Here is a 45,525-nt window from a genome sequence, read left to right as displayed (position 1 = left end):
CGATCCGGCCGGCTGTCACCGGCGCCGGTGTTCATCGTCGTCGGCGTGGTCCTCGGGCAGCTGTTCTTCATCTGGACGAAGCGCCGGAAGGCGGCGGGCAAGGTGCCTCTCGTCGACATCAGCGTGCTGCGGCGCGAGTGAGCGCGCGGCGGTCTATGCGATGTTCGTCATCGTCGCCATGGAGGCGGCGGTGAACTTCACCGTGCCCACCTACATCCAGGTCGTGCAGGGACGGACGCCTTTCGACACCTCGTTGGCGATGCTGCCGTTCAACCTCACGGTCTTCGTCACTGCGACCCTCATCGTCCGCTTCTACAAACGCTATTCCCCGAGGACGATCGCGCTGTTCTCCTTCGGGCTGACAACGGCGGCGCTCGTCTGGCTGGCGTTCGTCGTGACGAACAACTGGGAGACTCTGCCGACGATCCTCGGCCTCATCGTCTTCGGCATCGGGCAGGGTGCGCTGGTGACGCTGGTGTTCAATGTCCTGGTCACGGCAGCGCCGAAGCACCTGGCCGGTGACGTCGGGTCGATCCGCGGCACCGCGCAGAACCTCGCCTCGGCCGTCGGCACCGCGGTGATGGGGGCGCTGCTGGTCACGGTGCTTTCGGCCGGTCTGGCCTCTGCTGCCGACGATCATCCCGAACTGCCGCCGGAACTCGTCGAACAGGTCGACCTCGACAACGCGAACTTCGTGAGCAATGACGAACTGCGCGACGTCCTCGCAGGCACGACGGCGACGCCGGAGCAGGTCGAGCATGCCGTCGAACTGAATTCTCAGCAGCGGCTGCGCACGCTCAAGCTCGGCTTCCTCATCCTCGCCGGCATCAGTCTGATCGCGGCGGTGCCGGCTTCCCGGCTGCCGAACTACCGACCCGATGAGATCCCGGACCCCGCCGAGGCGGCTGCGCCTGGAAAGACCGATCTGGCTCAGTGAGATGGTCCGGTCAGAGTGGGCCAGATCTTTCAGGCGTACCGTGCCTTTCTGCTCACTTCACCCAGGGCTCTTCGCCGGTTTCGGAGACGATCGGCTTGCCGTTGTCGAGGTTCCACGACCCCATGCCGCCGTCGACATTGAAGGCATCGAAGCCATTCTGGTTGAGCCAGGCGACCGCGCGGTTCGAGCGTCCGCCGGTGCGGCAGACGACGTACATGTCGTCGTCGAGAGGAAGGTCGTCGAGGCGGCCCGGCAGTTCACCCAGCGGCACGTGAATCGCACCTTCGATGTGCCCGGCCTCCCACTCGTCGTCCTCGCGGACGTCGATGATGGCGGCCCCTTCGGGGATGTCGTTGACGGTGACGGTCGTTTCTTCATCCATGACTTCAGTGTAGGCACGCAGACCCAGTGCTCGCACCTGCCCGAGGGGTCCGCAACCGCACGCGGCGCCGCACCTGCCCGAGGCTTCCGAAGCCGCGCCGCCTCGCGACCACGCTCGCGCCCGTGCCCGACCCCATGCGCACTGGCCGAAAGGCTCCGGACGTCGGGCGTCTCGGGTTCAATTCCAAGGGGGCTGTTGCCGATCGGAGAGCCGTGTGAGAATGATCGTCCAGTCGCTGATGCGCCCGTCGACAACGGCCCGCAGTACGGGCCACGGCCCGAGGAACGGGCCAGCGCCCGCGTCAACGACTGGAGCGCCAGGAACCGTCTGCGAAAGGAAACGGTCATGAACAACAGAGACACGAGTGACGAGTCACCGGCCGAGGAGAAGGCGCGCGACGTCGCAGCGAAACTGGACGAGGCGGCCGAGCCGCTGGCCGGGACCTCGGACATGAAACCGCAGGCTGAAGTCGGATACACCGAGCGCAACGTCGAGGCCCGTGCCCAGAACGCTGCCGACGCGGAAGGGGTGACGCTGCATCGGAACCCCGACGGCTCACACACAGCGGTGGACGAATCGAAAATCGCCGAGGCGGGCCCGGACTCGGAATCGCCCGTATCCGGGACCTCCGCCCCCTCCTCGGCCGGGCCAGCGGCCGCCGCCACCGACGACACTGAAGCCGGCGGCACCCGTGGCGACAGGCAGAAGCCTGCGGGAGAAGCGGCGACAGACGAGCTCAACCAGGCCGATGTCGTGAAGATCCTGCGCGGCGCCGACTCCGTCATGCTCGCGACCGCGCTTGCCGACGGCAAGATCCTCGCTCACCCGATGGCACCCCAGCAGGTCACCGAGGAGGCCGACGTCTGGTTCTTCCTCGCCCTCGACGGCGACCAGGCGAAGGCGCTGCAGACGAACCCCGAAGTCAATATCAGCCTCGCTGAGGCAGGCAACTGGCTGTCGGTCGCCGGACGCGTCGAGTTCGTCGACGACGAGGCCAAGGTCGATGAGCTGTGGTCGGATTCCGCCAAGGCTTGGTTCGATGACCGTCGGGATCCGAACCTCGGGCTCATCAAGGTCGTCACACACTCCGCCCAGCACTGGGGGCTGCCTGGCGGCAAAGCATCGGGCCTGTTCCGCATGGTCAAGTCCAAGATCACCGGAGACCGCCCGGCAGGCGGCACTCAGACCACCGAACTCTGAGCCGTGAGAGGCCAGGGTGCTCGGCACGACTGCTCTGCTGCCCGTGCCGGGCGCCCCACCTCACCGCGAGCCGCCTCGGCGAGGCATAGCATGGAGACATGAGCAAGCGGATCGTCATCATCGGTGCGGGACTGGCCGGCACGACTACGGCGCGGGAGCTGAACGCGCGCGGTCAGGCCGTCACAGTCATCGACCCCCAGGCCGGCGAAACGTGTGAGCGGCCGCCGCTGTCGAAGCATCTTTTCGACGGATCCCGCCATCACCTGCCCTACCACCTCGAATCGACCGAGCACATCACCTTCGTTCGTGACCGGGCAGAAGAGATCACCCTCGCCGAGGCGGCCGCGGAGTCCCGCTACACCGCCGAGACCCAGCGGCACCCCCATCCGCTGGAGAACCGTCACGCCACCGCGGGCGCCATCCAGCTGGCGTCGGGGGAGTCCCTCGACTTCACCCACTGCATCCTCGCCACCGGGATGGAAGCCATCCGCCCGGACGTGCCTGCCTACCCGGACGCACTGCCGGTCTATGACCTCGCCGACGCGGAATGGATCCTCGAACGCGTGAACAATGCGAACCGACCCCTCAACGTCGGGGTGCTGGGCTCGGGTTACCTCGGAATGGAGGTGGCTTCCTCGGCGGTGGCGGCCGGACACCAAGCCACGGTCTACCTGCGCGGGGACGAACCTCTGCGCAAGCAGCTCTCCGCGCCCGTGCGGCAGGCCCTGTTCGACAAACACAAGGCCGCCGGAGTCGAATTCGTCACCCACACCTCGAGCCCGGACGACATCCCGGCCGATGTTCACGATCTATTCATCACCAGCGTCGGCGCTCGCCCCAGGCTGATCCCGATCGACGGCCACCGCCCCGCTCATGCATGGGAGGTGGATGAGAGTTTGGCAACATCCCATTCGGGTGTCTTCGCCGCCGGCGACTGTGCCATCGTCACAGCCGGACCCTATGCGCTCGACCATCCATGGGCCTGTGAACCGGTGGCTGAAAGTCACGGAAAGTTCCTCGCCGAGCTCCTCGGCGAGGGGGCGGGAGAGCCGTCGAACAAAGGCGAGAACGACTCCGAATCCGCTTCAGGCAGGGGGCCGGAAGGGGGTCCGAAAGTCTGGTCGGACGTCCCCTGGCACTGGAGCTTCCAAGGCCCGGAGAAGGTGTTCACGGCGGGTCTGACGAGCCCTGACGCTGACGACACGCTCATCCGACACGACCCCAGTGGGTCGAAGTTCCAGGTCTTCCACTTCGATGGGCCTGACCTGGAGTCGAGGCTCGTCGGTGTCGAGACGTTCAACTGGCCGCCGATGCAGGCGGCAGCTCGACGGGTACTCGGCGGTAGCAATGTTCCGACGCGGGCCCAAATCGCCGACCCAGACTTCGACTTCAAGGCTCACAGCCGACTGTGAGTCTGCGCTAGTCTCATCCCGTAGACTCTTTCTGTTCTATCCCCAGTCGCCGACGAGAGAATTTTCTGTTCATGGATATGGCCAGGCTTGCTGCCGAGCACGGACTCGAGAGAGTGGGTGGACGGCCGTCTCTGCCCCAGTACGTCAAACAGCTTCTCAACCGAAGCGACTTCACGTACACGCTTGCGAAGTACCGGATGCAGTCCGAGAACGAGCGCAACCGCCTCGGCATGGCCTGGGTGTTGCTGCGTCCGTCGTTCTCGGCACTGATCTACGGCACGGTCTTCGGCTTCATCATGCAGGGCGCGACTGCTCGCCCGCCGGACTTCGCTCCATTCGTCGTCATCGGAGTCTTCATCCTCGAGTTCTTCAACAGCTCGATGAATGGCGGTGCGAAGTCGATCATCTCGAACGCGTCGCTCGTGCAATCTCTGCCGTTCCCGCGCATAGTTCTGCCGATTGCCAAGGTGTTCCAGAACCTGCTCGACTTCATTCCCACGCTCATCTTCATGGCGCTCATCGTCATCATCTTCGGTGCCAGGCCTGATTGGGACTGGTTCCTCTTCATCCCGCTGGTGTTCCTGTTCTGGGTCTTCAACCAGGGTGTGGCGTTCATCTTCGCCCGCGCAACGGTCCACTTCCGGGACCTGTCGCAGGTCACCCCGTTCATCTCCCGCATGATCTTCTACACCTCGGGTGTCTTCTTCGACCTCAAGGTCATGGTCGAAAAGATCAATCCCGCTCTCCAGCCCTTCGCCGATTGGCAGCCCATCAACAACGTGCTGTCCATCGCCCGCGGCATCCTCATGAAGGACGGGGTCGTTCCCTACGACTACTTCTGGCACCTGGCCATCTGGGCATTCGGCATCTTCATCATCGGCTTCGTGTTCTTCTGGCAGGCCGAGGAAAGGTTTGGTCGTGATGAGTGACGATAATTCGTTCGACACCGGCAGCCTCCCCGAGGTGACCAAGAACAATCCACCCGTCGTCGTCTGCGACAACGTCCACGTCCGCTACAAAACACTGGCCACGGGCAAGAAGCTCAAGATGGGCAGCAAAGACGTGATGACGAGAAAGCGGGAGCTGAGGGAAGTCCACGCCCTCAAAGGCATCAGCTTCGTCGCACACAAGAACGAATCCATCGGCATCATCGGCAGCAACGGCTCCGGCAAGTCGACGCTCATGCGGTCGATCACCGGACTGACCCCGACCTCCGAGGGCGCGATCTATGCGACGTCACGGCCGAACCTCCTCGGTGTCGGTGCCGCACTGATCCCGGATCTCTCGGGTGCGCGCAACATCGTTCTCGGTTCTCTGGCCCTGGGGCTCACCCGCGACGAGATCGACAAGAAGTTCGATGACATCGTCGAGTTCACCGGGCTCGAGGACTTCATCGATCTGCCGATGCGCACGTACTCCTCGGGTATGTCCCAGCGTCTGAAGTTCGCGATCGCGACCTCGGTGCAGCATGAGATCCTCATCGTCGATGAGCGCTCAACGTCGGTGACAAGAAGTTCCGTGACCGTTCCGAGGGCCGTATCCGCGCAATCCGTGAGAACGCCGGTACCGTCTTCCTCGTCTCGCACTCGATGCGCACGATCAAGGACACGTGCAACCGTGCGCTGTGGATCGAGAAGGGCGAGCTGCTTGCCGACGGTCCGACGCTCGAGGTCATCCGCAAATACCAGGCCTTCACCAAGGCCGAGAAGGCGAAAGAAACCGAGGAAGAGCCGGGCTGAGCCCTGGTCTGCCTTGCCTTCGCCCCCTTGCGAATTCGGCCCCGTCCTCAGCAGAGGACGGGGCCGTTTCCACTACCGCATTTCTTTCATCCCACTTCGGTCAGCGCACCTCGTCGAGGTGCCCCTTGAGGTACTCGCCGGTCACGCTGCCTGAGGCATTCGCGACTTGCTGCGGAGTTCCCGTCGCCACGATCTGACCGCCGTCCTGGCCTCCGCCGGGGCCGAGGTCGATGATCCAGTCCGCGTTCGCGATCATGTCGAGGTCATGCTCGATGACGAGCACCGTCCCACCTTGGTCGAGCAGCTGCTGGAAGACGCGCACGAGCACACGCACATCCTCGGGGTGCAGGCCCACCGTCGGTTCGTCGAAGACGAAGAGGGTGTGCTGCTGCGACTTCCCGAGTTCGGTGGCGAGCTTGAGCCGCTGCGCCTCACCACCGGACAGTGCCGGGGTCGCCTCGTGGAGGGTGAGGTATCCGAGCCCGACATCCTGCAGCGCCCGCAGCCGGGCGTGGACCTTACGCATCTCGGCGAGGTGGGGGAGCGCCTCGGCGACGGTCATCGCCAGCAGATCCGGCAACGACAGCGGCTGACCATCGGCATCCGAGCCACGGCGATACTCATCTGCGTCGGGACTGTACCGACGGCCTTCGCAGTCCGGGCAGGGGATGTCGACGTCGGGGAGGAACTGCACGTCGAGGGTGATCTCGCCGGTGCCTTCGCATTTCGGGCAGCGCAGCGAACCCGTGTTGTACGAGAAATCCCCGGCCTTGAGCCCGGCGTCCTTCGCCGATTCGAGTCGGGCATACGCACGGCGGAGGTCGTCGAGGACCCCGGAATAGGTGGCGACGGTCGAGCGGACGTTGATGCCGATCGGGGTGGCATCGACGACGTTGACCCGATCGATCCCGTCGGCGTCGATCTCACGCACATGCCCGGGCCGCGAACGCTCGTCGGCGGCCTTGAGCGCGGGGACAAGGCTGTCGAGGACTAGGGTGGTCTTGCCCGATCCGGACACTCCCGTAACGACGGTCAGCCGCTGCCGCGGGATCTCCGCGTCGAGAGCGTGGACCGTGTGGATCGGAGCGGTGCGCAGCCGGACCCGACCGTGATCGAGGGTCGCCGAGGCGGCCGCGGGCTCGCGCACAAGTGTTTCGGCCCGGCCGGTGAGGTAGGAGCCGATGCGGGACTCGGGATGACTGTCGAGGTCGGCGACGGTGCCGGTGGCCACGACCGTTCCGCCATCACGACCGGACCCGGGGCCGATCTCGATGAGGTGGTCGGCTTCGCGGAGGACGAGCGGATCGTGGTCGACCATGACGACGGAGTTGCCCTCGTCGAGAAGGTCGGTGATGACGCCTTGCAGGCCCGCGATGTTGGAGGGGTGGAGGCCGATCGAGGGTTCGTCGAGGACATAGAGGACTCCGGTGGTCTCGTTGCGCACGGCGCGGGCGAGTTGCACGCGTTGGCGTTCACCGGTCGACAGGGACGAACCGGCCCGGTCGAGGGCGAGGTAACCGAGTCCGAGGTCGAGCAGCCGGCGAGCCATGCCGAGCAGAGTGTCCACCAACGATCTGGCCATGGACTGCATCGAGGTGGGGAGCGCGCCAGGAACGTCTTCGGCCCAATCGACGAGTTCGTCGAGGGTCATGGCGGTCGCCTCGGCGAGGTCGAGTTCGCCGAGGTGCGGTGCTCGAGCAGCGGGGGAGAGGCGGGTGCCTTCGCAGTCGGGGCAGACCTGTTCGGAGAGGAACCGGCTGACCCGGGCGAAGCGCTTCTCGTTGTCCGCGCGTTTGAGTTCCTCGGTCACGGTCAGGCGAGCGTTGCGGAAGGTGAAGTCGAGGTCGTGCAGCCCCTTCTTCGAGGTGACCGTAATGTGCTTCTTCTCTTCGGGACCGGTGAAGACGATGTCGCGTTCCCAGTCCTCGAGGTCGCGCCAGGGCACGTCGGTGCGGACGCCGAACTCGCGGGCGATCTGCGGTTGGACGTTGAAGCCGAACATCTGCCAGGGAATGACGGTGCCGTCGTCGATCGATATGTCCGGGTCGCGGATGAGCGAGGCGTCGTCGACTTCTCTGATCGTGCCGATGCCCTCGCAGCGGGGACAGGCTCCACCGGAATTGAAGGCGAGCTCCTCGGCGCCGGGGGCCTGGACCGTCTCACCGCATTCGGGGCAGTCGAACGGCTCCTCGGCAGCGACGTTGAGCGTCGGCTCCTGCCGGTGTCCGTTCGGGCAGAGGTGGGACGCCAAGCGGGAGAACATCAGGCGGACGACGTTGAGCAGCTCGGTCGACGTGCCGAAGGTCGAGCGCACGCCGGGGACTCCGGGGCGTTGCCGCAGAGCGAGAGCGGCGGGGATATGGCGGACGGTGTCGACATCGGCGCGGGCGGCTTGAGCCATGCGGCGACGAGTGTAGGTCGACAGCGCTTCGATATAGCGCCGAGAGCCTTCGGCGTAGAGGACGCCCATGGCCAGGGAGGACTTGCCCGACCCGGAGACGCCGGCGATGGCGACGAGGGTATTCAGCGGTACGTCGACGTCGATACCCTGCAGGTTGTGCACGCGTGCACCGCGGACCTCGACCGCTGTGGCAGGGGCAGCATTTCGGGCTTCGGTCGACATACCGCGATCGTAACAACCGGCACGGACATGCCCGACGCCTGTTGAGACTGTCTGTGCGACCGGATATGACGGGACTACAATCGTCACGCTGACGACCATAGGGGCACACTCGTCAGATCGGATTCGCCGAACAGAACGACAACCAGCAACACCAGCCCCGGATGATGAGCAACGGTGCCTGCATCCCGTAAGCCCACGATCCACCACCGGCTCCGCCACCCAGGGCGCCCGGGCACCTACAAGAAAAGGCACACGATGACTGAGACACCCGTCGAGACCCGCGAAGAGAAGTCGCGGGCCCGCAAGGCCGTATTCGCGGCTGGACTGGGCAATGCCCTCGAGTGGTACGACATCATCCTCTTCGGATTCATGGCCACCTCGATCACGGCGGTCTTCTATCCGGGTGAGGGCCTGTCCGCGCAGCTGATGACCTGGGCGACCTTCGCCATCACCTTCGTCGTGCGACCGTTGGGCGCCATCCTCATCGGCCGGTACTCCGACAAGCACGGGCGCAAGGCGGCCCTGTCGCTGACCATCGGACTGATGACCCTCGGTGTGTTCATCATCGTCGTCCTGCCCGGCGAGGCGACGATCGGCATCTGGGCCTCGATCGGCCTCATCATCGCCCGCATCATCCAAGGCATCTCCGCCGGCGGCGAATTCGGATCCGCCACCGCCTTCCTCACCGAGAACGCCAAGCGCGGCAAGGCCTACTACGCCTCCTTCCAGACCGCGACCCAGGGCATCTCGATGTTCCTCGCCGCCGGAATCTCCTGGCTCCTCAGCTCGACCCTGAGCGAAGACGCCTTGCACTCCTGGGGCTGGCGAGTGGCCTTCGCGCTCGGCCTGCTCATCGGTCCCGTCGGCTGGTACATCCGCTCGAAGATGGACGATACGCCCGAGTTCGAGGCCGCCGAGAAAACCGACAGCCCACTCCGTGTCCTCCTCGGTGAGCACTTCGGTCGCCTCTTCTCCGCGTTCCTCATCATCGCAATGGCCACGATCTCGGTCTACCTCATCACGTACCTGCCTCAGTTCGCCGTGACCAACCTCGGCCTCGACGCTTGGGCAGCATTCCCAGGTGCCGTCGTCGCCGGTGTCATCACCGTCATCGGTGCTCCGTTCGCCGGCCGCCTGGCTGATCGCGTGGGTCCGACGACCGTGATGGTCCCGACAGCGATCGTGGGTATCATCGCCGGCTGGCCGATGTTCATCCTTCTGGAAGCTAACCCGACGATTCCTGTCCTCACCCTGTGCGAGGCGGTCGTCGGCCTGTTCATGGTCTTCTACTTCGGCCCGATGCCGGCGCTGCTGTCCGAACTGTTCCCCGTCAAGGTGCGCAGCTCCGGCATGACCATCGCCTACAGCTTCGGTGTCGCGATCTTCGGCGGCTTCGCCCCGCTCATCCTCACCGCCCTGCTGGGCGCAACGGGACTTCTGACCGTGCCCGGCTTCTACTACGCCGGCCTGTCGCTGCTGTCTCTCATCGGCGTGATCATGGCTCGGAAGCTCTACAGCCAGCGCTGACTTTCGCCATCACCTCACGCGGATCAACGCGAAACTCGAAAAGCACGTCACTAGCGACGTGCTTTTCGAGTTTCGCGTTGATTGAGAAGGGTAGGCGGCGGTGATCAGCTGCCGATGGTCGCTTCGGCCTCAGCTTCCGCGGCTTCCTCGGCCTTCCGGGCCTTCGTGGCCGCCCGCTCGACGCGGACGACGTGGGCGATGAGGGCAAACCAGACGAGAGCCAAGCCGGCGAGCGTCAGCCACACCGTCGACGCGTCGAGTCCGAAGGTGAGCAGGATGGTACGGATGTTTGTGAGGATGATGATTCCGCCCGCGGCGACCGCAAGCACCTTCGCCGGCAGCAGCTTCACCAGCCACGCGGCGAACGGTGCGGCGATGACGCCGCCGATGAGCAGCGCCGCCACGATCTGCCATTCGATGCCCTGCGATCCGAGTGCGATGAGGAACCCGAGCGAACCGCCGACGGCGACGACGAACTCACTCGTATCGATCGAACCGATGACCTTCCGGGGCTCCAAACGTCCTGATGAGAGCAGCGTCGTCGTCCCGACCGGACCCCAGCCGCCACCGCCGATGGCATCGAGCGCTCCACCGACGAACCCGACCGGCACGAGCATCCCCGCGCTCGGCCGCGACTTGAACTCCGGACGCTTCCCGCCCAATGCGAGGAACCGCCAGATCACGTAGACCCCGAGCGCGAGCAGGATTCCCGAGATCCACGGGGTCGCGGCCTCCCCATCGAGGCTGGCGAGGAACGTCGACCCGAGGACCGCGCCGATGAATCCGGGACCGGCGAGGATGCCGACCGTCCGCCAGTCGACATTGCCGAACCGGTGATGGGAGATCCCTGACACCAGGCTTGTGCCCAGTTCAGAGAAGTGCACCGCCGCCGAGGCGGCCGCCGGTGCCGTACCCGCCGCGAGCAGCAGAGTGGTTGAGGTGACCCCATAGGCCATCCCCAATGATCCGTCGATGAGCTGAGCGATGAGGCCGACGATCCCGAGGACGATGAGCTGACGCATGTGCTTGCCTTTCGTGGATGACGCGAAGGTGGTGATGACGCAGAAGACGTCGAAGATGCGGGCGGTGTCAGGAACGCAAAGACGCTTTGACTAGACACACTAGCGAAACTGTTGAGCAGAATGGCGAATCATCCGCAATCCTACGAACTCGGTCGCTGTATGTCGAAAGATGACGCCACATGGCGGTATTTCCCTGATGACGAGCCTGTATGCGGCGTTGACACTGATCGGTTACGCTGTGCGAATGCAATCAAGAGTGACGAGAGCTGCTCACCCGGGCCGTGTAGTCGTTGAGCAATTGCTTCGCGCGATGACCGTGACACCCCCGGTTCCTGCGCGGGGTCGGGCGCCGCAGCCAGTGAGATTCCGGGCGCAGAGGCCTGCCCCGGAGTGGGCGCTGTGACGGGGCTGCCGTCGGTGGGGCTGATCTCCCACGGGACCTCATCGCCGACCGGCCAAGTCCTCATCGAGGTGCTCGCCGCAGAGATCGCCACAGACCTGCGCATTCGCGGGATTGCCGACGAGGTCATGCTCGGCCATGTGGACGTCCAGCAACCCGACGTCGACGAGGTGATCAACCGCCTGCCCGCCGACCGTCCGGTGATCCTCGTGCCGCTTCTGCTCTCGCCGGGGTATCACGTCCATGTCGACCTCGCCGAGGCGGTCAACCGAGCCATCGAGTCCGGCCGTGACGTTCGGCGGGCGCCGACGCTTGGGCCGGATGCGAGGCTTGCGGAGATCCTTGCCGATCGCCTTCCGGCTTTGAGCGACAACGACGAGGTCATCCTCGCTGCTGCCGGATCGAGCGACGAGCGGGCGAACGAGTCATGTCGTGAGATGGGAAGGCTGTTGGCCGCAGAGCTCGAGCGTCCAGTCGAGGTCGGCTTCCTCGCCGGTGGGGGAGTGCCGTTGAAGGAGCTCGTCGAAAAGAGCCGTAGCCGCGGAACCCGCCCCGTGCTTGCGAACTATCTGCTGGCGCCGGGCTTCTTCGATGACCTCGCGCGCAAACTCGTCGACGGCGGCAGTGACTCGTCCGGTGTCCTTTCTCCGCCGCTGCTCACCAACGGAAACAGCGGCGCCGCGGTGCCGCCCCGGCTCGTCGATATCGTCCGTGACCGAGTCCGCGCATGCACCCAGCCCCGCGGTCATGCCGGCACCCAACCCCACGCCTCTGCCCCGGACATGCTCAATGCCTGACCGCACCCACAGCAGACCGACAGACCGTGACGCCATATGTCACTCCATGACACAATCACCTCCGGTGAGTTGTTGAGCAATTCGGCATTCATGTAGCGTGACTCATCACTGGTTCCCCTCAGCGTTTGGAGACAGCAATGTCCACTCAGGTGGAAGAGAACAAGGAAACAGCAGGTAAACGAGCCGCAAAGCGGCCTGCCCGCCCGAAGAAGTCCAATGGGCAGTGGAAGATCGACGGCCATGAACCGTTGAACAAAAACGAGATCGACAAGGCCGAAGACAACGGCCTCAACGTTCGCGCCCGGATCGAAACCATCTATGCCAAGCAGGGATTCTCTTCGATCGCCTCCGACGACCTGCACGGCCGCTTCCGCTGGTGGGGCCTGTACACCCAGCGCAAACCCGGAATCGACGGCGGCCGCACAGCGAAACTCGAACCGCACGAGCTCGAAGACGAATACTTCATGCTCCGCATCCGCATCGACGGCGGCAAGCTCACCACCGAGCAGCTGCGGGTCATCGCGGACATCTCCAACGAATTCGCCCGCGGCACCGCGGACCTCACCGACCGCCAGAACATCCAACTCCACTGGGTCGAGATCGAGTCCATGCCCGAGATCTGGCGCCGCCTCGAAGCCGTCGGACTCCAGACCACCGAAGCCTGCGGCGACGTCCCCCGCGTCATCCTCGGCTCACCCGTGGCCGGCATCGCCGCCGACGAACTCATCGACCCGACCCCGGCGATCGAAGAGATCTCCCGCCGCTACATCGGCGACCAGTCACTGTCGAACCTGCCGCGCAAATACAAGACCGCGATCACCGGCCACCCCAGCCAGGACGTCGTCCACGAGATCAACGACTGCTCCTTCGTCGCCGTCGAACACCCCGAACACGGCGTCGGCTACGACCTGTGGGTCGGCGGCGCCCTGTCCGTCGTCCCCCGCTTCGCCGAACGCCTCGGCACCTGGGTCGCCCCCGACCAGGTCGTCGAGACGTGGCTCGGCGTCACCCAGATCTTCCGCGACTACGGCTACCGCCGCCTGCGCAACAAGGCCCGCATGAAGTTCCTGCTCGCCGACTGGGGCCCGGAGAAGTTCCGCGAGGTCCTCGAAACCGAATACCTCGGCTACAAGCTCGCCGACGGCCCGGCACCGGCCAAACCGATCACCGCAGGCGACCACGTCGGCGTGCACAAACAGGCCGACGGCCGCTACTACATCGGCGTCACCCTCATCGCCGGCCGCGCCTCGGGCACCCTGCTCGGCCAGCTCGTCGACCTCGCCGAGAAGTACGGATCCACCCGCCTGCGCACCACCCCGCACCAGAAGGTCCTGCTGCTCGACATCGACGAAGCCGATGTCGATGACGTCGTCGCCGGCCTCGATGCCCTCGGCCTGTCCAGCCGCAAGGACCTCTTCCGCCGCTCGACCATCGCCTGCACCGGCATCGAATTCTGCAAACTCGCCATCGTCGAGACCAAGCAGACCGCCGCCGACGCCGTCGAGAAACTGGAAGCACGGCTGGCCGACATCGAGGAGCTGCCGCACCCGATCAGCTTCCACCTCAACGGCTGCCCGAACTCCTGCGCCCGCATTCAGACAGCCGACATCGGACTCAAAGGCCAGATCGTCACCACCGACGAAGGCGAACAGGTCCCCGGATTCCAGGTCCACGTCGGCGGAGGCCTGGCCTCGAAAGACCGCGACGAAGCCGGCCTCGGCCGTACCGTCCGCGGACTCAAGGTCACCGCCGAGAACCTCACCGAATACGTCGAAACCCTCGTCCGCCGCTTCCTCGCCGGACGCGGGGAGACCGAAACATTCTCCGAATGGGCCAACCGCGTCGACGAAGAGGAGCTGAAATGAGCACCACGAACCCGACCCCGACCGCATCCCCCAACCCGGCAGCAACAACTCAGACACCGACACGGCCCCGCCCCGAACCGCGTCCCGTCGAAGAGCTCAAAGCCCTCGCCGAGGCGGGTGCCCGTGAACTCGCCGGTGACCCGGACAACGGCGTTCCCGAGGCCAACCCCGCCGACGTCATCCGCTGGGTCTCCCGGAACTTCGACACCGCGGCCTGCGCCGTGGCCTGCTCGATGGCCGACGCCGCCCTGCCGCACTACGTCGCCCAGTACCAGCCCGGCGTCGACGTCCTCTTCCTCGACACCGGCTACCACTTCCGCGAGACCTACGACACCCGCAACGAGGTGGCCCGCCGTGTCGACGTCCACATCGTCGACGTCCTCCCGGAGCAGACCGTGGGGGAGCAGGACGCCGAATTCGGCAAGGACCTCTTCGCCCGCGACCCTGGCCTGTGCTGCGCCCGCCGTAAGGTCGCCCCGCTGAAGAAATCGCTGAACGGCTACGAACTCTGGTTCACCGGAGTCCGCCGCGACGAGGCCCCGACCCGGACGAACACGCCGCTGATCACCTTCGATGAGAAGAACGGACTCGTCAAGGTCAACCCCCTGGCCGCATGGTCCTTCGATGATCTCCTCGACTACTCGCGCGCCTTCGACGTCCCGGTCAACCCGCTGCTGTCGCAGGGGTACCCGTCGATCGGCTGCCAGCCCTGCACTCGCCCCGTCGCCGAAGGGGAAGACCCCCGCGCCGGCCGTTGGGCCGGATCGACCAAAACAGAATGCGGACTCCACACATGAGCATCGACACCCAGTACAACCACGACACCCACACCACCACCGAGGCGGCACCCACCCACAACCCGGGCGCGAGCCTGTCCACCCTCGACGTCCTCGAATCCGAAGCGATCCACATCATCCGTGAGGTCGCCGCCGAGTTCGAACGCCCCGTGCTGCTCTTCTCCGGAGGCAAGGACTCCGTGACGGTCCTCCACCTCGCGGCGAAGGCGTTCTGGCCGGCGAAGATTCCGTTCGGACTCCTCCACGTCGACACCGGACACAACTTCGACGAGATCATCCGCTTCCGAGACGAGACCGCAGAGAAGTACGGCCTCGACCTCACGGTGGCGAAGGTCCAGGACTACATCGACGACGGTCGTCTGCGCGAACGCCCCGACGGGACCCGCAACACCCTGCAGACCCAGCCGCTGCTCGATGCCATCACCGGCGGGAAGTTCGACGCCGTCTTCGGCGGCGCCCGCCGCGACGAGGACAAGGCCCGCGCGAAGGAGCGGATTCTGTCCCTGCGCGACGAATTCGGCGGTTGGAACCCCAGCAGCCAGCGCCCCGAACTGTGGAACCTCTTCAATGGCCGCCACCTGCCCGGCGAACACGTCCGTGTGTTCCCGATCTCGAACTTCACCGAACTCGACGTGTGGAGCTACATCGCCCGCGAGGGCATCGAACTGCCCGAGCTCTACTTCGCCCACGATCGCGAAGTCTTCCAACGCGACGGCATGTGGTGGGCCACCGGCGAATTCTCCACCCCGCGCGACGGCGAGATCGTTACAACCGAGAAGGTCCGCTACCGCACCGTCGGCGACATGAGCTGCACCGGTGCCGTCGAATCGAGCGCCGATGACCTCGAGTCGATCCTCGCCGAGGTGGCCGCCACCACTGTGACCGAGCGCGGTGCCACTCGCGCCGACGACCGGATCTCGGCCGCGGCGATGGAAGACCGCAAGAAGGACGGGTACTTCTGATGACGACGACAACCACCACCGAGACAACCACCACCGAGGCGACGCCGACGTTGGACACGACGACGAAGACTCTGTTGCGCTTCGCCACTGCCGGATCCGTCGACGACGGCAAATCGACACTCGTCGGCCGACTCCTCCACGATGCGAAGGCGATCCTCGCCGACCAGCTCGCCGCCGTGACCGCGACGAGTCGGGAACGCGGATTCCTCGGCGGAGAGTTCGACTTCGCTCTGCTCACCGACGGTCTGCGGGCCGAACGCGAACAGGGCATCACCATCGACGTCGCCTACCGGTACTTCGCCACCGACCGTCGCTCGTTCATCCTCGCCGACTGCCCCGGACACGTGCAGTACACCCGCAACATGGTCACGGGAGCCTCGACCGCCGATGCCGTCGTCGTCCTCATCGACGCCCGCACCGGCGCGACCGAGCAGACCCGCCGCCACCTCACCGTCGTCTCCCGACTGGGCATCCGCCACGTCATCATCGCCGTCAACAAGATCGACCTCGTCGACTACGACCAGGCAGCGATCGAGACGGTGGAGAACGACATCAAGTCACTCGCCGACGAGATCGGCCTCGAGACCCCGCACCTCATTCCGATCTCCGCGCTGGCCGGGGACAATGTCGCCACGACCTCGGACAACACTCCCTGGTACGCCGGGCCGGCGCTGCTCGAACTCCTTGAGACCCTGCCGAGTGCGGACGAGGACACCGCCGACCTCGAGGCCTTCCGCCTCGACGTGCAGACCGTGCTCCGTCCGCAAGGGGGACTGGCACCGGGACTCGACCCCGAGGAATTCCGGGACTACCGGGCCGTGGCCGGACAGATCACGGCCGGGCGGGTCAGCGTCGGCGATGAAATCGAGATCCACCCCGCCGGGCTCCGCACGACCGTGACGGGCATCGATACCGCCAGTGGTCCCCTTGAGACCGCGAGAGCGCCGCTGTCGGTGGCGCTGCGGTTGGCCGATGACGTCGATACCGCTCGTGGCAGCGTCATCGCCGCGGCCGGCACCCTGCCCACTCCGCGCCGGGAACTGCGCGCCGAGGTGTTCCCGTTCACGGCCGAGGGCCTGCGCACGGGGGATCGGGTGCTCATCAAGACGGGGACGACGACCGTGAAAGGGATCGTCACCATCGAGGCCAAACGCAACCTCGAGACCTCCGGGCTGGAGGCCGCCGAGGTGCTCGCCGGCAACGACATCGGCCTGGCCCGGGTGAAGCTGTCCGCCGAGCTGCCGGTCCCGGACTTCCGCGACCACGGCACGGCCGGAGCCTTCGTCGTCATCGACCCGCAGACAGGCAACACCCTCGCTGCCGGAATCCACACCCCCGAGGCGGCCCCCAGCCCCGAATCCACCGAGGACCAGCCATGACACTCTTCCTCCCACAGCAGCCGGGCACCGTGCTGCTGGTCGGCGCCGGACCGGGCGATCTCGGACTGCTCACCGTCACCGGTCTGCGCGCATTGGAACGCGCCGACGTCATCGTGGCCGACCGCCTCGGTGCCAGATCGGTCATCGATCAGCTCGAAACCGAACGCGGCGCACCCCTGGATGCCCGGATCATCGACGTCGGCAAGCAGCCGGGGCACCATCCGGTGCCGCAGAGCGGGATCAACGACATCCTCATCACACAGGCGAAGCTGGGCCACCGGGTCGTCCGTCTCAAAGGCGGGGACCCGTTCGTCCTCGGACGTGGGGGAGAGGAAGTCATCGCCTGCCGGGCCGCCGGAGTCGATGTCCGCGTCGTTCCCGGGGTGACCAGCGCGAACTCCGTTCCCGCAGTCGCCGGAATCCCGCTCACCCACCGAGGCGTCGCCACTTCGTACACGGTCGTGACCGGTCAGACCAGCTGTCCGAGATCGGCGGGGGACGCGATCACACCGTCGTCGTGCTCATGGGAGTGGGCACGCTCATCAACTCGGCGATGGTGCTCGCCCGCTCCGGGCGCGGTGACGACTGCCCGGTCGCGATCGTCGAAGACGGGTTCGGTGAGAACCAGCGGGTGACCATCGGAACCCTGGGCGACATCGCCTTCCGCGCGGCTCGCCGAGGCGTCCGGTCACCGGCCGTGATCGTCGCCGGTGATGTCGTGACCCTGAGCCCCTACGCCGATGGTGCGTTCATCCAGGCGACCGAGCCTGCCGCAGCGCACGCATCCGACCTCGTGAGGAACCCATGACCTACATCATCGCCCAACCGTGCGTGGACCTGAAGGACCGAGCCTGCATCGAGGAATGTCCGGTCGACTGCATCTACGAAGGCACCCGCTCCCTTTACATCCACCCCGACGAATGCGTCGACTGCGGGGCGTGCGAACCCGTGTGCCCCGTCGAGGCGATCTTCTACGAAGACGATGTGCCCGATGAGTGGGAGGCCTACTACGCGGCGAACGTCGAATTCTTCGACGACATCGGATCCCCTGGCGGAGCAGCCGCCCACGGGGTCGTCAATAAGGACCATCCCTTCATCGCCGCTCTGCCGCCTCAGAACGCCGACGACTGAACTTCAGCGACTCCACGCTCCCTTCTGACGAGCAACTCCTCGCTTCACCACGACGACTGATTAAGGAAACCCATGCCGACTATCCCATTCAGAGTGGCCATCATCGGTGCCGGTCCCGCCGGCATCTATGCCGCCGACCTGCTGACCAAGGCCGAACACGACCTGGAACTGAGCATCGACCTGTTCGAACGCCTGCCCTCACCCTTCGGGCTCGTCCGCTACGGGGTCGCCCCCGATCATCCGCGGATCAAGGGCATCATCAATGCCCTCATCAAGGTGCTCGACCGCGGTGACATCCGCCTGTTCGGCAACGTCGAATACGGCGCCGACATCAACCTCGGCGAGCTCACCGACCGCTACGATGCGGTGATCTTCTCCACCGGCTGCTTCGTCGACGCACCGCTGTCGCTGCCCGGGATCGACCTGCCTGGTTCTTACGGTGCCGCCGACTTCGTCAACTGGTACGACGCGCATCCCGATGTCGCCCAGACCTGGCCGCTGGATGCGGAGAAGGTCGCGGTGCTCGGCAACGGCAATGTCGCCCTTGACGTGGCCCGGGTGCTCGCGAAGCAGGCCGATGACCTGCACACCACGGAGATCCCCGATCACGTCTATGAGGGTCTGAAGTCCTCGAAGGTCACGGATGTCCATGTGTTCGGACGGCGTGGACCCGCGCAGGCGAAGTTCACTCCTCTGGAGCTGCGTGAGCTCGGGCAGGTCGAAGACGTCGACATCATCGTCTACCCCGAGGACTACGAATTCGACCAGGGTTCGCTCGAGGCCATCGAGTCGAGCAACCAGGTCAAGCAGGTGACGAAGACGCTCACGGACTTTGCGATGCGGGAGGAGACCGGGGCGAAGCGGCGACTGCACCTGCACTTCCTCCACGCGCCGGTGGCCATCCTCGGCGAGGATCGGGTGACCGGTCTGCGCACGGAACGTCAGGAGCTCGACGGGACCGGTGGCGTCAACGGCACCGGGGACTTCCACGACTGGGACATCGATGCCGTGTACCGGGCCGTCGGCTATGCGGGAACGCAGCTGCCGCAGCTGCCCTTCGACGAGTCCAAGAAGGTCATCACGAATCACGAAGGTCGCGTCGTCGACGCCGAAGATCAGGGTCAGGCCGCCGAGGCGGACGTCATCCCCGGCGTGTACACGACCGGGTGGATCAAGCGCGGACCCGTCGGGCTCATCGGTCATACGAAGGGCGATGCACTGGAGACGATCGGGCACATCCTCGACGATCAGGCCGCCGGGGCGCTCACCGAACCCCTGTACCCGGAGGAGTCCTCGATCGTCGAGCTGCTCGAATCGAAGGGCGTCGACTTCACCGATTGGGAGGGCTATCACCGGCTCGAGGCCGCGGAGAAGGCCCTCGGTGAGGCCGAGGGACGTGAGCGCGTGAAGATCGCGACCCGTGAAGCCATGCTCGCCGAGGCGCGCGCCCACCTGACCGCCGAGGCGAACGCAGGGAGCTGAGACCCGCGCCCACCTTAAGGCGCAGACCTCATCGTGTTCCGGGCCGGGTGGGAAAGCTGTTCCTGGCGATGGTGTTCGGCTCCGTGGCTCTTGGCCTGCACCCTCTTCACCGCCATCGTCGTCTACGTCGGCATCAAGACCCGGCTCAAGTCGGACGAAGTCGTCACCAACGTCGAGAACACCAGGGAGACCGCAGCCGAACACATCGACGGGGAATGATCCCCTGACACGACATCGAATCCTTCGATGTCAAAAAGTGACACCTCGCCGAGGCGGCCCGACCCCCGTGCATCCACGAACAGTGGAGTACGGGGTCGGGTTCTCTGGGAGCAGTGGGTGCTCGAGCACTGGTTGCGCGCGCCTCTCAAGCCTCATACTCAATACGGAGGACGATGAAGGGGACAACAACGTGAACTGGTATTGCCTACACTGATCAAAAGAAAAACCCCGGCTGCGTGCCGACTCAGGTTCGACAGAGGCTTATGCCGGGGACTTCCCCTCCAGGATAGGTTAAACGAGATGGAGAATCCAGTGGAGTTGTCTCCCCAGCAGATTGCAGCTCTCGACCGATCGATCACCCCGCCTCGTATGAGCACCTATGGGTCCGCTGCGGCTGGAGATACTCGGCTCGCTCGTGAACTGTATCTGTGGGATCGTGCAGTGTCCGTAGGGTTCCTCGCGGATCTGGCTATCTTGGAGGTGGCGCTGCGAAATTCCATGAGTACTCAACTCGAGCGCAAATGGGGAGCTGAATGGTATGCAAATACAGATATTCCTCTCGACACCGGTCGTCGTCTGCATTGAATACTGCCTGGCGCCGCGTCAGCGGCCCTAAGACACCCGGAAAGCTTGTCGCCCAATGTACGTTCGGGTTCTGGCGTGGATTGCTCGACAAAGGGGATCATGCAGGAAGGGAGCCTCGACGCGTCCGATGCGATTACGAAGTCCTCTGGAGAGGTGTCCTCGATAAATCGTTTCCGGGCGGTCGCGAACAAGCACGCATCGATGGGAAGCGTTGGAACCGTGAATACGCCTTGAACGTTGTTTCGCGAATCAACGACTTACGCAACAGAGTCGCTCACCACGAACCGTTGGTGAACGGGTTTCCGCTGTCGGGACAACGGACGCGAGTGAGCGCGCAGGCTGTATTCGATGACTTCCTGCGATTGGCAGCGATGCTGGATCGCGATCTACATTCACTCATTGAGGCCACATCGCAAGTGCCACGACTGCTCGCAGCTCGCCCTGGCTCGTAATCCTGCGGCTCGCTTAGTCGTTTGCCCCATCCGCAAACCGAGCAAAGTACTCCAGCGCCTCGAACGAATCTACAGCATCCGGATTCGCGACCTTGGTCAGATCGTGCCCCTGGATGAGCCGCTTCACCGGGACCTCGAGCTTCTTACCGGTCTTGGTGTGCGGAATGGCCGGGACCGCGATGATGTCGTCGGGCACATGCCGCGGCGACGCCTTGGACCGCAGCTCCCCGGCAATCCGTGACCGCAACTCGGAATCCAACGAAACCCCCGACGCCAGAACGACGAACAGCGGCATCCAGTACCCGCCGTCGGGCTGCTCGGCTCCGATGACCAGGGATTCGGCCACCTCGGGGATGCCGTCGACGACGTCGTAGATGTCGGCGCTGCCCAGGCGCACGCCCTGCCGATTGAGGGTGGCGTCCGAGCGGCCGGAGATGATAACGCTGCCGTGGTCGGTGATGGTGATCCAGTCGCCGTGGCGCCAGACTCCGGGGAACATCGAGAAGTACGTGTCGCGGTAGCGCTCACTGTCGGGATCGTTCCAGAACTTCACCGGCATCGACGGCATCGGGGCGGTGATGACCATCTCCCCGACCTCGCCAACCAAAGGCTGGCCGGAGTCGTCCCAGGACTCCAACGCCACACCGAGCACCGGCCGTGAGAGTTCCCCGGCCCAGATCGGCACGTTCGGCGCGGACCCGGCGAAACCGCTGACGACGTCCGTGCCGCCGCTCGTCGAGGCCAGCTGCACGCGCTCGCCGACGAAATCGCGCACCCACGGGAAGCAGTGGGCGGGCACCGGGGCACCGGTGGCGCCGATCGTCCGCAGTGCGGAGAGGTCGAACTCCTTGCCAGGTTCGATCCCGGCCTTCATCCCGGCCAGGAAGATCCCGGGACTGACCCCGAGCACATTGGCCTTCGTGTCCGCGGCGATCTCCCATAGCCGGCCCGGCCCCGGGTAGAGGGGACTGCCGTCGAAGCACACCGTGGTCGCACCGCCCACCAGAGCGGAGGCGACGAGGTTCCACATCATCCAGTTCGTATTCGTGTACCAGAAAAACCGGTCACCGGGGCGAATGTCGAGGTGGAGACCCAGCAGACGCAGATGATCGATGACGACCCCGCCGTGGCTGTGCACGATCCCCTTGGGAATCCCCGTCGTACCCGAGGAGTACAGCACCCACAGCGGAGTATCGAAATCGACGCGCGCGAACTCGGGCTCGGCATCTCCGGATGCGATATCGTCCCAGGTGGTGAGGTTCGTGATCTGACCGTGTTCATCGATGAATTCCTCGCCGAGGTTGCCCACCCCGACTACGGCCTGCAGGCTCGGCATCCGGTTGGCCAGGCTAGCGACCTGGTCGCGGCGGTCGAAGGAATTGCCGTTCCACAGGTAGCCGTCGGCGGCGAAGAGGACTTTCGGCTCGAGTTGGCCGAGTTTCGTCGCGGCACCTTCGGCGGCGTAGTCCTGGGCACAGGCGGACCAGATTGCGCCCACCGAGGCGGAGGCGAGGAAGGCGATGAGAGTGTGGTGGGTGTTCGGCAGGTAGCCGACGACGCGGTCCCCTTCGCCGACTCCTTGGTCGCGCAGCCAGGCGGCGACGGATCCGACCTGGCGACGCAGCTCGCGCCAAGTGGTTTCGGTGTGTTCGCCGGATTCTTTGATGGTGATGACGGCCGGTTCGTCGGCGAGTTTATCGTCGAGGCCGGCGCGCAGGGCATGCTCGGCATAGTTGAGGCGGGTGCCGGGGAACCAGGTGGCACCTGGCATGGACCGGTCGGCGAGCACCTCGGTGTAGGGGTCATCGGCGATGACGTCGAAGAAGTCCCAGACCGCACCCCAGAATCCGTCGAGGTCGCTCACGGACCAGTTCCACAGATCGTCATAGTTGGCCATTGTTTGGTCGGTGCGTTTGTTGGCGAAGTCGATGAAGTCGGAGATCTGCGGTCGCGGGGTCTGGTCAGGGTCGGGAAGCCAGATCGGTTCAGCGGTCAATTCTTTTCCTCAGCACAGCGGTGGGCAATCGTCAGACTCTTCCACTCTATCCGGGGTCCTACGGTCCTACTCCACGTGGATCGAGTATGCACAGAGTGGTGATTTCAACTGGCCGCCGGCAGCGCGGTGATCAGCCCTGGCAGCCGAAGTCATCCAATGAATGCTTGAAGCGTCTGGTCCAGAAGATCGAAAAATACGCATAATGCTTGTCAATCACTAGTGAATCATCTAACGTCTCTTCATAGACATAGGAGGTCTTTGGAATTCGATGAGGAGTTGCCGTACATGCCTGTAGTGTCCGAATCTGCCGCCGTCAGAAGTGAAGCGGTGCCGTTGCTAGATATCCGCGGAGCGAGCAAATGGTTTCCGGGAGTGAAGGCACTTTCTGGAGTGGACCTCGACCTGTACCCCGGCGAGGTGCTGGGGCTCGTTGGTGAGAACGGTGCTGGGAAGTCCACTCTGATGAAGCTCCTCGCCGGCGTCTATACGGCTGATGCCGGAGATTTTCTGATCGATGGCGAACGCGTGGAGATCTCTTCGACCTTGGACGCTGAGACCCATGGAATCGCCATTATCCACCAGGAGTTCAACCTCGTGGATGACCTCACAGTCGCGCAGAACATCTACCTCGGGCGCGAGCCGCGGTTCGGGATCTTCATCAATGATGGTGAGCTCAACAGACGGGCCCGAGAACTCTTCGCTCGACTGGGTCTCAGCCTCGACCCGAAGGAGCTGGTGGGGAATCTGACGGTTGCCGCTCAGCAGATGGTCGAGATCGCCAAGGCGATGAGCCATGACGCACGCATCATCATCATGGACGAACCGACTGCCGCGCTCAACGATGAAGAAGTCGAACTCCTTCATCGTCTGATTCGCCAATTCATCACTCCACAGACCGGAGTCATCTACATCTCGCATCGTATGCCCGAGCTCAAGGCCATCACCGAACGGATCACCGTCATCCGTGATGGGGAGAAGATCGGGACGGTTGAGACAGCCACCACCGAAATGCCGGAGGTCATTCGGATGATGGTCGGCCGCGAACTTGCCGCAGTCGATGAGGTGCCGGCCTATCGTGGGACCGACGAGATCGTTCTCGAAGTCAGCGGCTTGGAGACCCGGGCGAAGCTGAGAGATGTCAGCTTCAACCTCCGTCGAGGAGAAATCCTCGGTTTGGCCGGGCTGATGGGCGCTGGGCGAACCGAAACCGCACGAGCTATCGTCGGCGCTGATCCGGTGTCCGCAGGCACATTGAAAGTCCGCGGGCGTGAAGTGCGCATCACCGATCCGGCCGCAGCGGCACGATTGGGAATCTGCTATCTGTCCGAAGATCGCAAGCAACTCGGAGTCCTCGTCGGACAGAGTGTGCGGGACAACATCTCATTGCCGAGTTTGAGATCGTTCAGCCGGTTCGGGCTCATAGACGAAGCCGCAATCAACGCATCTGCACAGAAGCACTCCTCGGCTCTCACCATCAAAACCCCGTCGATCCACCAGGAGCTGGACAAACTCTCCGGCGGGAATCAACAGAAAGTTGCAATCGCCAAATGGTTGGTCAAGGACTGTGACATCTTCATCTTCGACGAACCGACACGAGGCATTGATGTCGGTGCCAAGGCGGAGATCTACCAATTGCTGCGTGAACTGAGCGAGCAGGGGAAATCGATCATCGTCATCTCGTCCGAGCTGCCCGAAGTCCTGCTTCTCTCACACAGAATCGGGGTGCTCAGCGAAGGTCGACTCACCGGAATCCTTGATGCGGCTGCCGCTACCCAGGACTCAATCATGGAACTTGCCACCCAGCATGTCGAAACAGAAGGAATTGTGGCCTGAATGTCTACCGATCTCGCTCCCCGTCTCACCTCGGATTATTCGCCCGCGAGTGACACCAAACGTAGCTTCTGGAGAAATTCGCTGCAACAGCTGCTCGCAATTGCAAGTCTTGTGGTCATCGTCATCGTCTTCGCCTTAATCAATCCGGATTCGTTTCTGACCTTGACGAACATCTCGACGATCCTCACTACTGTCACTACGGTCGGACTTCTCGCTCTCGGAGTCACCTTCATCATCATCACCGGCGGAATCGACCTTTCCGTGGGCACCGGCATGATCCTCTGCGGAGTGATGGCCGGAGTCTTCATCACCAACATGGGTCTGCCTCTGTGGTTAGGCATCGTCCTGACGATCGGCTTCGGCGGGTTGATCGGCTTGATCAACGGCGTCAACGTCGCCGTCCTGGGGCTGCCGTCATTCATCGCGACTCTGGGCATGATGATGGTCACCCAAGGTCTGTCGCTCGTCATCAGCGGCACCAAACCGATCTACTTCTCGGAGTCACCGGATTTCGGAGCGATTATGAACGTCTCGCTCATTCCGGGCATGCGGCTGCCGCTCGGCGCCGTGATATTCATCGTTCTCATCGTCGTCTCTGTGGTCATCCTCCAGCGCACGTTGATCGGTCGCACGGCCTTCGCCATCGGTTCTAATGAGAAGGCGACTCGCCTCTCCGGAGTCAACGTCAGAACTTGGCTCATCACCGTCTACGTACTCTGTGGACTCTTCGTCGGCCTGGCCGGAGTGCTGTCCGCATCACGACTGTCTTCGGCTCAGCCGACCGGTGGCGCCGGCATCGAACTGCAGGCAATCGCTGCGGTGATCATCGGCGGAACTTCCCTGGCAGGCGGCCGCGGTTCAATGGTCGGCACGGTGATCGGAGCGTTCATCATGGCGGTGCTCGACAACGGTCTTCGAATGGCTGGTGTTGCTCAGGAATGGCAGCAGGTTGCCATCGGCGTGGTCGTATTGCTGGCGGTCTACCTCGACATCGTGCGGAAGAAGAATGCCTCCGCTCGTGGATCATTATCGACTCCGCGGAAACCTGTGGCGAACTCAAAGACCGCCATCACTCAGCCCTAGACCAAGACGTAGACCTCTCAGAAGAATCAAAGGAGACAAATATGAGAACGAGCAAGCTGCTGACATCCATGGCGGCACTGTCGACCATTGCCCTACTCGCCACAGGCTGCGGATCCGGATCGGCCGGAAACGAGGGAGGAGATGGTGATAAGACGATCGCCATCGTATCGAAGGGTTACCAGCACCAGTTCTGGCAGACCGTGAAGAAGGGTGCAGAAGCAAAAGCGAAGGAACTGGGAGTCAAGGTCACGTATGTCGGACCTGACACTGAAACGGATGTCGAGCAACAGGTCACCCAGGTGCAGACAGCATTGGACAAACAGCCTGACGCGTTGGCATTGGCCGCCTTGGACAGCAAGGCAATGACTCCGCTTCTGCAACAGGCACAATCTAGTGACATTCCCGTCATCGCATTTGACTCCGGTGTCGACGGGGACATTCCAATGACGACAGTGGCCACTGACAACAAGGCGGCAGCGGCGGAGGCGGCCAAACATGTTGCCGAGGCAATCGATCACAAAGGTGAAGTCGGAATCGTAACTCACTCGGAGACTGCCGCGACAGGCGTCGACCGTCGTGACGGCTTCATCGACTATATGAAGAAGAACGAACCTGATATCAAGATCGTCGCCCAGCAGAACGCCGACGGGGATCAAGCGAAGTCCGCGGATGCGACCAAGGCGATCCTGCAGTCGAATAAGGATCTCGATGCGATCTATGGAACGAATGAAGGTGCGGCGATCGGCGTCGTCCAGGGTGTGAAAGAACTCGGGAACAAGGACGTCGCAGTCGTCGGCTTCGATTCCGGCAAGGCCCAGCTCGATGCGATCAGAAGCGAGGCCATGCTGGGCGCCGTTACCCAGAGCCCCCTCGACATAGGCGCGAAGACAGTACAAGCGGCAGTGGACGCAATTGATGGCAAGGAGCTCGAGGAGGAGATCCCGACCGATTACTACTGGTACGACAAGGACAACATCGATGACAAGAAGATCGCTGACCTGGTCTACGAGTGATCGATCCGGTTAAATTGATCCACAGCTGATAATGCCCGGCACCCACACAGAAGTCTGTGTGGGTGCCGGGCTTCTGACGAACGCGGTGCCTTTGTACCAGAGGACTGCGCGTAGAAAGGTGTACTAGGTTGAGGTCATGGCACTGACGGATGACGCACTCAAGAAGATCAAGGACCTCATCGTCAGCGGTGAGCTCAAACCAGGGGATCGGCTGCCCCCTGAAGCCGAGCTCTCGGAGCGGCTGGGACTCTCCCGCAATTCGCTGCGGGAAGCTGTCAAGGCACTCGACTTCATCAACGTGGTCGACGTCAGGCGCGGATCAGGAACGTACGTTACCTCGCTTGCTGCTGAAGACATGGTCGAAGCAGTGTCATTCCTCGTCGATGTGCACGCTTCGGGATCATTGCGAGAGATCCTGGAGGTCAGGAGGATCTTCGAAGCTGAAACTGCCTACCGTGCGGCAGGACTCATCGATGAATCCGGACTGGAGCAACTTCGAGCCACGATCACAGATACGGATCCGACATCGGTCGAGTCCTTGGTGGCCCACGATTTTGAGTTCCATTCCACAATTGCCCGCTATGCCGGAAATGACTATCTTGCGGCGATGCTTGAGGCTGTGTCGGTCAAAACGACCAGGGCTCGGACTTGGCGAGGGATGAGTGAAGAGGGTGCTGTGGAGAAGACGTTGAGCGAACACCGTGCCATCATCGACGCCTTGGAGGCCGGAGACGCTCGACTGGCGCAGTCAATCATGATTCTGCATGTCACCGGTGTGCAGCGCTGGGTCGATCATGTAGACGTCGATGACGAAGCTATTGGGGCTGACGCCAATGGCACACACCCGCCGGAGGCGTATGCCGATTGATTGTTGGGTTCACTATTCAGCGATGTAACAGACAGCGAAATGACGAGGCACCTGCAGGCTGAAGAGCTCTCAAGCCAGCAGGTGCCTCTGGAACAGCGTCGACCTATTCTGCTCGGAGCCGGAGCCCTTGCATTCCACCGTCGACGGCGAGGGTGGTGCCAGTTGTCGATCCTTGCCGCGGGCTCGCAAGGAACACGATGGAGCGGGCCACTTCCTCCGGTTCGACGAGTCGACCGTGCGGCTGCCGTGCATTGAGCTGGCGCAGCTCCTCTTCAGGGTTTTCAGCTTTCGACATCAGGCCGCCCATCACCCACGGAGTGTTTGCTGTACCGGGGCATACTGCGTTGACGCGGATGCCCTCACGTACATGATCGGCAGCCATGGCCAAAGTCATCGAATAGATGGCTCCCTTGGTTGCTGAGTAGAGCACGCGTTCGGGCAGGCCTGCAGTTGCGGCAATCGACGAAGTGTTGACGACAGCGGCATGGTCCGACTTGCGCAGGTGCGGCAGAGCAGCAGCGGTGACGCGGGCGACTGAGACCACGTTGACATTCAGAACTTTGTTCCATTCGGCATCATCGTTTGCATCGACTTGGCCCTGGGCGCCGATGCCCGCGTTGTTGATGGCGATATCGATTCCGCGAATTCGGCAACGGTGGCCTCGACCGCGGCCTCGACCGAGCCACGGTCGGCAACATCGCACCGCAGCGCGAGAGCTCCGGCCGGTGCGCCTTCGGGATTGAGGTCTAGAACGGCGACATTCGCTCCGGACTCCTGCAGAAGCTCAGTGACAGAACGGCCGATTCCCGACGCCCCTCCTGTAACGATCGCGGTCAGTCCGGCGAATTCCTTTGATGTGCTCATTTCATTTCGGCTTTCTTATTGTTGTGTTCCGTGTGCTTCGATGACTTTCGGCTGATCCATCCGGGTCTGCTTGCTCAGCTGAGAAGTAGATCGGCCCCGACCCCCGCAGGAACCTCGACTTCGAAGAACTCCTGGCGCTGCCGGCCCAGTCCTTCGATCTCGACCTCGGACACATCGCCGGGAACCAGATAAGGGAACTTGCCCGACAGTGCTACCCCCTTTGGAGTCCCGGTCGAGATGATGTCGCCTGGCTCCAGCTGCATGTACTGGGACAGGCGAAAGACAATGTCCTCGACGGGGAAGATCATGTCTGAGGTCGATGACCCCTGGCGCGGTTCGCCGTTGACCCAGCTGGAGAGTGAGAGATTGTGGGCATCGATGGAATCCGCTGTCACGAGGACCGGGCCCAGTGGCATGGAATCCTTTACGCACTTGCCCTTCGACCACTGTCCGCCGGAATGGACCGACTGATAGTCGCGCTCGGACAGGTCGTTCGCGGCAAGGTATCCGCCAATCACGTCCAGGGCTTCCTCCCGACTTTCGAGATATGCAGCCTGCTTGCCGATGACGATTCCCAGCTCGACCTCCCAGTCGAACTTCTCTGCCCGCGGAGGGATGCCGATAGCGTCGTACGGGCCGGTGATCGTATTCGGCGTCTTGAAGAAGATGATGGGCTGTTCAGGTGCAGGGTCACCGGACTCGGCCGCATGCTCGACATAGTTCTGTCCGATGCAGATCACCGCGGATGGGCGGGTGATCGGGGCTCCGATCCGCTGACCCTCGATTTCGATTGTCGGGAGGCTTCCCTCTGCCAGAGCCCGTTCCACTCGTGCCGGGCCGTCTGCCCAGAACGACGGGTCGATATCACTCACAACGCTGCTGATATCGAAGTGCTCGTCTCCGACTCGGACTACTGGGGTTTCCTGATCGCGTGCGCCGATTCTCATGAACTCCATGGGGTATCTCCTTCTGCTGGTGAAATTGACGGGACCGAAACGTCGGTCACTTGCTGTGGGTGAGAGTGGGAACAAGCGCACCCCGTCCAGGACGCGCCTGCGGACCAATCAGCCGAATGACTTCGGATCGGCGGCGATCAGCCCGGTGTCGACGGCCTCCGCCCAGAACGCGTCGGGGACAGGCTGTCGGAACAGGTCAGCGTTACGACGCACCTGATCGGCGGTGCGCATTCCAACCGTCACGTTTGTGATAGCCGGGTCCCTGAAACTGAATGCCAGGGCAGCGGACGGAAGAGTCGTGCCGTGAGCCGCGGCCAGAACTGCGAGCTTCTGTGCTTTTTCTACGACGTGGCGCGGCGCCTCCTCATAGTTGTACTTCGCCTGTGCAAGTGGATTTTCGTTGGCAAGGATTCCAGAGTTGAAGATCCCGACGTTGACGATTCCTACGCCACGACGCTCGCACTCAGGGATGAGCTCTTCGCGCCCGCCTTGTTCGAGCAGGGTATAGCGACCGGCCTGCATGACGAGATCGATATCCGTTTCGCGGACGAACCGAGTGAGCATGTCAGCTTGGTTCATCCCTGCACCCCAGGCTCCGATGATGCCCTCGTCGCGAAGCTGATTGAGCATAGGCACCGCGCCGTTGAACGCCTCGGTCCAAAAGTCGTCGGGGTCATGGATGTAGACGATGTCGATTTTGTCCAGGCCCAGCCGCTCAAGGGATTCCTCGATAGAGCGTCGAACGCCGTCACCGGAGTAGTCGCGTACACGTGCCAGGTCACCCGGCACCGCAAAGCCCTCGTCATCGAGCTCGCGCGGGTGGTCAGCCGGACGGATCAGGCGACCCACCTTCGTCGAAAGCAGGAAATCTTCTCGCGGCTTATCGGACAGCGCTTCTCCGAGGCGGCGCTCGCTCAACCCGAGACCGTAGTGGGGAGCGGTGTCGAAGTACCGCATTCCCTGGTTCCAGGCTTCCCTGACAGCACCGATGGCAGTCTGGTCGTCAATGCGCCGGTAAAGATTACCGATCGGTGCTCCGCCGAAGCCGAGGCTGCGTTGGTCATGCAGTCGACGGACGACAGGATTCTTGATGGTCATGAGCGACTCCTCAATCCGTAGAAATCAATGGCGGTTCCACCGGTGACCGCGGCTGTCTCAGTGGCGGTCAACCGTTTGCGGAACTCAGAGTTGGCCGCGCCCATCCAGTCGGAGGCCGTGAGATCGTGGGCGAGGGTGGAGACCGGATGATCTGTCCCGAGCATCGTCCGCTCTGCGCCGAACACGTCGATCATCTCCAGAGCGTCGCGCACGAGGTCACGTGCACGGTCGACTCCGACGGTGCCGACGATCTGACCTGGCAATCCGGAGAACTTCACGTGCAGACCGGGCAGATCGGCAAGCTTCATCATCGACCTTGCCCAGTCTTCGTGATCTTCGATGGGGCCGTCGGGCAAGGGTTTGCCGAGGTGATCGATGACGATTCCGGCGGCCGAGCCGCGGGCTTCCGCAATCGAGCTCAGGAAACCGGAGAGTTCCGGAAGCTGAGCACACCGGACGCAGATGTCGAATGTCAGCCCGGCGTCGAGGACGGTGATGATCCCTTCTTTCAGCACGGCTGCCGCTTTCGACGTACGAATGTCGAGATCGCCGAGAGGCCGGCCCTCGAAGTTGTCTCGCACCCCCACCACGAGTGGATTCTCAATCAGTTTCACAATCACATCGCCGAGGTGGGGGTCCGTGAGGTCGACAGCTGCCACGAGTCCCCAGATAGTGGAGTATCGCTCGGACAGTTGGATGAGCCAATCCACTTCGGCCATGGTCTGGTCGTGTCGTGCACCGGCTTCTACGACAACAGCTCCGCCAGTCGACGGCGGAATGTCTGCGGGCAGACTGGAATGCGGCAGTTGTGGAATTTCGGTCATCCATGGGTAGTCGAACCTGCTCCTGTCCCACAGGTGCAGATGGGCATCGACGACGGGAGACGGAGTCTTAATCATTCGCTGATGACCCCGACCGTGACGAGAAGGTTCGCATATTGGCGATCATCACCGGTGGCAATGACGACGGCGACGTCAGATTCGCGTGCGGCATCGTAGAAAGCGAAACGCTCGTGACCGGTGAACTCGACTTTGGGAAGGATCTCTTGGTAGCCGAGGACTGCCGGTGCTTTCGTCGATTCCGCCGTGAGCATGAACTCGCAGGCTTCTATTGTCAGTGTCCGGGTCAGAGGGGCGAGGATCTGGTCGACGGTGAGCAGACCTCGCGCGACGTTCAACCCGATGCGCTCGGCGCTGGCAGGCGCTCCAGTGACGTGCGGATAGTTGCCGTCCGCGAGCAGGATCTTCGATCCATGCCCGCACCTCGCTAGAGCAGCCAGCAGTTCCGGATGGGTGATCGGTGTGGTGAGCATAGATCCTCCGCTCAGTTCTGGACCGAGGATTGGGAGTGCTTGGCGGCGCGTTCGATCCGCCAATAGGCCTCGATCTCCTCAAGAGACTTGTTCGACGTTTCGGGCACCCGCGCGAGGACAAACCACAGTGCGGCCGCAGACAGCAGAGCGAAGATGAAGAACACAATTGATCCCATGGCGTCGAGGGCGACAGGGAAGGCCCAGGAGAAGACCGCATTGAACAGGTACTGGGCGAAAGTGATGATTCCCGTACCGATGGCACGGATCGACAGGGGAAGGACCTCGGGAACGAGCAGCCAGAAGACCGGCCCCATGCCGATGCCGAATGCGAAGGTGTAGATGAAGACCGCGAAGATGCTGATCCAGCCTGCGTCGGGCAGCAACCAGAGCGCGATCATGGCGATGGTCTGACCGATCATCGAGATCGCGAGCAGTTTGACTCGCCCGAGCTTGTCGATGATGGGCAAGGCGATCGCGGTGGAAGCGACGAGGGCGATACCTACGCCGTAGTTCGCATAGGCTCCTGCGTTGGCACCCATGCCGGATTCCGCGAAGATGATCGGTGCGTAGTAGACGACGGCGTTGATACCGGTGAAGACCTGGAAGAAGGTGAGGATGAGGAGGACGATCATCGGTCGGCGAGCCGAGTGCAGGACCATGCCGATGCCGCCTTCCTGCTGGGCGAGGCTGGCCTTGATGTCGTTGAATTCCAAACGGGCGATCTCTTCGGTGCCGCGCAGAGAGCCCAGCACCTTTCGTGCGTCGTCGTCACGGCCGCGGGTGATCAGCCAGCGGGGACTGGCAGGGGCGAGGACCATGCCGATGAGGAAGATAACGGCGGGGAGGGCCCCGATGCCGAGGATCCATTCCCACTTACCCGAGGTCTGGAATGCGTCGCCGACGATATATGCGGCAAGAATTCCGAAGTTCACGGCCAGTTGGTAGAGGCCGGTGAGGAGACCGCGGATACGGGTGGGGGAAAGTTCCGACAGATAGATCAGTCCGAACATGTTCGCGATCCCGACGCCCAGGCCGAGGAAGAACCGAGCAGCACCGAGCACTACTGGGTTGGGCGCGATGGCACAGGCGAGCGAGCCGACAAGGAAGATGACGGCGGCAACGATGAGGAGATGTCGACGATCGAAGCGCTTCGCCGCGATCGTGGCGCCGATGATCGATGGGAGAGCGCCCCACAGCAGCAACGAGGTGATGAGCCCTTGCTCTCCGACGTTGAGTCCCATCTGATCGATGAGGAGGGGGAGCGCTCCGGAGATTGCGCCCGAGTCGTAACCGTAGAGCAGCCCCGAGAATCCTGCGAGAACTGCAATGAGGATGACCTTGCCGGGAATCGGTTCTCTCGAATGGTCGCGGGCAATGTCAACAGCGGTATCAGATGATTCAGTCACGTCGTCGTTCCTGTTATGCGGTGGGGGTGGAATGTAGTGGGGGATCGGTGAGATGAGCGTTTGCTCAGACGGCGGTCCGGCCGGTGCGTTTGAGGCTACGGTAGCGGTCAGCTCCGTCCATTTCGGTCCTTCGGGGAAGGCAAAGTCCTGGAGCGTTTCGGGTTTGATCTCTGCTCCGGTGCCGGGCGCCGAAGGTGCCCAGTAGCGTCCGGATCGGACGTCGACGGGTGTGACGAAGTGTTCGTGCAGATGGTCGACGAACTCGATGCATCGATCTTCCATCGAACCCGAGACTGCGACGAAGTCGAACATCGACATGTGCTGGACAAGTTCACACAGGCCGACCCCGCCCGCATGTGGGCAGACCGGAACCCCGGCGTGGGCGGCGAGCAGAAGGTTGGCGATATTCTCGTTGACCCCGGCAACACGGGTCGCATCGATCTGCATCACGCGCAGAGCGTCTGCTTGCAGGAACTGCTTGAACAGAATGCGGTTCTGGCAGTGCTCACCGGTGGCGACTGGGGTCGGAGAAATGTGCTTCTGGATGTATGCGTGAGCGAGGACGTCATCGGGCGAGGTCGGTTCTTCGACCCAGCGCAGGTCGAACTGGGCGAGATCATGGAGCCAGTCGACAGCTTCGTTCGCATCCCAGTGCTGGTTCGCGTCGATTGCGATAGGGAAGCCTTCGCCGCAGATTTCACGAGCGATGCGCAGGCGTCGGATGTCGTCGTCGCGATTGCCGCCGACCTTGAGCTTGATCTGTTCGAAGCCTTCGTCGAGGGCCTCACGGCAGAGTCGGGCGAGTTTCTCGTCGGAGTAGCCGAGCCAGCCCGGAGATGTCGTGTAGGCCATGTAGCCGCGATCGCGCAGCTGCTGCATGCGTGCAGTCTTACCGGGCTCTGCCTTCTGCAGTATCGACAGGGCATCGGCAGCGCTCATGAAGTCGCTGAGGTAGCGCAAGTCAACCAGGTCGAGGATCTCCTGTGGGCTCATCGAGCCGAGCAGCTCCCACAGCGGCATTCCGGCACGTTTGGCTTTGAGGTCCCACATGGCGTTGACGACGGCGCCGATTGCCATGTGGCTGACGCCCTTCTCCGGGCCGAGCCAACGCATCTGCGAGTCATGGACGAGTTCCCTCCAAAAGCCGCCCATGTCATCGAGAATCGCTTCAACGTTACGTCCGATGATGGTTTCGGCGATGACTCGAATTGCCTCGGTCTGAATATCGTTTCCGCGGCCGATGGTGAAGACGAATCCGTGACCTGACTCAGCTGCCGGCGAGTCTGTGGAAACGATGAGGTACGCCGCTGAATAGTCGGGATCGGGATTCATCGCATCAGAGCCATCGAGGGCCAGTGACGTGGGGAAGCGCAGGTCGATGACTTGGACCTCGGTGATCTGAGACATGGATCCCTTTCTCGGACAAGATGGAGACTTATTGATTGGATGTGTTGGCGCAGAATCTGGCAAATACTAGTTAAACGCCAGTGTCTGTCTATATTTGAAGTCTAGACATCCTATGTTTGACCCGTCAAGGGTAAGTCTCGCACCCTGGCGAGAGCAGCTGTTCAAGGCTCTGGCCTTCCGCGAGCCGTGTGGAGCAGCTGTGGGCGAACGATTTCGGCCCGGCTCGGAGATATCTCCGAGCCGGGCCGAAAAGCTTCGATGTCAGCAGGTTGGTCTCAGCCCCACACCCCGCGCGTATCGTGGACGATCTTCTGTGTGAGGAGGGTCCGGTCGATGCGGGTGAACTCGTTGTGGTCAACGAGCAGCAGCACGATATCGGCAGCGCGAATGGCTTCGTTCACCTCAGTGAGCGTGACGTTCTCGCGCTCTTCGAGTTCCGAAGGCAGGTTGTCGATGTTCGGCTCGACCGCCATGATGTTCGCGTTGGGGAGCGCATCGGCGAGCTGTCCGACGATCTGCCGGGCCGGGCTCTCGCGCAGGTCGTCGATGTTCGGCTTGAACGCCAGACCAAGTGCCGCGATCTGCACATCCTGGATGCGACGAGCCTGGGGAAGGAGCTTGTCGAGCACATACCCGGGCTTCGAATCGTTGACCTCACGCGCGGTGCGGATCAGTGACGACTGCTCGGGTGCAGTGGAGACGATGAACCACGGGTCAACGGCAATGCAGTGGCCGCCGACACCGGGGCCGGGCTGCAGGATGTTGACTCGAGGGTGGTGGTTCGCGAGCTTGATGAGCTCCCAGACGTTGATGTCGAGTCCGTCGGAGATCACCGACAGCTCGTTGGCGAACGCGATGTTGACGTCGCGGTAGGCGTTCTCGGTCAGCTTCGCCATCTCCGCGGTACGAGCATCGGTCATGAGGAACTCGCCCTCGCAGAACAGCTCATAGAGATCGCGGGCACGTTCGCCGGCATTGCCGTTGAGGGTGCCGACGATGCGATCGTTGGTCCGCAGCTCGATCATGATCCGGCCGGGCAGCACGCGCTCAGGGCAGTGCGCGAAGTAGACGGTCTGTGCGCTGCCGGGTTTGAGCGTGAGATCCGGGCGTTCCTTGATGATCGTCTCGGCCAGGAACTCCGTTGCTCCGGGAGGCGAGGTCGATTCGAGGATGATGAGCTCGTTGCCTTCGAGGAGAGGCGCGATCTGCTTGCCCGCGGTCTCGATGTAGGACAGATCCGGTTCGTGCCCGTCCTTGAACGGCGTCGGCACAGCGACGATGTAGTTGTCCGCGTGCGGGGTCTCGGTCGTGGCCCGGAGGTACCCCTGCGAGACGACGCCGGCCACCGTGGTTGCCATGTCGGGTTCGACGAAAGGAACTTGACCGGCGTTGATCGTGGCCACAGCATCGGCGTTGATATCGACACCCACGACCTCTGCGCCCGAGCTGGCCAGAACAGCCGCTGTCGGAAGGCCGATGTAACCGAGGCCGATGACGGCGACCGAGGGGCGTTGGGAGGTGGCAGTGGGCGTCATAGGTGCGATGCTCCAAACTCGAGATGAACGACTTCTGATGTTACCCGAGGGCTTCTCGAGGCAACCTGACCACAATGACGCATGAAAAGACCCCTGACGTGACGTCATCATCAACTTTGGGTGAACGAGTTGTGAAAGTCTGCAGATTCCGCATGTGAGAGTGGACCCGTCATGATGAGATGAACGGAGTCGGTATGTCCAAGTTCCGCAGAACTGCATACCATTACCCACATCGGCATTGATGCGAGAACCCTGCCTCGCCGAGGCGGTCCCCGTGGTTCTCTTGACCAGGAGTTCGTGCGTGACCCCCACTGTCCTCACTGTTTTCGGCACACGGCCGGAAGCAATCAAGGTGGCCCCTCTCATCCGGGCGATCGAATCGAGCGCGACCCTGCGCTCCCGCACCGTCGTCACCGCCCAGCATCGTGAGATGCTCGACCAGGTCAACGACCTGTTCGGAATCGTTCCGGACGTGGACCTCAACATCATGTCCCAAGGGCAGACCCTCAACGGCATCGCCTCCCGTGTCATCGGAGAACTTGATTCCGTGTTGGAAGATGAGGCCCCCGACGCGGTGCTCGTCCAAGGCGATACGACCACAGTCATGGGAGCCTCGATCGCCGCCTTCAACCGCGGCATCCCGGTCATCCACCTTGAAGCCGGCCTGCGCTCCGGCAATCTGCTCAGCCCCTTCCCCGAGGAAGCCAACCGGAAGCTGACCAGTCAGATCTCCGCACTCCACCTGGCCCCGACCGCAAGGTCCCGCGACAACCTGCTGGCCGAGAGCGTCAACCCGGCCGACGTCGTCGTCACGGGAAACACCGTCATCGACGCCCTCCACATCGCAGTCGACATGAACGTCGCCCCCGCTGACCCGGTCGTCGCCGACTATGTCGCCTCCGAACGCCCGAAACTTCTCGTGACGACCCACCGTCGGGAGAACCTCGGCTCGTCCATGGAGAACATCGGCGACGCGCTGGCCGAACTGGCCGATGCCCGACCCGAACTGCTCATCCTGCTGCCGGCCCACCGCAACCCGCTCGTGCGCGAGGCCGTTCTTCCCCGTGTCGAGAAATTCGACAACGTGCTCGTCACCGAGCCGCTGTCCTACGGCGAGTTCACCACCGTCATGGCCGCCTCGGACGTCGTCCTCACCGACTCCGGCGGCATCCAGGAGGAAGCCCCCAGCCTCGGCAAGCCCGTCCTCGTCATGCGTGAGAACACCGAACGCCCCGAGGCTGTCACCGCAGGCTCGGTCAAACTCGTCGGCACCGACACCACCGTGATCACCACCGAGGTCTCCCGACTTTTCGACGACGCGCTCGCCTACGAAGCCATGGCGAAGGCCGTCAACCCGTACGGTGACGGACGAGCAGCCGCCCGATCGGTCGCGGCCATCGAATCGCTGCTCGGCGTCGGCGATCGCATCGCGGAGTTCGCACCAGACGTCGCCTTCGCCGACTGACGGCGACGACCGTGGCAGTTCAAACGCGCACTGTATTGGTGACCCGCATGGGTGTGGGCATCTTCGACCCTGTCTGGTGGCGAACCCGACTCGGACTCTTCAGCAGCATCACCGCCGCCAGCGTGGCAGCGATGGGAGCACGAGACGTGGTCTGGGCCATCCTGCTCGACTCGGACCTGCCGCCGTCCATCCTCGGCGATGTCCACGACGTCATCGACGCACACGGACTCACCGACACCGTTCGCTTCCACTTCGTCCCGGACCACTCCCGCCTCGGGGACACTGTGCGCGCGGCGATCAAAGCTGAGACGCACCCGAGCCGCCCTCTCCACGCCCAGCTGCTCGATGACGATGATGCGATCTCGGCCCGATTGCACGATGCCCACCTCGAGGCCTTCGAACCGGATGTCGCCGGGGCGCAGGTAGCCACGACGGCGAAAGGCGTCGGTATTGACGCACCGCGCGGCAACCGAGGCGAACTGATCTACCCCAGCCATGTCCCGAACTCGACCTTCTTCGGTTCAGCGGCCGACGTCGGTGACCTCATGCTCTCCTCCCACCGGAAATGGCTGACCACCGCGGTTCAGCGCGGGGGACTGGCCCACCGAGTCGAGACCGACACCGATGACTGGCTCTACCTCTACCATCGGCAAGGCGACGGGGACTACGACTCGCGGATCGCCCAATTCGGCGACTCCATGCGCCCGCTCACCCAAGCGGATCTCGACCCGTTCGGCATCGACCTCGAGGCGTTCCGAGTCAGCGTCGTCGAACACGAAGCAATCCCGGAGACGATGGGTCTGACGTGGCGTCGCACCCAGCCGCAGCAGTACGCACTGCTCGATCTGAACCGGCGAACGCGCAAGATCAAGCAGAAGTGCATCCGCATCAATTCCGACATCTTCGGACGAACCGAGCCGTTCTTCTACCTGCGCTCACCCCTGCCGGGGAAGTCCCGGAAAGCAGGCGCCACCGAGTTCATCGGCGTCGGTACCCCCGGCAGCCGCATCGAACTGTGGCTGAAGGGCAAGAACGACTTCAAACACATGGGGTCTGCCGAATGCGCCGACGACGGCAGCTGGTCGATCCGGCAGAACTTCCGAGCATCGAAATGGTCGGTCGAACTGCGTCAGTTCTCCGGAGACATCGTGGCCAATACGCTGCCGTTCCGCCTCACCATCACCTGAGGGTACTCAGTTGCCGACGACGTCCTTGAGGATCTTTCCCAACAGGGCGCGCTTCGGCGGGACATGCCCTTCGCCGGCATCGACGAGGTGGGACTCCACCTGGTGACCGTCGGGCAGAGCGTCGAAGAACGGCGCATAGTGATGCTCCATATGATCGCTGTCGCCGGAGTTCTGCACATAGAGCACTGAGTTGGCCACCGGGCTGCGGTAGAGCTCGATGACATCGGTGCACACCGGAAGCTCGTCGACGGGTTGTCCGCCCCACGCATAGTTGAGGTACCGGTTGACGATGACCGGCACATAGTTGCGGATCGTCGTTTGCGGATTCACCGGAACGGCGATCGACCCGGGAAACTGCGTGGAGTAATAGAGGGACGCGAAGCCACCACCGGAAGCGCCGAAGAACACGAGACGACGATCCGGACTGTCGAAACTGGAGATGATCTCCGTCAACGTCTCCTGCAGCTTCGGCTGCCGGCTGCTGCCGGCGTACCAACCGAGTTTGATCCGGGAATCGACGTAGAGCGAAGGATCGCTGATGAAGAGTCGATTCGCCGCGACGTCCTCGGAGAACGTGGATCCGGAGAACACCGGATACCGACGCACCGCCTTCGTGATCGCCGCATGGAAGAAGACGACGGTGGTGTCGAACCCACGATCGTCGTAGCACAGATCGACGGGGACGTCATCGAGCATGATCGTGTACGTCGTCGACGCTCCCGGGCGGGGTCCGGTGAAAGCGGCCACCGAATCGAATTGGTGATGCCCCTCTTCAGGAATCGTGCGCTCGATCATCTCTTCTTCTCCTCGCGGTCGGTCTCAGCGCGGCTCTGCGCCGGTAGATCGTCATCGGTGTGGGCGTCGGTATCGTGCAGTTCCTGCACCGCCCGTAGGACATCGGACAGCGATTCCTTCTGCGCCCGTTCTAGGCCTGCGCGGTAGAGCAGAGCCAATGCCTCGATCTGCAGACCCGACGTGTCGAATGTCGACTTCTCCTGTGAAGCGATCACTTCCGCGAACCAGCGACGTACCAGTGTTCGGTTCGCCGGATCCGGTTGTGGGTCTCGTCGATGGAGCTGCGGACCGTGCTCAGCGCCGAGTCGACTTCTTCACGGACTGCCGAAATGTCCCGCTCATCCAGACGCACGGCGCAGTCGGGAAATTTGAGCAGCTCGAACAGCCCGGGCATCTTGTGTCCGTGCGTCTCCGAATACACTCCGACGCTCGGCACCGCCTGAGCCGAGGCGAGGATGACCGAATGGAAACGAGACGTGACCAGCGCGCCGAGGCGGCCGACCTCGTCGACGAACGACCGGAACCCGGCCGGATCGACGAGTTCGACCCTGTCCGGACCAGCGATCTCGGTGAGATGGTCGGCGACTGCCGTGGAGATCTCCCTGTCGGCTCGGGTCTGGACGATGACCTTCACCTTTCCTCCGTCAGCCAGATGGGCTTCGGCCACCGAAGTGAAGAGCTGGAACGCCTGAGAGCGACGGAACTGCGATTTTCGCAGTTTGTTCTGCACAAATGCCGACCGGCGTGATCCCGGTCGGATTCCCATGTCTTCGGGTCGCAGAACGATGCCGAGGACATCCTCGTCGCGTATCTCATCCTCTTGGGCCCGAAGCCCCGGAACGAAGAAGCCGGGGTCAAGAAGCACCGAGCTCCCGACCCTTTTCGCGCGACTCGAGCCTGCGGGATTCGAGGTCGCGGTAAGCCGCTGCGTCGAGGCCCTGGTGGAGGAATTCCTCGAGTGCGGTCCCGAACGCCGTGCGGAACGGGCCGACGGTTGAGGGCAGCAGAACGACAGGCTTCCTCAGCGAATGCGCGGCGAGCGCGGGCAGGATCCTCCACACGAGGTCGATGAGGTTCTCCCCGGTCGCCGACTCGAAGAGATGCTCACCGCCATTGAGCACGACGAGGTCGACGTCGGCCATGCCGACATCCTCGGCGAATCGGTGCGGATGAGCGACATAGTCGATGAGCAGTTCGACCTCGTCACGACCGCCGCGTGCGCGGCCATCGGTCGGAACGATCAGCTGCTTCATGCCCTTGAGGGTGAATCCCGACTGCCTGCGAAAATGGTCCGACGGAGCGAGGAGAACGGCCGTCGAGGCATCGATGTCGACCTCCGCCCGGCGCAACAGCTCGAGGGCACCGGCGTTGATGGCGAGGTCACCCCAGTTCGAGGCGACATGCCCGTAGAACAGCATCGTCCGTGTCATGACGTCAGCCTACCGAGGACCGATCCCATGACCGCCCCCACGGCCGACCAGCTGCGCTCCGATTCCGTCCACGCGGCCGCTGCCTCCACCCGAGTCCGTGTCGAGGTCGGATTCTCGATGACTGAACCGATCGCCTCGGCGAGGGCATCGACGTCGCCGTTGGGCACGACCAGACCGCGCTCGCCATACCCGGCGATCTCCGCAAGCGCCGGGACGTCGGAGACGATGACGGACTTCTTAGCGGCCATCGCCTCAAAGGGTTTGAGCGGGGAGACAGCACGGGTCGCCGGGGTCAACAGGCGCGGATAGGCGCAGACATCGATGACCGAATAGAGATCGGCGACCTCTTCATGCGGGACCCGCCCCGTGAAGACGATGGTCGACTCGTCGAGACCGAGGTCGGCTGCCAACGACCGGATCCGTGCCGATTCGGCTCCGTCGCCGACCAGCAGTGCGCGCGCCTGGAGGCCGCGGCTGCGGACGAGGGCGATGGCACGGACGAGGACGTCGAGGCCTTCGTAGCCGACGAAGGTGCCGATGTAACCGATGACCGGGTCCTGTGCGCTCCAGCCGAAACGGGAGAGCACCTGCAGGTTCTTCTCGGCAGACGCGAACTCAGCCGTATCGACGGCATTGGGCATGATGCCGATCGGACGCCGGGTGCTCACCCTGTCGCTGATGATCTCGCGCATCGCCTCGGTGATCGTGACGACTTCATCGCAATGCTCCAGCACGGCATTCTCCAGCGCCACGGTGCGTGCACGACGGCCTTCCATCCGGGCGGTGTTCGCGGCCTCGTACACGAGTTCCCACATGCCTGAGACCTCGTAGACGACGGGAAGACCGAAGCGCTTGGCTGCGATGAGCCCCGGGAGGGCCGAGACATAGGTCGATCGCAGATGGACGGCCGTCGGTCGCTGACGGCGGATCACCTCGGCGAAATGGTCGATGGCTTCGCGCATGTACGCGAACTCACCATCGGCGCGGGCGGCCTCGCTGCCCAGTCGCAGGTAGCGGATCCCGTCATGGACCACCTCGGTGGTCGCCCCCGGCCCCAACGAATTCGCGGCCTCGGGAAAGCCCGGACGGGTGAGAGCGATGACCTCGAAGCCGCCTGCGGCGATGGTCTTCAGGACGCTGTGCGCCCGAACCGCGTAGCCGCCGCTCTGGTCCGGCGCGCTCGCGTGGAGGATGGTGAGGATCCTGCCGGGCACGGGCTCGAACGGCACCGCGGTGTTCTCGGACACGGATTCGAGTTCACCCAGCATCGCCGAGGCGGCTGCGGACTCGCTGATGAGAGGTCGGTCCGCGGCGGATGCGGACGCGGGATCGGCAGTGTCGGCGATCTCGTCGAAACGTCCGGTTCCGAAGAGAGCGCGGATGCGTCGCGCTCGGTAGATCTTTCCGCGGTCGGACGCCGGCACGGTATCGACGAGAGCCTTGGACTCGGCATAGAAGCCGGCGGCCAGGAGGTGTCCGGTCAGAATGTCGCGGATCGGTGCGGTCTGCCGCCTCGTACCGCGGAACCGCAGCAGCCGGGCGAACGCTCTGGTCGCAGAGGACAGGGGCAGCAGTCGGGATGATTCGATCCGAAGAGAGTCGACGACCGTGCGAACGTGTTTGGCCAGCACAGGTGACTCGACGATGGTCGCCAGTCCGAGGGCGGCTCCCAGCGCTTGGATATCGACTTCCGTCGGCAGGACGAGGTCCGAGCTCGGTCCTGCGTCGAGCAGTTCGGAGCCGCGGATCGAGATGATCGTCTGCTGTCCCGAACGGTTCGGTGTGAGCAGAATGGCTCGAGCCCGATCGAGGAGGGGCCGACCCACCGAGTCAGAGGTCGACAGTGCCGCTGAGACAGACTCGGCGACGAGTATGGGTACGACGGGCAGGATCGCGAGGGTCTCCAGTACCGGTGTCAGCGCTTGGCGAGCGAGCTCAGTCGGCGCAATCCGGATGCAGACGACGTCGTGCTGGATACCGACGGGAGCGTCATCGAGGGCGCAGACAAGCTCAGTGAGCCAGTCTGCATCCGCACCGAGAGAGTGGGTGACGGCATGCAGCTCGTGCTGAGCCGCTGGCTGCACATCCGACCCTGTTGACTCGAGCGTGATCGTCCCGACAGCGGAGATGGTCAGGTCGAAGGATCGGCGGGCGCCCTCACCGAAGTCGCTGTTCGGAGCCTCCTGCATGAGGGACTCCAGCCGTCTCCTCTGCCAGGGCTTCGCCCCTGTCGCGACCGCTTGATCGGCCAGCAGACGTGCCAGCTGGGCGCGTTCGTTCGTGGCCAACAGGTCAGCGACGAACCGCGATCGCAGCGATGATCCTTCGGCCACCGCAGTGTGGAAGAGAATCCGGCAGACCGTTGCCGACGACGTCAGACCGTTGAGCACGGAGCTGATCTTCCGCGCGGCAGTCTCCAGGTCATCGGCATGCTCGCTCAGCAGACGAGCGGAAGCCGCGATGCCGTCGACAATCGGGCTCTCGACGGGAACGCGGTTGGTTTGCCTGCTCTCACTCGACGGTTCGACGGCAGGAACGGACTCCAACACAGGTTCAGGTGCTGTTTCACGGGTGTCGACCTCGATACGTTCACTCATCTGCGGCCTCGCTGACGATAGCGTTGACGGCCGCGGCGGTGGCGGCTTTGGACAGTGGATTGTGGCCGCCGCGGACGTCGGAATACAGCGATACATCAAAACAGGATCGTTCACCGGATTGAGCGGGCAGAGCGTCGACCAGTGCGGGCAGCTGTGCGAGGGCATCGTTCTCGCTGGCGGCATTGAGCAGGCAACGAGTTCGGGGGATATGCCCGAACTCTGCGAAGGCGCGAGCGGTCGATGTCCTGTCCGGGAAGTTCTCCGCAGTGTCCTCCGGAGTCGCACCCTCGTAGGACTGGCGGGTGATCGTCGTGACGTACACCGGGATGTACTTCGTCCAGTCGATCTGCGGGTTGTTCACCAAGGCACGGCTGCCTTCGTCGCGGGCGGCTGCTTGGAGGGCCTGGAAGCCTCCTGCGCTGGTCCCGAAATACAGGCGAGCGGCCGACGGCACCTCGAGACACTCCGCGACGAATCGCGCCGTCTGGGCCATTGCGGGCAGTGCAAAGCGGCCGGGAGTACCTTGCCCCCACCCGATGCTGATCTGATTGTCTGTGCGCAGCGTCGGATCGGAGATGAAGAGGACATCGGCGTCGAAGTCGTCGACCCAGGTCCGCCGTTGGAAGATCTCCTGCGGATCCTTCCCCGGTGTCCTCCGGATTGCTCCGTTGAAGGCGATGACGAGCCGACCGGTCGGCTCTTCTCTCGACCACAGCAGAGCGGGAACCGTCACCGTTCCGGCATGGAAATCGAAGCGTTGGAAGAGACCGGGGCGTCGCTCGAGGCGGTCTCCGGGCAGCAATGTGCCCAGTCGCTCGAATGGGGGCTCTTCGCTGAGTGTGGCCTCAGACATGTGTGACGGCATGGAGTTCGGCGAGCTCGGCGTCCTTCCACGACGTCTTGCCGTAGAACCGCGTGAGTCGACGGATGAGGCTCTTGCACTCATCGATGTCCTCCTCGGCGGCGAACGCGAGCTTCTGGACGAACCATCCTTTGACGAAGGGTTCGAGCCGTTTGGCGTTGTAGTCCTCGAGCAGCCCGACCTCGCGCAGCCACGCAGACCTGTCCTCTTCCAGAGGCAGGTACTTCTCGTAGAAACGCGGGCCGATGGCGTTGACCGTCGAGTTCGTCACCGCGGCGTAATAGGTGTGGATCGGTGTCGACGTCAGCCCGATCCGGCGGGCGTGGAAGAGCATCTGCTGGAAGAAGTAGGAGTCCTGTCCGACGGCGCCGATCGGCTGATAGATGCCGAGGCTCTTCAGCCACTGTGTGTCGGCCACGAGCGCCTGAATGCTCATGGGCTGGAACTTCACGCGGGAGAGCGCATTGTCTTCGAGCACACCCTCTTCGCCGACGACCGGATGCAGAATGCCCGCGTTCTTGATCATGATCCGGTTGTGCTTGAACCGCATCATATTGCCGATGGCGAAGTCGTATCCGTGCTCTTCAACCATCTCGAGCAGCAGAGCATACCCGTCGTTCGTCTGCTCATTGTCTGGATCGAGATAGGTCACGTACGGGGTGCGCGTGAGTTCGAGCCCCTTGTTGCGTGGACGTGAGGCGCTGCCGGAACCGCCGGCCGGGAACCGGTGGACTCGAACGTTGGGATAGGCACGGTCGAGTTCGTCGAGGATCGCCGGAGTTTCGATGTCCGTGGACCCGTCGTCGATGAGGAGGATCTCGCAGCGGTCGAAGATCGAGGACCGGCGCAGGGATTCGAAGCACTTGAACTTCAGATGCGGACCGTTGTTGTAGACGGGAACGATCAC

General features: G+C 63.3%; 38 protein-coding genes and 3 pseudogenes (1 of these 41 cut by a window edge). 22 read left to right on the top strand and 19 right to left on the bottom strand.

Annotated elements, in window-relative coordinates:
- Window positions 1-160 precede the first annotated feature (160 nt).
- Window positions 161-937, top strand: a complete 777-nt coding sequence (locus AC2W7L_RS01980) for an MFS transporter (RefSeq protein WP_486003034.1) — start codon at window positions 161-163, stop codon at window positions 935-937.
- Window positions 938-989: 52 nt separating this feature from the next.
- Here AC2W7L_RS01980 and AC2W7L_RS01975 read toward each other — a convergent pair whose 3' ends face one another.
- Window positions 990-1,319 carry a rhodanese-like domain-containing protein gene (locus tag AC2W7L_RS01975; protein WP_101596644.1) on the bottom strand — a complete coding sequence of 110 codons (330 nt, stop codon included), beginning with the start codon at window positions 1,317-1,319 and terminating at the stop codon, window positions 990-992.
- Window positions 1,320-1,664: 345 nt separating this feature from the next.
- Between AC2W7L_RS01975 and AC2W7L_RS01970 the strand changes: the two genes are divergently transcribed.
- The 4 genes from AC2W7L_RS01970 to AC2W7L_RS01955 all read left to right on the top strand — a co-directional run bounded on the left by AC2W7L_RS01970 (window position 1,665) and on the right by AC2W7L_RS01955 (window position 5,824).
- Window positions 1,665-2,519, top strand: coding sequence for a pyridoxamine 5'-phosphate oxidase family protein (locus AC2W7L_RS01970; RefSeq protein WP_486003033.1), 855 nt, complete (start codon window positions 1,665-1,667; stop codon window positions 2,517-2,519).
- A 98-nt stretch (window positions 2,520-2,617) separates the two neighbouring features.
- A complete protein-coding gene (locus tag AC2W7L_RS01965) occupies window positions 2,618-3,931 on the top strand; it encodes an FAD-dependent oxidoreductase (RefSeq protein WP_486003032.1) in 1,314 nt (437 codons plus the stop codon).
- 71 nt (window positions 3,932-4,002) lie between these two features.
- Window positions 4,003-4,860, top strand: a complete 858-nt coding sequence (locus tag AC2W7L_RS01960) for an ABC transporter permease (RefSeq protein ID WP_167193725.1) — start codon at window positions 4,003-4,005, stop codon at window positions 4,858-4,860.
- Complete coding sequence (locus AC2W7L_RS01955) at window positions 4,853-5,824, top strand: ABC transporter ATP-binding protein (protein WP_486003031.1); 972 nt, start codon at window positions 4,853-4,855, stop codon at window positions 5,822-5,824. Before AC2W7L_RS01960 ends, AC2W7L_RS01955 begins: the two co-directional genes overlap by 8 nt.
- On the opposite strand, the gene AC2W7L_RS01950 is transcribed toward AC2W7L_RS01955, so the two are convergent.
- The gene (locus tag AC2W7L_RS01950) at window positions 5,771-8,293 is read right to left on the bottom strand and encodes an excinuclease ABC subunit UvrA (RefSeq protein WP_486003030.1); all 2,523 of its coding nucleotides are present in this window, start codon (window positions 8,291-8,293) and stop codon (window positions 5,771-5,773) included. The genes AC2W7L_RS01955 and AC2W7L_RS01950 overlap by 54 nt on opposite strands.
- A 255-nt stretch (window positions 8,294-8,548) precedes the next feature.
- Here AC2W7L_RS01950 and AC2W7L_RS01945 point away from each other — a divergent pair, with 255 nt between their 5' ends.
- Window positions 8,549-9,820 (top strand): MFS transporter, encoded by a 1,272-nt coding sequence (locus tag AC2W7L_RS01945; protein ID WP_486003029.1) that lies wholly within the window; start codon window positions 8,549-8,551, stop codon window positions 9,818-9,820.
- A 104-nt stretch (window positions 9,821-9,924) separates the two neighbouring features.
- Here AC2W7L_RS01945 and AC2W7L_RS01940 read toward each other — a convergent pair whose 3' ends face one another.
- Window positions 9,925-10,842: a sulfite exporter TauE/SafE family protein gene (locus AC2W7L_RS01940; protein ID WP_062239367.1), complete on the bottom strand. Its 918-nt coding sequence runs from the start codon at window positions 10,840-10,842 to the stop codon at window positions 9,925-9,927.
- A 399-nt stretch (window positions 10,843-11,241) separates the two neighbouring features.
- Between AC2W7L_RS01940 and AC2W7L_RS01935 the strand changes: the two genes are divergently transcribed.
- The 10 genes from AC2W7L_RS01935 (at window position 11,242) to AC2W7L_RS01890 (ending at window position 19,874) form a co-directional block, all read left to right on the top strand.
- Window positions 11,242-12,039 carry a sirohydrochlorin chelatase gene (locus AC2W7L_RS01935; RefSeq protein WP_486003028.1) on the top strand — a complete coding sequence of 266 codons (798 nt, stop codon included), beginning with the start codon at window positions 11,242-11,244 and terminating at the stop codon, window positions 12,037-12,039.
- Window positions 12,040-12,176: 137 nt separating this feature from the next.
- Window positions 12,177-13,904 (top strand): nitrite/sulfite reductase, encoded by a 1,728-nt coding sequence (locus AC2W7L_RS01930; protein WP_486003027.1) that lies wholly within the window; start codon window positions 12,177-12,179, stop codon window positions 13,902-13,904.
- Window positions 13,901-14,701, top strand: a complete 801-nt coding sequence (locus AC2W7L_RS01925; protein WP_486003026.1) for a phosphoadenylyl-sulfate reductase — start codon at window positions 13,901-13,903, stop codon at window positions 14,699-14,701. Before AC2W7L_RS01930 ends, AC2W7L_RS01925 begins: the two co-directional genes overlap by 4 nt.
- Window positions 14,698-15,663 (top strand): sulfate adenylyltransferase subunit CysD, encoded by a 966-nt coding sequence (cysD, locus tag AC2W7L_RS01920; protein ID WP_486003025.1) that lies wholly within the window; start codon window positions 14,698-14,700, stop codon window positions 15,661-15,663. The genes AC2W7L_RS01925 and cysD overlap by 4 nt, the downstream gene beginning before the upstream one ends.
- Window positions 15,663-17,042 (top strand): sulfate adenylyltransferase subunit 1, encoded by a 1,380-nt coding sequence (locus tag AC2W7L_RS01915; protein WP_486003024.1) that lies wholly within the window; start codon window positions 15,663-15,665, stop codon window positions 17,040-17,042. The genes cysD and AC2W7L_RS01915 overlap by 1 nt, the downstream gene beginning before the upstream one ends.
- Entirely contained in the window at window positions 17,039-17,677 is a 639-nt protein-coding gene (cobA, locus tag AC2W7L_RS01910) for a uroporphyrinogen-III C-methyltransferase (protein ID WP_486003023.1), read from the top strand. The genes AC2W7L_RS01915 and cobA overlap by 4 nt, the downstream gene beginning before the upstream one ends.
- Window positions 17,674-17,850 (top strand): hypothetical protein, encoded by a 177-nt coding sequence (locus AC2W7L_RS01905; protein WP_486003022.1) that lies wholly within the window; start codon window positions 17,674-17,676, stop codon window positions 17,848-17,850. The genes cobA and AC2W7L_RS01905 overlap by 4 nt, the downstream gene beginning before the upstream one ends.
- The gene (gene fdxA, locus AC2W7L_RS01900; protein WP_212128020.1) at window positions 17,847-18,173 is read left to right on the top strand and encodes a ferredoxin; all 327 of its coding nucleotides are present in this window, start codon (window positions 17,847-17,849) and stop codon (window positions 18,171-18,173) included. Before AC2W7L_RS01905 ends, fdxA begins: the two co-directional genes overlap by 4 nt.
- A 72-nt stretch (window positions 18,174-18,245) precedes the next feature.
- Window positions 18,246-19,655, top strand: coding sequence for an FAD-dependent oxidoreductase (locus AC2W7L_RS01895; protein WP_486003021.1), 1,410 nt, complete (start codon window positions 18,246-18,248; stop codon window positions 19,653-19,655).
- 90 nt (window positions 19,656-19,745) lie between these two features.
- Window positions 19,746-19,874: a hypothetical protein gene (locus AC2W7L_RS01890; RefSeq protein WP_283091828.1), complete on the top strand. Its 129-nt coding sequence runs from the start codon at window positions 19,746-19,748 to the stop codon at window positions 19,872-19,874.
- 1,050 nt (window positions 19,875-20,924) lie between these two features.
- Here the strand turns inward: AC2W7L_RS01890 and AC2W7L_RS01885 are convergent.
- Window positions 20,925-22,907: an acetoacetate--CoA ligase gene (locus tag AC2W7L_RS01885; protein ID WP_486003020.1), complete on the bottom strand. Its 1,983-nt coding sequence runs from the start codon at window positions 22,905-22,907 to the stop codon at window positions 20,925-20,927.
- 285 nt (window positions 22,908-23,192) lie between these two features.
- On the opposite strand from AC2W7L_RS01885, the gene AC2W7L_RS01880 reads away from it, so the two are divergent.
- The 4 genes from AC2W7L_RS01880 (at window position 23,193) to AC2W7L_RS01865 (ending at window position 27,704) form a co-directional block, all read left to right on the top strand.
- The gene (locus AC2W7L_RS01880; RefSeq protein ID WP_486003019.1) at window positions 23,193-24,740 is read left to right on the top strand and encodes a sugar ABC transporter ATP-binding protein; all 1,548 of its coding nucleotides are present in this window, start codon (window positions 23,193-23,195) and stop codon (window positions 24,738-24,740) included.
- On the top strand, window positions 24,741-25,823 hold the full coding sequence (locus AC2W7L_RS01875; protein ID WP_486003018.1) for an ABC transporter permease: 1,083 nt from the start codon (window positions 24,741-24,743) through the stop codon (window positions 25,821-25,823).
- Window positions 25,824-25,864: 41 nt separating this feature from the next.
- Window positions 25,865-26,836 (top strand): substrate-binding domain-containing protein, encoded by a 972-nt coding sequence (locus AC2W7L_RS01870; protein ID WP_486003017.1) that lies wholly within the window; start codon window positions 25,865-25,867, stop codon window positions 26,834-26,836.
- Between the two features lie 136 nt (window positions 26,837-26,972).
- The gene (locus tag AC2W7L_RS01865) at window positions 26,973-27,704 is read left to right on the top strand and encodes a FadR/GntR family transcriptional regulator (protein WP_486003016.1); all 732 of its coding nucleotides are present in this window, start codon (window positions 26,973-26,975) and stop codon (window positions 27,702-27,704) included.
- Between the two features lie 103 nt (window positions 27,705-27,807).
- Here AC2W7L_RS01865 and AC2W7L_RS01860 read toward each other — a convergent pair.
- The 8 genes and pseudogenes from AC2W7L_RS01860 to wecC form a co-directional block, all read right to left on the bottom strand.
- Window positions 27,808-28,568, bottom strand: a pseudogene (locus tag AC2W7L_RS01860) (SDR family NAD(P)-dependent oxidoreductase).
- Between the two features lie 74 nt (window positions 28,569-28,642).
- Window positions 28,643-29,524, bottom strand: a complete 882-nt coding sequence (locus AC2W7L_RS01855; RefSeq protein WP_486003015.1) for a fumarylacetoacetate hydrolase family protein — start codon at window positions 29,522-29,524, stop codon at window positions 28,643-28,645.
- Window positions 29,525-29,632: 108 nt separating this feature from the next.
- Complete coding sequence (locus tag AC2W7L_RS01850) at window positions 29,633-30,622, bottom strand: aldo/keto reductase (protein ID WP_486003014.1); 990 nt, start codon at window positions 30,620-30,622, stop codon at window positions 29,633-29,635.
- Window positions 30,619-31,521 (bottom strand): amidohydrolase family protein, encoded by a 903-nt coding sequence (locus tag AC2W7L_RS01845; RefSeq protein WP_486003013.1) that lies wholly within the window; start codon window positions 31,519-31,521, stop codon window positions 30,619-30,621. The genes AC2W7L_RS01850 and AC2W7L_RS01845 overlap by 4 nt, the downstream gene beginning before the upstream one ends.
- Window positions 31,518-31,934, bottom strand: coding sequence for an RbsD/FucU family protein (locus tag AC2W7L_RS01840; protein WP_486003012.1), 417 nt, complete (start codon window positions 31,932-31,934; stop codon window positions 31,518-31,520). Before AC2W7L_RS01840 ends, AC2W7L_RS01845 begins: the two co-directional genes overlap by 4 nt.
- Window positions 31,935-31,945: 11 nt before the next feature.
- A pseudogene (locus AC2W7L_RS01835) lies at window positions 31,946-33,265 on the bottom strand (sugar porter family MFS transporter); the annotation flags it as partial.
- A 192-nt stretch (window positions 33,266-33,457) separates the two neighbouring features.
- A pseudogene (locus tag AC2W7L_RS01830) lies at window positions 33,458-34,747 on the bottom strand (enolase C-terminal domain-like protein); the annotation flags it as partial.
- A gap of 275 nt (window positions 34,748-35,022) precedes the next feature.
- Window positions 35,023-36,282, bottom strand: coding sequence for a UDP-N-acetyl-D-mannosamine dehydrogenase (gene wecC, locus AC2W7L_RS01825; RefSeq protein WP_486003011.1), 1,260 nt, complete (start codon window positions 36,280-36,282; stop codon window positions 35,023-35,025).
- Between the two features lie 301 nt (window positions 36,283-36,583).
- On the opposite strand from wecC, the gene wecB reads away from it, so the two are divergent.
- Entirely contained in the window at window positions 36,584-37,747 is a 1,164-nt protein-coding gene (wecB, locus tag AC2W7L_RS01820) for a non-hydrolyzing UDP-N-acetylglucosamine 2-epimerase (protein WP_486003010.1), read from the top strand.
- Window positions 37,748-37,758: 11 nt separating this feature from the next.
- The gene (locus tag AC2W7L_RS01815) at window positions 37,759-38,934 is read left to right on the top strand and encodes a glycosyltransferase (protein ID WP_486003009.1); all 1,176 of its coding nucleotides are present in this window, start codon (window positions 37,759-37,761) and stop codon (window positions 38,932-38,934) included.
- A gap of 6 nt (window positions 38,935-38,940) precedes the next feature.
- On the opposite strand, the gene AC2W7L_RS01810 is transcribed toward AC2W7L_RS01815, so the two are convergent.
- The 7 genes in view from AC2W7L_RS01810 to AC2W7L_RS01780 are tightly spaced (each overlapping or abutting the next) and all read right to left on the bottom strand, a layout consistent with a single transcriptional unit that may run on beyond the window.
- Entirely contained in the window at window positions 38,941-39,729 is a 789-nt protein-coding gene (locus AC2W7L_RS01810) for a hypothetical protein (protein WP_486003008.1), read from the bottom strand.
- On the bottom strand, window positions 39,726-39,944 hold the full coding sequence (locus tag AC2W7L_RS01805) for a hypothetical protein (protein WP_486003007.1): 219 nt from the start codon (window positions 39,942-39,944) through the stop codon (window positions 39,726-39,728). Before AC2W7L_RS01805 ends, AC2W7L_RS01810 begins: the two co-directional genes overlap by 4 nt.
- Window positions 39,941-40,594: a hypothetical protein gene (locus tag AC2W7L_RS01800; protein ID WP_486003006.1), complete on the bottom strand. Its 654-nt coding sequence runs from the start codon at window positions 40,592-40,594 to the stop codon at window positions 39,941-39,943. The genes AC2W7L_RS01805 and AC2W7L_RS01800 overlap by 4 nt, the downstream gene beginning before the upstream one ends.
- Window positions 40,584-41,159, bottom strand: a complete 576-nt coding sequence (locus tag AC2W7L_RS01795; RefSeq protein ID WP_486003005.1) for a polysaccharide pyruvyl transferase family protein — start codon at window positions 41,157-41,159, stop codon at window positions 40,584-40,586. The genes AC2W7L_RS01800 and AC2W7L_RS01795 overlap by 11 nt, the downstream gene beginning before the upstream one ends.
- Complete coding sequence (locus AC2W7L_RS01790) at window positions 41,156-43,756, bottom strand: glycosyltransferase (protein ID WP_486003004.1); 2,601 nt, start codon at window positions 43,754-43,756, stop codon at window positions 41,156-41,158. Before AC2W7L_RS01790 ends, AC2W7L_RS01795 begins: the two co-directional genes overlap by 4 nt.
- Complete coding sequence (locus tag AC2W7L_RS01785) at window positions 43,749-44,609, bottom strand: hypothetical protein (protein WP_486003003.1); 861 nt, start codon at window positions 44,607-44,609, stop codon at window positions 43,749-43,751. The genes AC2W7L_RS01790 and AC2W7L_RS01785 overlap by 8 nt, the downstream gene beginning before the upstream one ends.
- A protein-coding gene (locus AC2W7L_RS01780; RefSeq protein WP_486003002.1) for a glycosyltransferase crosses the window boundary here: on the bottom strand, window positions 44,602-45,525 show its 3' end. Its footprint extends 1,710 nt past the window's final position; 924 of the gene's 2,634 nt are visible here — the last part of the coding sequence; its start codon lies off the right edge, out of view; its stop codon occupies window positions 44,602-44,604. The genes AC2W7L_RS01785 and AC2W7L_RS01780 overlap by 8 nt, the downstream gene beginning before the upstream one ends.

This window comes from Brevibacterium sp. LAARM3_SD1, assembly GCF_057364765.1.
Note: the sequence above shows the minus strand (reverse complement) of the source record. Positions and strands in the feature narration are given on the sequence as shown.

Bases quoted from the DNA above. Each gene is read 5' to 3' on its own strand.
- AC2W7L_RS01980 (WP_486003034.1), top strand. From the start codon at position 161: ATGTTCGTCATCGTCGCCATGGAGGCGGCGGTGAACTTCACCGTGCCC.
- AC2W7L_RS01975 (WP_101596644.1), bottom strand. From the start codon at position 1,319: ATGGATGAAGAAACGACCGTCACCGTCAACGACATCCCCGAAGGGGCC.
- AC2W7L_RS01970 (WP_486003033.1), top strand. From the start codon at position 1,665: ATGAACAACAGAGACACGAGTGACGAGTCACCGGCCGAGGAGAAGGCG.
- AC2W7L_RS01965 (WP_486003032.1), top strand. From the start codon at position 2,618: ATGAGCAAGCGGATCGTCATCATCGGTGCGGGACTGGCCGGCACGACT.
- AC2W7L_RS01960 (WP_167193725.1), top strand. From the start codon at position 4,003: ATGGATATGGCCAGGCTTGCTGCCGAGCACGGACTCGAGAGAGTGGGT.
- AC2W7L_RS01955 (WP_486003031.1), top strand. From the start codon at position 4,853: ATGAGTGACGATAATTCGTTCGACACCGGCAGCCTCCCCGAGGTGACC.
- AC2W7L_RS01950 (WP_486003030.1), bottom strand. From the start codon at position 8,293: ATGTCGACCGAAGCCCGAAATGCTGCCCCTGCCACAGCGGTCGAGGTC.
- AC2W7L_RS01945 (WP_486003029.1), top strand. From the start codon at position 8,549: ATGACTGAGACACCCGTCGAGACCCGCGAAGAGAAGTCGCGGGCCCGC.
- AC2W7L_RS01940 (WP_062239367.1), bottom strand. From the start codon at position 10,842: ATGCGTCAGCTCATCGTCCTCGGGATCGTCGGCCTCATCGCTCAGCTC.
- AC2W7L_RS01930 (WP_486003027.1), top strand. From the start codon at position 12,177: ATGTCCACTCAGGTGGAAGAGAACAAGGAAACAGCAGGTAAACGAGCC.
- AC2W7L_RS01925 (WP_486003026.1), top strand. From the start codon at position 13,901: ATGAGCACCACGAACCCGACCCCGACCGCATCCCCCAACCCGGCAGCA.
- cysD (WP_486003025.1), top strand. From the start codon at position 14,698: ATGAGCATCGACACCCAGTACAACCACGACACCCACACCACCACCGAG.
- AC2W7L_RS01915 (WP_486003024.1), top strand. From the start codon at position 15,663: ATGACGACGACAACCACCACCGAGACAACCACCACCGAGGCGACGCCG.
- cobA (WP_486003023.1), top strand. From the start codon at position 17,039: ATGACACTCTTCCTCCCACAGCAGCCGGGCACCGTGCTGCTGGTCGGC.
- fdxA (WP_212128020.1), top strand. From the start codon at position 17,847: ATGACCTACATCATCGCCCAACCGTGCGTGGACCTGAAGGACCGAGCC.
- AC2W7L_RS01895 (WP_486003021.1), top strand. From the start codon at position 18,246: ATGCCGACTATCCCATTCAGAGTGGCCATCATCGGTGCCGGTCCCGCC.
- AC2W7L_RS01880 (WP_486003019.1), top strand. From the start codon at position 23,193: ATGCCTGTAGTGTCCGAATCTGCCGCCGTCAGAAGTGAAGCGGTGCCG.
- AC2W7L_RS01875 (WP_486003018.1), top strand. From the start codon at position 24,741: ATGTCTACCGATCTCGCTCCCCGTCTCACCTCGGATTATTCGCCCGCG.
- AC2W7L_RS01870 (WP_486003017.1), top strand. From the start codon at position 25,865: ATGAGAACGAGCAAGCTGCTGACATCCATGGCGGCACTGTCGACCATT.
- AC2W7L_RS01865 (WP_486003016.1), top strand. From the start codon at position 26,973: ATGGCACTGACGGATGACGCACTCAAGAAGATCAAGGACCTCATCGTC.
- AC2W7L_RS01855 (WP_486003015.1), bottom strand. From the start codon at position 29,524: ATGGAGTTCATGAGAATCGGCGCACGCGATCAGGAAACCCCAGTAGTC.
- AC2W7L_RS01850 (WP_486003014.1), bottom strand. From the start codon at position 30,622: ATGACCATCAAGAATCCTGTCGTCCGTCGACTGCATGACCAACGCAGC.
- AC2W7L_RS01845 (WP_486003013.1), bottom strand. From the start codon at position 31,521: ATGATTAAGACTCCGTCTCCCGTCGTCGATGCCCATCTGCACCTGTGG.
- AC2W7L_RS01840 (WP_486003012.1), bottom strand. From the start codon at position 31,934: ATGCTCACCACACCGATCACCCATCCGGAACTGCTGGCTGCTCTAGCG.
- wecC (WP_486003011.1), bottom strand. From the start codon at position 36,282: ATGACGCCCACTGCCACCTCCCAACGCCCCTCGGTCGCCGTCATCGGC.
- AC2W7L_RS01810 (WP_486003008.1), bottom strand. From the start codon at position 39,729: ATGATCGAGCGCACGATTCCTGAAGAGGGGCATCACCAATTCGATTCG.
- AC2W7L_RS01795 (WP_486003005.1), bottom strand. From the start codon at position 41,159: ATGACACGGACGATGCTGTTCTACGGGCATGTCGCCTCGAACTGGGGT.
- AC2W7L_RS01790 (WP_486003004.1), bottom strand. From the start codon at position 43,756: ATGAGTGAACGTATCGAGGTCGACACCCGTGAAACAGCACCTGAACCT.
- AC2W7L_RS01785 (WP_486003003.1), bottom strand. From the start codon at position 44,609: ATGTCTGAGGCCACACTCAGCGAAGAGCCCCCATTCGAGCGACTGGGC.